At 38.2% G+C, this 57,671-nt stretch carries 55 protein-coding genes, 1 other RNA gene and 1 pseudogene (2 of these 57 running past the window's edge); 36 read left to right on the top strand and 21 right to left on the bottom strand.

Features of this window, described 5'->3' with window-relative positions:
• Together AJGP001_RS10175 and recU are read right to left on the bottom strand one after the other, a co-directional pair.
• Positions 1 to 2,179, bottom strand: the 5' portion of a protein-coding gene (locus tag AJGP001_RS10175) for a penicillin-binding protein 1A (protein WP_071154473.1). Its footprint begins 497 nt before the window's first position; the window shows 2,179 of its 2,676 coding nt (coding positions 1–2,179); it begins with the start codon at positions 2,177 to 2,179; its stop codon lies beyond the left edge, outside the window.
• Between the two features lie 34 nt (positions 2,180 to 2,213).
• Entirely contained in the window at positions 2,214 to 2,825 is a 612-nt protein-coding gene (recU, locus tag AJGP001_RS10170; RefSeq protein ID WP_078080509.1) for a Holliday junction resolvase RecU, read from the bottom strand.
• A 324-nt stretch (positions 2,826 to 3,149) separates the two neighbouring features.
• Between recU and AJGP001_RS10165 the strand changes: the two genes are divergently transcribed.
• The 11 genes from AJGP001_RS10165 (at position 3,150) to AJGP001_RS10115 (ending at position 18,290) form a co-directional block, all read left to right on the top strand.
• Positions 3,150 to 3,518 carry a YppE family protein gene (locus AJGP001_RS10165; protein WP_058385072.1) on the top strand — a complete coding sequence of 123 codons (369 nt, stop codon included), beginning with the start codon at positions 3,150 to 3,152 and terminating at the stop codon, positions 3,516 to 3,518.
• Positions 3,511 to 5,781, top strand: coding sequence for a DEAD/DEAH box helicase (locus tag AJGP001_RS10160; protein ID WP_078080508.1), 2,271 nt, complete (start codon positions 3,511 to 3,513; stop codon positions 5,779 to 5,781). The genes AJGP001_RS10165 and AJGP001_RS10160 overlap by 8 nt, the downstream gene beginning before the upstream one ends.
• A gap of 6 nt (positions 5,782 to 5,787) precedes the next feature.
• Positions 5,788 to 7,035, top strand: coding sequence for a ribonuclease H-like domain-containing protein (locus AJGP001_RS10155; RefSeq protein ID WP_071154472.1), 1,248 nt, complete (start codon positions 5,788 to 5,790; stop codon positions 7,033 to 7,035).
• Positions 7,036 to 7,099: 64 nt separating this feature from the next.
• A complete protein-coding gene (gene gpsB / locus AJGP001_RS10150) occupies positions 7,100 to 7,393 on the top strand; it encodes a cell division regulator GpsB (protein ID WP_058385075.1) in 294 nt (97 codons plus the stop codon).
• Between the two features lie 48 nt (positions 7,394 to 7,441).
• Positions 7,442 to 7,821: RNase P RNA component class B (gene rnpB, locus AJGP001_RS10145), an RNA gene on the top strand.
• 260 nt (positions 7,822 to 8,081) lie between these two features.
• Positions 8,082 to 9,215 (top strand): THUMP domain-containing class I SAM-dependent RNA methyltransferase, encoded by a 1,134-nt coding sequence (locus tag AJGP001_RS10140; RefSeq protein WP_071154471.1) that lies wholly within the window; start codon positions 8,082 to 8,084, stop codon positions 9,213 to 9,215.
• A gap of 53 nt (positions 9,216 to 9,268) precedes the next feature.
• Complete coding sequence (locus AJGP001_RS10135) at positions 9,269 to 11,176, top strand: ATP-dependent DNA helicase (RefSeq protein WP_058385077.1); 1,908 nt, start codon at positions 9,269 to 9,271, stop codon at positions 11,174 to 11,176.
• Between the two features lie 53 nt (positions 11,177 to 11,229).
• Positions 11,230 to 12,735, top strand: coding sequence for a carboxypeptidase M32 (locus tag AJGP001_RS10130; protein WP_078080507.1), 1,506 nt, complete (start codon positions 11,230 to 11,232; stop codon positions 12,733 to 12,735).
• Between the two features lie 178 nt (positions 12,736 to 12,913).
• Positions 12,914 to 13,672, top strand: a complete 759-nt coding sequence (locus AJGP001_RS10125; RefSeq protein WP_071154470.1) for an SDR family NAD(P)-dependent oxidoreductase — start codon at positions 12,914 to 12,916, stop codon at positions 13,670 to 13,672.
• A 97-nt stretch (positions 13,673 to 13,769) separates the two neighbouring features.
• Positions 13,770 to 17,351 carry a dynamin family protein gene (locus AJGP001_RS10120; RefSeq protein ID WP_078080506.1) on the top strand — a complete coding sequence of 1,194 codons (3,582 nt, stop codon included), beginning with the start codon at positions 13,770 to 13,772 and terminating at the stop codon, positions 17,349 to 17,351.
• A gap of 3 nt (positions 17,352 to 17,354) precedes the next feature.
• Complete coding sequence (locus AJGP001_RS10115) at positions 17,355 to 18,290, top strand: sulfurtransferase (protein ID WP_058385081.1); 936 nt, start codon at positions 17,355 to 17,357, stop codon at positions 18,288 to 18,290.
• Positions 18,291 to 18,398: 108 nt separating this feature from the next.
• Here AJGP001_RS10115 and AJGP001_RS10110 read toward each other — a convergent pair whose 3' ends face one another.
• Positions 18,399 to 19,715, bottom strand: coding sequence for a hemolysin family protein (locus AJGP001_RS10110; protein ID WP_078080505.1), 1,317 nt, complete (start codon positions 19,713 to 19,715; stop codon positions 18,399 to 18,401).
• A 169-nt stretch (positions 19,716 to 19,884) separates the two neighbouring features.
• Between AJGP001_RS10110 and AJGP001_RS10105 the strand changes: the two genes are divergently transcribed.
• The 3 genes from AJGP001_RS10105 to AJGP001_RS10095 are packed head-to-tail and all read left to right on the top strand — an operon-like array spanning position 19,885 to position 22,417.
• Positions 19,885 to 21,462: an amidohydrolase gene (locus AJGP001_RS10105; protein ID WP_078080504.1), complete on the top strand. Its 1,578-nt coding sequence runs from the start codon at positions 19,885 to 19,887 to the stop codon at positions 21,460 to 21,462.
• Complete coding sequence (locus AJGP001_RS10100; RefSeq protein ID WP_078080503.1) at positions 21,462 to 22,211, top strand: SDR family NAD(P)-dependent oxidoreductase; 750 nt, start codon at positions 21,462 to 21,464, stop codon at positions 22,209 to 22,211. Before AJGP001_RS10105 ends, AJGP001_RS10100 begins: the two co-directional genes overlap by 1 nt.
• Positions 22,208 to 22,417 carry a hypothetical protein gene (locus AJGP001_RS10095; RefSeq protein WP_071153807.1) on the top strand — a complete coding sequence of 70 codons (210 nt, stop codon included), beginning with the start codon at positions 22,208 to 22,210 and terminating at the stop codon, positions 22,415 to 22,417. The genes AJGP001_RS10100 and AJGP001_RS10095 overlap by 4 nt, the downstream gene beginning before the upstream one ends.
• 588 nt (positions 22,418 to 23,005) lie before the next feature.
• Here AJGP001_RS10095 and chbG read toward each other — a convergent pair.
• The gene (gene chbG, locus AJGP001_RS10090; protein WP_071153808.1) at positions 23,006 to 23,707 is read right to left on the bottom strand and encodes a chitin disaccharide deacetylase; all 702 of its coding nucleotides are present in this window, start codon (positions 23,705 to 23,707) and stop codon (positions 23,006 to 23,008) included.
• Between the two features lie 18 nt (positions 23,708 to 23,725).
• Positions 23,726 to 24,454, bottom strand: coding sequence for a GntR family transcriptional regulator (locus AJGP001_RS10085; RefSeq protein WP_058385087.1), 729 nt, complete (start codon positions 24,452 to 24,454; stop codon positions 23,726 to 23,728).
• A 278-nt stretch (positions 24,455 to 24,732) separates the two neighbouring features.
• Between AJGP001_RS10085 and AJGP001_RS10080 the strand changes: the two genes are divergently transcribed.
• The 5 genes from AJGP001_RS10080 to AJGP001_RS10060 all read left to right on the top strand — a co-directional run bounded on the left by AJGP001_RS10080 (position 24,733) and on the right by AJGP001_RS10060 (position 28,386).
• A complete protein-coding gene (locus AJGP001_RS10080) occupies positions 24,733 to 26,049 on the top strand; it encodes a 6-phospho-beta-glucosidase (RefSeq protein ID WP_078080502.1) in 1,317 nt (438 codons plus the stop codon).
• Entirely contained in the window at positions 26,046 to 27,335 is a 1,290-nt protein-coding gene (locus tag AJGP001_RS10075; protein WP_078080501.1) for a PTS sugar transporter subunit IIC, read from the top strand. The genes AJGP001_RS10080 and AJGP001_RS10075 overlap by 4 nt, the downstream gene beginning before the upstream one ends.
• Before the next feature lie 2 nt (positions 27,336 to 27,337).
• The gene (locus AJGP001_RS10070; protein ID WP_078080500.1) at positions 27,338 to 27,676 is read left to right on the top strand and encodes a PTS lactose/cellobiose transporter subunit IIA; all 339 of its coding nucleotides are present in this window, start codon (positions 27,338 to 27,340) and stop codon (positions 27,674 to 27,676) included.
• On the top strand, positions 27,673 to 27,975 hold the full coding sequence (locus tag AJGP001_RS10065; RefSeq protein WP_058385091.1) for a PTS sugar transporter subunit IIB: 303 nt from the start codon (positions 27,673 to 27,675) through the stop codon (positions 27,973 to 27,975). Before AJGP001_RS10070 ends, AJGP001_RS10065 begins: the two co-directional genes overlap by 4 nt.
• A gap of 129 nt (positions 27,976 to 28,104) precedes the next feature.
• Positions 28,105 to 28,386, top strand: a complete 282-nt coding sequence (locus tag AJGP001_RS10060) for a phosphocarrier protein HPr (RefSeq protein WP_078080499.1) — start codon at positions 28,105 to 28,107, stop codon at positions 28,384 to 28,386.
• A 605-nt stretch (positions 28,387 to 28,991) separates the two neighbouring features.
• Here the strand turns inward: AJGP001_RS10060 and AJGP001_RS10055 are convergent.
• On the bottom strand, positions 28,992 to 29,378 hold the full coding sequence (locus AJGP001_RS10055; RefSeq protein ID WP_078080498.1) for a GNAT family N-acetyltransferase: 387 nt from the start codon (positions 29,376 to 29,378) through the stop codon (positions 28,992 to 28,994).
• Between the two features lie 101 nt (positions 29,379 to 29,479).
• Here AJGP001_RS10055 and AJGP001_RS10050 point away from each other — a divergent pair, with 101 nt between their 5' ends.
• Positions 29,480 to 30,373, top strand: a complete 894-nt coding sequence (locus AJGP001_RS10050) for an acyl-ACP desaturase (RefSeq protein WP_058385095.1) — start codon at positions 29,480 to 29,482, stop codon at positions 30,371 to 30,373.
• A gap of 23 nt (positions 30,374 to 30,396) precedes the next feature.
• Positions 30,397 to 30,651 (top strand): hypothetical protein, encoded by a 255-nt coding sequence (locus tag AJGP001_RS10045; RefSeq protein ID WP_058385096.1) that lies wholly within the window; start codon positions 30,397 to 30,399, stop codon positions 30,649 to 30,651.
• Between the two features lie 455 nt (positions 30,652 to 31,106).
• On the opposite strand, the gene AJGP001_RS10040 is transcribed toward AJGP001_RS10045, so the two are convergent.
• Entirely contained in the window at positions 31,107 to 31,505 is a 399-nt protein-coding gene (locus AJGP001_RS10040; protein ID WP_071153773.1) for a hypothetical protein, read from the bottom strand.
• 427 nt (positions 31,506 to 31,932) lie between these two features.
• Between AJGP001_RS10040 and AJGP001_RS10035 the strand changes: the two genes are divergently transcribed.
• The 7 genes and pseudogenes from AJGP001_RS10035 to AJGP001_RS10005 form a co-directional block, all read left to right on the top strand.
• Complete coding sequence (locus AJGP001_RS10035) at positions 31,933 to 32,139, top strand: helix-turn-helix transcriptional regulator (RefSeq protein ID WP_071153772.1); 207 nt, start codon at positions 31,933 to 31,935, stop codon at positions 32,137 to 32,139.
• A complete protein-coding gene (locus AJGP001_RS10030; RefSeq protein WP_078080496.1) occupies positions 32,136 to 32,828 on the top strand; it encodes a DUF3169 family protein in 693 nt (230 codons plus the stop codon). The genes AJGP001_RS10035 and AJGP001_RS10030 overlap by 4 nt, the downstream gene beginning before the upstream one ends.
• Positions 32,829 to 33,214: 386 nt before the next feature.
• Positions 33,215 to 34,198: an ABC transporter substrate-binding protein gene (locus tag AJGP001_RS10025; protein ID WP_078080495.1), complete on the top strand. Its 984-nt coding sequence runs from the start codon at positions 33,215 to 33,217 to the stop codon at positions 34,196 to 34,198.
• A 67-nt stretch (positions 34,199 to 34,265) separates the two neighbouring features.
• A complete protein-coding gene (locus tag AJGP001_RS10020; RefSeq protein ID WP_078080494.1) occupies positions 34,266 to 35,282 on the top strand; it encodes a FecCD family ABC transporter permease in 1,017 nt (338 codons plus the stop codon).
• Positions 35,275 to 36,309, top strand: coding sequence for a FecCD family ABC transporter permease (locus AJGP001_RS10015; RefSeq protein ID WP_078080493.1), 1,035 nt, complete (start codon positions 35,275 to 35,277; stop codon positions 36,307 to 36,309). The genes AJGP001_RS10020 and AJGP001_RS10015 overlap by 8 nt, the downstream gene beginning before the upstream one ends.
• A gap of 29 nt (positions 36,310 to 36,338) precedes the next feature.
• Entirely contained in the window at positions 36,339 to 37,124 is a 786-nt protein-coding gene (locus AJGP001_RS10010; RefSeq protein ID WP_071153770.1) for an ABC transporter ATP-binding protein, read from the top strand.
• Between the two features lie 16 nt (positions 37,125 to 37,140).
• Positions 37,141 to 37,305, top strand: a pseudogene (locus AJGP001_RS10005) (thioredoxin reductase); the annotation flags it as partial.
• A gap of 251 nt (positions 37,306 to 37,556) precedes the next feature.
• Here the strand turns inward: AJGP001_RS10005 and AJGP001_RS10000 are convergent.
• From AJGP001_RS10000 to AJGP001_RS09980, 5 genes are all read right to left on the bottom strand, one after another.
• On the bottom strand, positions 37,557 to 37,904 hold the full coding sequence (locus AJGP001_RS10000) for a type II toxin-antitoxin system RelE family toxin (protein WP_006828305.1): 348 nt from the start codon (positions 37,902 to 37,904) through the stop codon (positions 37,557 to 37,559).
• Positions 37,905 to 38,264: a hypothetical protein gene (locus AJGP001_RS09995; RefSeq protein WP_058385105.1), complete on the bottom strand. Its 360-nt coding sequence runs from the start codon at positions 38,262 to 38,264 to the stop codon at positions 37,905 to 37,907.
• Positions 38,265 to 38,610: 346 nt separating this feature from the next.
• A complete protein-coding gene (locus AJGP001_RS09990; protein WP_071153768.1) occupies positions 38,611 to 38,889 on the bottom strand; it encodes a hypothetical protein in 279 nt (92 codons plus the stop codon).
• Positions 38,890 to 39,109: 220 nt separating this feature from the next.
• Positions 39,110 to 39,376: a hypothetical protein gene (locus AJGP001_RS09985; protein ID WP_071153767.1), complete on the bottom strand. Its 267-nt coding sequence runs from the start codon at positions 39,374 to 39,376 to the stop codon at positions 39,110 to 39,112.
• Between the two features lie 368 nt (positions 39,377 to 39,744).
• Entirely contained in the window at positions 39,745 to 40,233 is a 489-nt protein-coding gene (locus tag AJGP001_RS09980) for a glycosyl-4,4'-diaponeurosporenoate acyltransferase CrtO family protein (RefSeq protein WP_078080492.1), read from the bottom strand.
• Positions 40,234 to 40,691: 458 nt separating this feature from the next.
• Between AJGP001_RS09980 and AJGP001_RS09975 the strand changes: the two genes are divergently transcribed.
• From AJGP001_RS09975 to AJGP001_RS09960, 4 genes are all read left to right on the top strand, one after another.
• Positions 40,692 to 42,389, top strand: a complete 1,698-nt coding sequence (locus AJGP001_RS09975; RefSeq protein ID WP_078080491.1) for an SNIPE associated domain-containing protein — start codon at positions 40,692 to 40,694, stop codon at positions 42,387 to 42,389.
• 42 nt (positions 42,390 to 42,431) lie between these two features.
• Positions 42,432 to 43,079, top strand: coding sequence for a hypothetical protein (locus tag AJGP001_RS09970; protein WP_071153765.1), 648 nt, complete (start codon positions 42,432 to 42,434; stop codon positions 43,077 to 43,079).
• Between the two features lie 158 nt (positions 43,080 to 43,237).
• Complete coding sequence (locus tag AJGP001_RS09965; protein WP_071153764.1) at positions 43,238 to 44,134, top strand: tyrosine-type recombinase/integrase; 897 nt, start codon at positions 43,238 to 43,240, stop codon at positions 44,132 to 44,134.
• A 289-nt stretch (positions 44,135 to 44,423) separates the two neighbouring features.
• Positions 44,424 to 45,971, top strand: coding sequence for a competence protein CoiA family protein (locus AJGP001_RS09960; protein ID WP_078080490.1), 1,548 nt, complete (start codon positions 44,424 to 44,426; stop codon positions 45,969 to 45,971).
• A gap of 372 nt (positions 45,972 to 46,343) precedes the next feature.
• Here AJGP001_RS09960 and AJGP001_RS09955 read toward each other — a convergent pair whose 3' ends face one another.
• A complete protein-coding gene (locus AJGP001_RS09955; protein WP_071153761.1) occupies positions 46,344 to 46,670 on the bottom strand; it encodes a helix-turn-helix domain-containing protein in 327 nt (108 codons plus the stop codon).
• A 17-nt stretch (positions 46,671 to 46,687) separates the two neighbouring features.
• Positions 46,688 to 47,134 (bottom strand): hypothetical protein, encoded by a 447-nt coding sequence (locus AJGP001_RS09950; RefSeq protein WP_071153760.1) that lies wholly within the window; start codon positions 47,132 to 47,134, stop codon positions 46,688 to 46,690.
• 818 nt (positions 47,135 to 47,952) lie between these two features.
• Here AJGP001_RS09950 and AJGP001_RS09940 point away from each other — a divergent pair.
• The 3 genes from AJGP001_RS09940 to AJGP001_RS09935 all read left to right on the top strand — a co-directional run bounded on the left by AJGP001_RS09940 (position 47,953) and on the right by AJGP001_RS09935 (position 49,777).
• On the top strand, positions 47,953 to 48,576 hold the full coding sequence (locus AJGP001_RS09940; RefSeq protein ID WP_078080489.1) for a hypothetical protein: 624 nt from the start codon (positions 47,953 to 47,955) through the stop codon (positions 48,574 to 48,576).
• On the top strand, positions 48,566 to 48,691 hold the full coding sequence (locus AJGP001_RS17720) for a hypothetical protein (RefSeq protein WP_269148233.1): 126 nt from the start codon (positions 48,566 to 48,568) through the stop codon (positions 48,689 to 48,691). The genes AJGP001_RS09940 and AJGP001_RS17720 overlap by 11 nt, the downstream gene beginning before the upstream one ends.
• Positions 48,692 to 48,883: 192 nt before the next feature.
• Positions 48,884 to 49,777, top strand: a complete 894-nt coding sequence (locus tag AJGP001_RS09935) for a nucleotidyltransferase domain-containing protein (protein WP_078080488.1) — start codon at positions 48,884 to 48,886, stop codon at positions 49,775 to 49,777.
• Between the two features lie 9 nt (positions 49,778 to 49,786).
• On the opposite strand, the gene AJGP001_RS09930 is transcribed toward AJGP001_RS09935, so the two are convergent.
• Both AJGP001_RS09930 and AJGP001_RS09925 read right to left on the bottom strand, forming a co-directional pair.
• On the bottom strand, positions 49,787 to 50,389 hold the full coding sequence (locus AJGP001_RS09930) for a Cap15 family cyclic dinucleotide receptor domain-containing protein (RefSeq protein WP_071153758.1): 603 nt from the start codon (positions 50,387 to 50,389) through the stop codon (positions 49,787 to 49,789).
• 160 nt (positions 50,390 to 50,549) lie between these two features.
• The gene (locus AJGP001_RS09925; RefSeq protein WP_078080487.1) at positions 50,550 to 51,167 is read right to left on the bottom strand and encodes a recombinase family protein; all 618 of its coding nucleotides are present in this window, start codon (positions 51,165 to 51,167) and stop codon (positions 50,550 to 50,552) included.
• Positions 51,168 to 51,671: 504 nt separating this feature from the next.
• On the opposite strand from AJGP001_RS09925, the gene AJGP001_RS09920 reads away from it, so the two are divergent.
• A complete protein-coding gene (locus AJGP001_RS09920; protein ID WP_078080486.1) occupies positions 51,672 to 52,463 on the top strand; it encodes a CPBP family intramembrane glutamic endopeptidase in 792 nt (263 codons plus the stop codon).
• 244 nt (positions 52,464 to 52,707) lie between these two features.
• Here the strand turns inward: AJGP001_RS09920 and AJGP001_RS09915 are convergent, their stop codons facing one another.
• The 5 genes from AJGP001_RS09915 to AJGP001_RS09895 all read right to left on the bottom strand — a co-directional run.
• Entirely contained in the window at positions 52,708 to 53,379 is a 672-nt protein-coding gene (locus tag AJGP001_RS09915) for an ABC transporter ATP-binding protein (RefSeq protein ID WP_071153757.1), read from the bottom strand.
• 12 nt (positions 53,380 to 53,391) lie between these two features.
• Positions 53,392 to 54,906 (bottom strand): hypothetical protein, encoded by a 1,515-nt coding sequence (locus tag AJGP001_RS09910; RefSeq protein WP_151897513.1) that lies wholly within the window; start codon positions 54,904 to 54,906, stop codon positions 53,392 to 53,394.
• An 11-nt stretch (positions 54,907 to 54,917) separates the two neighbouring features.
• Positions 54,918 to 55,715: a hypothetical protein gene (locus AJGP001_RS09905; protein ID WP_071153754.1), complete on the bottom strand. Its 798-nt coding sequence runs from the start codon at positions 55,713 to 55,715 to the stop codon at positions 54,918 to 54,920.
• A gap of 123 nt (positions 55,716 to 55,838) precedes the next feature.
• The gene (locus tag AJGP001_RS09900) at positions 55,839 to 57,140 is read right to left on the bottom strand and encodes a sensor histidine kinase (protein WP_071153753.1); all 1,302 of its coding nucleotides are present in this window, start codon (positions 57,138 to 57,140) and stop codon (positions 55,839 to 55,841) included.
• Positions 57,140 to 57,671, bottom strand: partial view of a LytR/AlgR family response regulator transcription factor gene (locus tag AJGP001_RS09895; RefSeq protein ID WP_078080484.1) — the 3' portion only. 188 nt of this gene lie beyond the right edge of the window; the window shows 532 of its 720 coding nt (coding positions 189–720); the start codon falls outside the window, past its right edge; the stop codon is at positions 57,140 to 57,142. Before AJGP001_RS09895 ends, AJGP001_RS09900 begins: the two co-directional genes overlap by 1 nt.

The following is a 57,671-nucleotide window of genomic DNA, read 5'->3' as shown; positions in this document are numbered from 1 at the left end:
CATCTCCGTAATTCCAAGACAGTTCAGCTGATTGATCTTTGACTTTAGCGCGTAATCGAGTGGGGGTATCTAAATCTTCCACGACATAGCGTTGTGATACTGAATTTGGTTCCGTACCACGTGCAAACAGTTCAGAACTTCTTAAGTTATACGGTGTAAAAGCACTGGCCAATTTTAATGGATCCGAGCCTATTTCAACGACTTGTTCTGTAACCGAATCCGGCTGTTCAAAACGAGCTGTTTCAGGTGATGAAATTTGTGACATTACATTTTTGAATAAACGTTGAGATAATAGTCGTTCATTTGATGCGGTATCGATAGGTGTTTTCTTTGAAGGATAGCCGCTCCAAACAGAAATGGAGTAGTCTGTCGTATAGCCTGCAAACCAAACATCTGGTGCCGAACTAGAGTCTAAACCGTACTCTCCAAGTTCTTTAGCAGAATAGTTAGTTGTTCCAGTTTTACCGGCCATGTCCAGACCGTTAATCGCCACTTCTTTACCGGTAGAGCCCGGCACATTCAAATCGACAACATCTCTAAGCATATCCGTTACCATGTATGCAGTACTGTCTTTCATGGCTTGTACCGGTTCGGGTGCAACGACTTGTTCGGTTGAGCCGTCACGGAATACAATTTTCTTAATCGTATGAGGCTTAATAAAAGAACCATCATTACCAAAGGCAGCAAACGCTCCTGCCATTTCTACTGTTGAAAATTCAGCTGAACCCAGTGCAGAAGACTCAAAAATATTATCCATTTCAAGTCCTACATTTTTCATGAATTTTCCAGCATCTTCTGTTCCGACTTCTTGTAGCGTTTTAATAGCAGGGATATTACGCGAACGGTAAAGTGCTTCGCGGATAGTCATAGTTCCAAGAAATTGACCATCAACATTGCGAATTTCTTGACCATCTTCATAAGAAGAAGGTTCATCTACAATTGTTTGGCCAGTAGACCAGTCCAAGTATTCGATAGCAGGACCGTAATCCAATACTGGTTTAATAGTAGATCCGACTTGACGGTCTTTCGCAATCGCGAAATTATGTCGCACATCGCCTGAGTATTCACGTGCTGCGCCGACCGCGCTGATACCACCTGTTTTGGTATCTACGACCGTCATAGCAGATTGAACTTTATCATCGAAAAACAAATCAGATGCCATTGTTTCGTTTACTTTAGTTTGAACGTAAGGTTCTAAAGTAGTGTAAATTGTCAATCCATCACCAAGTGAATAATCGCCTTCTAATGCTTCGAGTTCATCCTCGACCATTTCCATAAAGGCCGTATATTCAGTGTTTGCCGTTTGAGGCTGGCGTTGATCTTCAGGGACCAATGAGTCTGCCAGAACTGCCGTTTGAGCTTGTTCTTTTTCTTCTGTGGTAATTTTCCCGTGTTGTTCCATTAGGCTTAAAACGATATTCCGTCGTTCTTCAGCACGTTCAGGATTTGTGAATGGGTTGTAACCATTCGGACTTTGCGGCATTCCTGCAAGTAACGCAGATTCAGCAAGTGTTAACTCGTTAAGGGGTTTGCCGTAAAACGTTTCAGCAGCTGTGCCAAAACCGTAAATATTACCAGACATCAGAATTTTGTTGAAATACATCTCAAATATCTCTTCTTTTTCATATTCTTGCTCTAGTTTATAAGCAAGATATGCTTCTTGTGCTTTTCGTTTCAAGGTTTTGTCATTCGTTAAAAAAGAGTTTTTAATAACTTGTTGAGTGATGGTACTAGCTCCCTGTGAGCCGAAGCCTCCAGTAATGTTGGCAATGACTGCACCACCCAGTCGAATGACATCAATTCCCGAATGTTTATAGAAGCGATTGTCTTCAGTTGCTAAAATAGCAGCTTCCATCGTTTTTGGAATATCTTCATAATTGACATATTCACGGTTTTCAGCAGTAATATAAGGGATTTCTGTTTCGCCATCGGCTGCATAGAATGTCGGGCTAATAGGATCACGCAATAATTCTTCATCAAGTTCAGGTGCGCTGCTTGCGTAGAACGCAAAGAGAGAGGCGCCGAACACAAGTCCTGCTAATCCTATGACAACGATCGCCAGTAGAATACGCTTGATCCATGTTATTGCGGGAGATTTCTTTTTCTTTTTGTTATTGGTCTTTTTTTGGCGTTCGATTGCTTTTCGGCGTTCTTCACGCGAAATTTGTTTATCACTCAAAATCGGTTCCTCACTTTCATATAAGTAGTACTAGTTAAAATTTTTTTAGAAGAGGCAAATAATTAATGCGTGGAAATGCTCCAGGTATTATTTCAAATGAAGTTTCTTCTATTTCCTGCAAAGTAACCGATTTTCTTCCACCTGTGATCATCCGATTCCAAAAAAATTCAAGTTCTTTAAAAGGCATAATAAAATATCGTTGCCAAGAAGAAAATCGGATGATCATAAATGCAGTTCCAGCTTGTTTAACGACTTGAGACATGTGATGAATTTGATGATCATGAATATTCTTCAACGGGAAAGAAGTTTTGTTTTCGGTTTCTTTAGCTTCAAAGTCAATATATCGTCCATTCCAAACGCCATTGTAATCTGTCGTAGACGGAGCTTGGAAATAAGCTTCTCGAATAACAGCGGCACTTCTGGATGGATATTCTACTTTGACAATCTGAAGCGGCACTGGTTTTTTATGGATGACCGCTAACCCCAGCTGAAGATAATAATCATTGGTTTCATTTAATTCATCTTCTAATGTTTTACCACGGTTACTAAAGGAAAAATCTTTTTTCTTTTTGGGGGTCCCGGTTTCTTTAGTAGCTGAATTTTTTGACGGAACAAATTTTTTTCCGTTCGGGTAATTGATTGCCATTGTGATACACCTCGCTTACTCTATCATATCACAAGCGTTTAGACGACTGATATGATGAAAGGTTTCACCAAGTCGAAATCTACCACTTCAGGTTATGTGAAGCAGTATAGAGACGCGAAGAATAGGATTAAGCGAATGACGCCAAAGTGAAAATCCCAGAAATGGATTCGCAAAAAAGCAACAAGTGAAAACAAGTGGCTAACTTATTCTATTCTATCAATACCAGATTTTTTGACTGGATTCAACAGGAAAGAATGTCTGTTCGATAAAAGTCGTGTCGTTTCAGTGAATATGATAAACTAATGGCAATGGAGGGATTGCAAAATGACAGTTAGAGAACTCTCTTCTACATTATTTGATGAATGTGGAAAATGCCTAGACCGCTTTTATGAAATGCGTGAGATGGATGCGGTTCCTGATTTTTACGAAGACGTTAAACCCTATGCCGATTTCTGGCACGGAAAAATAAATGAGTGGCAAAAAGAATCGTTGCTGTATATTCAGCAGGAGCGGCCAAAATATGTTCATAAGCCTCAAATTGATACAGCGGCAGAAGGCATGACACAGTTTTTCGTTCAAAGCTTTTATAAAGAAACAAGTAAGAAACGCTTTATCCAAACCATTCAAGCCGCACAGTATACGCTGCAGACTTTTATATTAGCCATTGACGAAAAGAGCACTAAACATGATTAAGCGAAAAACGCTACCTGTCTTAATGGAAGAGTGGAAAACACAACCGGACATGATGGAACGTATTGTCCATTGGCATACGAGACAAGAAAAACCGGCTCGATATGCCGACTTTCCACCGGAGATGCACGCTAGCTTGAAAGCAGCTCTTCGGAAGAAAGGAATTGAGCAATTGTATACGCATCAGCGACAAGCATTCGATTTGGCGACGGCAGGCAAGTCGTTTACGGCTGTTACCCCGACAGCTTCAGGTAAGTCTTATTGTTATCATTTGCCGGTGCTGCATAAAATTTTAAATGATCCGGGTGCGCGAGCGTTGTACTTGTTTCCGACAAAAGCATTAGCGCAGGATCAGAAAAGCGATTTGCATGATTTAATTGAGAAAACAGAAGAGGCGATTTTATCCTATACGTACGATGGAGACACTTCACCAGCGATTCGAACAAAGGTCCGAAAAGCTGGGCAAATCGTGATGACGAACCCAGACATGCTGCATTCCGCTATTTTGCCGCATCACACAAAATGGGTATCACTTTTTGAAAATCTTCATTATATAGTGATTGATGAACTGCACACGTATAAAGGCATTTTTGGGACACATGTAGCGCATGTCATTCGGAGGCTAAAACGGATCTGTGAGTTTTATGGCAGCAATCCGGTTTTTATTTGTACATCTGCTACAATTGCCAACCCAAAAGAGCTAGCGGAAAATTTGACGAACAGTTCACATGAGCTGATTGACCAAAACGGTGCACCTTCTGGAAAAAAACATATTGTTTTTTATAACCCGCCGATTATCCACCCAACTTTTGGTGTCCGCAGAAGTGCCATACTAGAAGTACGAGATCTTGCTACTCATTTGATCAAAAATGGCATTCAAACCATTGTCTTTGCGAAAAGTCGTGTACGTGTAGAGATGCTGGTTACTTATTTACAAGCCGTGACCAAAATGAAACTGCAAGATGATTCAATCAAAGGTTACCGGGGGGGCTATTTGCCGACAGAGCGGCGGGCGATTGAAAAAGGATTGCGTGATGGGTCCATTCAATGTGTCGTGTCTACTAATGCATTGGAACTTGGCGTGGATATTGGTCAGTTGCAAGCGTGTATCATGACAGGCTATCCGGGCAATATTGCTAGTGCGTGGCAACAAGCGGGACGAGCGGGACGTCGTCAAGATGAGTCGCTCGTTATTTATGTCGCACAGTCGACTGCACTTGATCAATACATCATTAATCATCCAGAATATTTACTCGATCAGTCACCAGAAGAAGCGCGTATCCATCCAGAAAATATGATTATCTTAATGGATCATTTAAAATGCGCTTCTTTTGAATTGCCATTTCGAATCGACGACCAGTACGGAGAATTTGAAGTTCAAGAGCTGCTCGAATATTTGCAGGAAGAAGGTGTACTCGTCCGTACATCAAATCGTTGGCACTGGATGAGTGATCGTTTCCCAGCGCACGATATATCGCTGCGCTCTGCTTCACAGGAAAATGTCGTCATCATCGATCAGTCTATTCCTGCAGATACACGTGTAATTGGAGAAATGGACCGTTTTAGTGCGATGACATTATTGCACGAAGAAGCCATTTATCTGCATCAAGGTACTCAATTTCAAGTAGAAATTTTAGACTGGGAAGAAAAGAAAGCCTATGTCAGAGAAGTCGACGTCGATTATTTCACAGATGCCAATTTAGCAGTAGAGTTAAAAGTGATGAGTGAAGATAAAGACAAGGAAATGAATGGTTCAGAAGTGTTTTATGGTGATATTGCGGTACTTGCAATGCCAACGATTTTTAAGAAGATCCGTTTTGATTCGCATGATAACATTGGTTCTGGACCAATTTCCTTGCCGCCAGAAGAACTTCACACGTCGTCAACGTGGTTGAGTTTTGCGAAACCGGAAGACTTTACAGAAGCAGAGTTATCAGACACAATGACCGGAGCAGCCTATGCGATCGAGTCATTTATTCCTATATTCGTTCAATGCGACCGCCGCGATGTCCATGTTGTGCCCCAAGTAAAGTCACCACATAACGATAGACCGTCTTTTTTTATACACGATTCTTATCCGGGTGGTATTGGGATCAGTGAACGAATTTACGATCTGTGGCAGCCGTTGCTTGATAAAGCCCAGCAACATGTCTCAGAATGTCCATGTCTTGACGGATGTCCATCGTGCATCGGTGCACAAGATGCAGCCGTCAGTATGAAAGGCCATGTGATTCGACTGTTGAATGAGCTTCGCAAAGAGAGGTGAAGACAAATGTCGTTTGAAAACAAACTTCTCCAAATGAAAGGCATGCTAAAAAAGAAGCCTGTAAAAAAACAGACGGATAAAGCAGCAGAACGGCCGCTCAATGAAGATAAGTGGAATGGAATTGGACTAGAACTTGTAGAAAACAAATTTGGATTTGTCTTTCGTAAGAAGATTATTTATCCGTTTGACACCAAGCATGGTTCAGTAATTTTGAATGAACTTGAGCTCGTCTTAAAGGCATGGGAGAATACAGATTTTGATCACCCTTTTAAGTTGAGCAAACAGGATCCGCTTGTCTTTTTTGACACAGAAACGACAGGCCTTAGTGGGACCGGTGCTTATATTTTTTTAATTGGTTTGTTAGTTAAGCGCAATGATCATTTTGAAATGATGCAATACATTATGCCAGATCCTTCCCACGAAGCGGCGTTTCTCTATGAAACAGGGTTGTGGAAAACGGACGATCCGATTATCTTTTCCTATAACGGCAAAAGCTTTGATTGGCCGCAACTGACGTCTCGTTGGACCATGCACAGACAAATTTTGCCGAAGTTGCCGGTGCCACGTCAAATTGATTTGTTTCACGGTACAAAACGAATCTGGAAAAATGAATTGGCCCGCATGAAGCTGAGCACGATTGAAGAAGAAAAACTGGGCTTTACTCGACAAGGCGATGTGCCTGGCTATTTAATTCCGGCTATTTACTTGGATGCCGTCAAAAGTGGATTTCCGGACGGTTTAGCAAAAGTTCTTTATCATAATGAATTGGATATTTTATCGCTGGTGTCGTTATATGTTGTGTCTTCTAACTTATTAATGGAAGATTTGGAATCGGAAACAAGTGGTGCTTATACAAATATTGGTAAATGGTATGCAGACTTAAAGCAATTTGATCAAAGTGCCGCATATCTCGAACATGTCACCGCTGAAAGAGGGGCATCTTCAGCTTTAGCCCGTTATCTTCTAGCAATACAGAAAAAACGAGCGGGTCAGTACGAAGAGGCGGTCCAACTTTTTAAAGAAGCAGCACCTCATTTGCGTGGCAGTATCGAAGTAGAAGCGTGGATTCATACGGCAAAACTGTATGAACATCAATTACGCGATTTAGAGCAGGCCATTATCATGGCAGGATTTGCAAAACAGGCAAGTGAACATACGCATGTGCGACAATCACTCGTTATGGATATTGTCAAAAGACAGTCACGTTTAGAAGAGAAAAAGAGAAAAAAGAATCCAAAAAATGAAGAAGACTGAGCACGAAAAAACTACCTTATGCTATACTTAGCATAAGGTAGTTTTTTATGGAAGGGCGATTAAAATGGAAAATAAATTTACGTCTAAGGACATACTAGAAAAAGATTTTAAAACAGCTATGCGTGGCTACAATCAAGACGAAGTCGATCATTTCTTGGATGAAGTCATTCAGGACTATGAAGCTTTCTCAAAACGAATCGAACAACTTCAAAATGAAAACAAACGTTTACGGACGGAATTGGAAAATACTCCAAGAAAACAGGCGACACCGGCACCAGGTACTACAAATTTTGATATTCTACGACGCTTGTCTCATCTAGAAAATCATGTATTTGGCAACAAATTAGACAATAACTAAAACAATTGTTTTATTGTGATGAGTAGCGTATACTTAGTAAGCCATTTGAAATTCTGGCAATCGCTCTGGCGTTTTCGCTGGAGAGGAAAGTCCATGCTCGCACGGTTCTGAGATGACCGTAGTGATCGCGCTCAGTGAAACAATAAGCTGAGGCAGCTAGCAATAGCTGACGGCGGGTAGAACGCCTAAGTCTTCGGATACGGCCTAAATACCCTGAAGGTGCCACAGTGACGGAGCTGTATAAGAAATTATACAGGTGGAACGAGGTAAACCCCGTGAGCGAGAAACCCAAATTATGGTAGGGGCACTTTTCTGAAGGAAATGAACTGATGAAGAGGCAGACGTAAGTTTGCAGATAGATGGTTGCTGTCCACTAGTACGAGGTGCAAACCGCTTGAGTACGTGGAAACAAAACATGGCTTATAGAATTTCACATGGTCTTAAAATGCTTATTAAAGGCTCTCCTGTCAGGGGAGCCTTTCTTCATATTATGAGATGAATGCTTAGTAGAAATTTATAGATTTTCTGCTGTTTAATTTGATGCCTATCGAAAGGCGCTTATTATTAACTGGTACGATAAAAGATCATAGTACAATTTAAGATTTTACAAACACCTTATAAATCGATAACGTTTTAATGGTAAACAAAACAAACACTGAAATAGTGAACAACTGGAGAGGGAGTCATTATGACAACATTTAAATTGCTCGCAACAGCTGCAATGGGCCTTGAGTCTATCGTAGCTAACGAAGTAAAAGAATTAGGCTATGAAACAGAAACCGAGAACGGCAAAGTATTTTTTGAAGGAAATGAGCGAGATATCGCTAAAACCAATTTATGGTTGCGTACGGCTGACCGCGTGAAAATTATTGCCGGTGAATTTAATGCTTACACGTTTGATGAGTTGTTTGAACGCACAAAAGAAATCGAGTGGGAGAAATTTCTGCCACTCGATGCTGAATTTCCAGTTCAAGGGAAATCAGTAAAATCTACTTTGCACAGTGTGCCAAACTGTCAGTCAATCGTTAAAAAAGCAATTGTTGAGCGCTTGAAAAAAGCTTATCATCACAATTCATTTTTAGATGAAACAGGGCCTCGTTTTAAAATTGAAGTATCGATTTTAAAAGATAAAGTTCAATTATCGATTGATACGAGCGGAGCTGGTTTGCATAAACGCGGCTATCGTTTAGATCAAGGTGAAGCGCCTCTAAAAGAAACATTGGCTGCAGCACTTGTGAAATTGTCAAGATGGACGCCTGATCGTCCTTTCGTAGATCCATTTTGTGGTTCAGGTACCATTGCTATTGAAGCAGCGATGATTGGTCAAAATCTAGCGCCTGGTTACAACCGTGACTTTGATAGCGAAGAATGGCCATGGATTGGACAAGAAATTTGGGATGAAGTCCGTGCAGAAGCAGAAGAGTTGGCAAATTATGATCAACCCTTGAACATTACAGGGACAGATATCGATCACCGCATGCTGACAATTGCAGAAGAAAATGCTCGCGAAGCTGGATTTGCAGACTTAATTCACTTTGAACAGCGACAGGTCAAAGACTTTGTTGCAACAGAAGAAAATGGCGTTGTTGTAGGGAATCCACCATACGGAGAGCGTATTGGTGAAATTGAAATTATTGAAGAAATGATTGCAGACATGGGACGTGTCTTTGCAAAACACACAACTTGGTCTGTTTATATGCTGTCATCGATGGGGCGTTTTGAAACACTTTACGGACAACCTGCAACGAAAAAACGTAAATTATTTAATGGATTTATCCGTACGGATCTTTTCCAATTTTGGGGAGAACGTTCTAAAAAATAAATGAGACGAAACGGAAGGGCATCGGCTCTTCCGTTTCTCTGTGAGGAGAGTTTATGAGACAACCACTACCATTCCCTTTAACTAAGGATAAAACGTTCTTTGAATCACTCAATGACTGGATTGGCGATATATTTTATGACATACTGCCTGAAAAAGGTTACGATTTGCGCGATGAGCAAGTTTTTATGTCTTTCCAAATTGAACAAGCATTAAAAGAAAAATCAGTGCTGTTTGCAGAAGCAGGAGTTGGTACAGGTAAAACGATGGCTTATTTATTGCCAGCCATCGCCTACGCACGTTATACGGGCAAACCTGCACTTATTTCATGTGCAGATGAGACGTTAATCGAGCAATTGGTGAAAAAAGGCGGAGACGTTGATCGTTTAAATGATCTGTTTGACTTAAATCTCGATGTCCGGTTAGCAAAATCACGTGATCAGTATTTATGTTTGCAGCGTTTAGAAGGTGCAAAAAAGCGTAGCGATGCTGATTTTCTTTATGACATCGAAGACAGTTTGCCAGAATTTGTTAATAAGACGTTTTCCATGCAAAATACCTATCCGTACGGAGAACGCTCAAGTTATCCAGAAGTGACGGATGAAGAATGGCAGCAAGTAAATTACCACCCGGTTCAAAACTGTAATGCGTGCGATATGCGCAATAAATGCGGGCAGACTATCCACCGCAATCATTACCGGCAGGCAACAGATTTGGTCATTTGTTCACATGATTTCTTAATGGAGCATATTTGGACAAAAGAAGCACGTAAACGAGAAGGGCAAACGCCACTGCTTCCTGAATTCTCTCAAATTGTTTTAGATGAAGGTCATTTACTCGAGTTTTCGGCACAACGTGCGTTGACATACGAAGTGCAAGAAAGCACATTGCAAGATGTGACAGAAAGCATTCTTTCAGATGGCATGCGTGAAAAAACATTGAATATGATCGAGCAAACAATCGATCTTCACAATGAATTTTTCCGTTTGCTGCGCATTCACACAGTTAAAAGTGACGAAGACCGCAAAGCGATTACCAAAGATCCAGAACTAGTCAAAGTTGGAAACATGCTCGTTCGCCACATCGATTTAATGATGGAGGAATTTGTTTTTGAAGGAGAATTGTTTACAATTCCTGAATATGAACTGCGCTTAGCAGAAGAGTATTTTGAGCAATATACGTTCTCGATGCGTTTGTTTGTAGAAGAAGGCGATGCTGTAACGTGGTTAGAAATAAAAGACGAGATCGAGACATTAATTATTATGCCACGTCTTGTTACTGATATTTTGGACGAAAAATTGTTTGATGGAAAAACCCCAATTGTTTTTTCTTCCGCTACATTATCGATTCAAAAAGATTTTACTTATCTGTCAGATAGTCTCGGTATCGACAAATTCCAATCGTTTTCAGTATCGTCTCCATTTGATTACGAGGATGTTATGAAAATTTTTAAACATCCGCTAGAGCAGCAACAGAAGTTTGAGCGTGTCTATGATTTATTTAGTACGGGAGACCAAACATTGGTATTGTTTACATCGAAATTCGATATGGACAATTTTAAAAAATCTCTGCCTTTAGATCATCACTATACAATCGAGTTTGAAGGCGACCGTGAACTGTCGACGGTCGTTAAAGAATTCCAAGATGGCAAATTCCAAGTGTTGTGTTCCTATCATCTCTGGGAAGGACTCGACCTACCGGGTGAAGCATTAACGAAAGTGATTATGGTCGATTTGCCGTTCCCACCAAAAGACCCTGTTTTTGATGCGAAACGCAAATTCAGCCACAATCCGTTAGAAGAAATTGATTTACCTTTCATGCAGCTTCGTCTTCAACAAGGCATTGGTCGTTTGATCCGAACATCTAAAGATCATGGCGAAATTCATTTACTGTTAAACGAAGATGAACTGCGTGTCGAACATTTATGGGAAACAATTTTGCCAGTTCCGGCTCAAAACTTTTAAGTTAGCAGTTTTCTTATGATACACTTATTCCAACAACCATTGGAGGGATTTGTTTGTCACTTGAAAAGCAGTTTACTGAACATTTTAGTAAGATAAAAGGCTACGAAGAAGCTATTGCGTTATTGCACTGGGATATACGGACAGGTGCGCCCAAAAAAGGAACGAAGCTTCGTTCTGAAAGCATTGGCACGTTATCAGCAGCCGCTTTTAGCCTATCGACTTCAGATGAATTCGGTGAGTTATTGTCTCTTTTGGAAGCAGAACAAGTAACATTAGATCCATTTATCCGTCGTTCAGTAGAAGAAGCGCGGAAAGAATTTGATTTAAGCAAAAAAATTCCTCCCGAGGAATACAAGAGATTTGTTGTATTAAAATCTGAAGCAGAATCCGTATGGGAAACAGCTAAGTCGGATTCGGATTTTTCGTCGTTTCTTCCCTATTTAGAAGAACTAGTTAGTACTACAAAAAAAATGATCGGTTACTGGGGAGAGAAAAACGGCAGTCCTTACAATACGCTACTCGATCAATACGAACCTGGTATGACGACTGAAATTCTAGATGAAGTGTTCGGCAAACTTCGTGAACGCATTGTGCCATTGCTGCAAAAAATTGCAGCCTCATCGAATAAACCGGAAACGGCGTTTTTATACGACTATTTTCCAAAACAAGCACAACAAGATTTCAGCCGTCAAATGCTCGAGCAGTTAGGCTATGATTTTGAAGCCGGTCGACTGGATGAAACAGTGCATCCGTTTATGACTTCTATTAATCGCCAAGATATCCGGGTAACGACGAAGTATGACGAAAATGATTTCCGAACAGCTGTGTTCGGTACAATTCACGAAGGAGGCCACGCAATGTACGAGCAAAATCTCGGAGAAGCATTGGCAGGTCTTCCTATTGAAACTGGTGCATCCATGGGCATGCACGAATCACAGTCGTTGTTTTGCGAAAACTTTATCGGACGAAATGAATATTTTTGGCAGCAAAACTTTAATTTATTGAAAGAATATGCGCCAGACCAGTTTAGCAAGGTTAATCTGACCGACTATGTTCGTGCAATCAATGAATCCAAACCATCGTTAATTCGCATTGAAGCAGACGAATTGTCATACGCACTGCATATTATGGTGCGTTACGAACTTGAAAAAGGCTTGTTTAATGGAGACCTTCAAGTAAGTGATTTGCCAGAAATGTGGAATGATAAATACGAAGAATATTTAGGTGTACGACCTACGAATGATGCAGAAGGCGTGTTGCAAGACGTTCACTGGGCGGGAGGAAGCTTTGGTTACTTCCCTTCTTATGCACTAGGGTATATGTATGCAGCACAGTTTAAAAACGCCATGCTAAAAGACTTGCCAAACTACGATGAATTATTAGCGCAGCAAAACATTGAGCCTATTCGTGAATGGCTAACTCGTCATATCCATCGTCATGGTGCCTTTAAAAAGCCAATGGATATTTTAAAAGACGTTACAGGGGAAGGCTTAAATGCAGATTATTTAGCGGAATACCTTGAAGAAAAATATTCAAAAATTTATCAACTCACTATGTAATCATCAGCCGCCGCGAATTTTCGTGGCGGTTTTTTCTTTTTTTAATCATGATAACTGGCAATGCATTCAATGTTTTTCTGCTCCACTGCTGATTGAAGTGGTTTGAAAACGCCAATTTCATATAGAACAGGACAAATAGCGAATGTTTTGATTATAATGAGAGCGGAGGCGATAAGCGATGTTAAAATCATTCAGTTTAGAAGGTAAGACAGCCATTGTTACAGGTGCTGGTAAAGGAATCGGAAAAGCGATTGCCGTGGCATTTGCAGAAGCAGGCGCGAACGTCATGTTGGTCGCCCGGACAGCAACAGATTTGCAAAACACGCAGCAGGAGATTGGCAACGATCGTACGGCTTATACGATTGCTGATATTACAAAACGTACTGAGATTCAAGCGGCAGTTGAAAAAACAGTGCAGCAATTTGGAGCAATCGACGTTTTAGTGAATAATGCCGGAATGAATATCCGTTCTTCATTGTCTGATGCAACGGATGAGGAATGGCATAAAATCATGGATACTAACGCACAAAGTGTCTTTATGTTTTCACAAGAAGCTGTTAAAAAAATGAACAGCGGCAGTTCAATCATTAATATTAGCTCAGTCGGAGGCGACCGTGCTTTGAAGACTGGCGTTATATATGCAGCTTCAAAAGCTGCCATTATTCAGATGACCAAAGTCATGGCGATGGAATGGGGACCTCAAAATATTCGTGTCAACGCGATCGGACCTTGGTATTTTAAAACGCCGTTAACAGAAAAAATTCTAAGTGATCCTGAATACTTGGATTCCATCCTAGCAGTAACACCAATGAAACGTGTTGGAGAATTACCAGAAGTAGCGTCGCCCGTAGTATTTTTGGCTTCAGACGCAGCAAGTTATATTACTGGACAAACGCTTTTTGTCGATGGTGGCATGTCTATCCACGGATTTTCATAAGAAGATCAACATCCTTCTCTAAATTGAGAAGGATGTTTTTCGTTCGCTCGTAAAAATGATATGATAGATAATAGTATGCGGAGAAGGAGATTTCTAAATGACAGTTGTTGATCATCATAAAGAATTATTTGAAACGGCCCACCTTTATCAGATTTTTAAAGATAACGAAGATACCGAACGCGAGGCCAAAGCTCATTTATTTGCAAAAAAAATCTTAAAAAATAATTTTATCATTGGCTTTGCTGGACATTTTTCCTCTGGCAAGTCATCGATGATTAATGCATTAACGGGTGAGACTTTGTTGCCATCTAGTCCAATTCCGACCAGTGCTAACATTGTTAATGTCCAAAAAGCGGATACGGATTTTGCGATTGTGAATATGCGAAACGAAAAGCCGGTTTACTTTCCTGAGAATTACGATTTTAATGCGGTAAAGGAATTTTGTAAGAGCGGAGAAGTTACGCAAATTGACATTGGGCACCAGGCTTCTGTTTTGCCAAAAGGCATCACAGTTATGGATACACCGGGCGTTGACTCAACGGATGACGCTCACCGGTTATCAACAGAATCGGCTCTTCACGTGGCAGATATGGTCTTTTATGTGATGGACTATAACCATGTTCAATCCGAATTGAATTTTAATTTCACGAAAGAATTGCAGAAATACACGGAATTGTATTTAATCGTTAATCAAATTGATAAGCATCAAAACAGTGAAATGAGCTTTGTGGATTTTCAACAATCTGTTCACGATTCGTTTGCAGCTTGGGGAGTCGTTCCTAAAGGTATTTTCTTCACGTCTTTAAAAGATTTTGAGTTTCCGGGGAATGATTTTGAACAGGTCAAGTCTTTAGTATCTTCAACTATGCAAAACTGGGAAGGTCATGTTGGCGAAGCTTCTGATTCTGCTTTAAGTCAGCTAAAAGACGAGCACATTAAGTACTTAGAAGATGAAAAAGCAGAACGTCTGGATGCATTTTCAGCTGTTCTGGATCCACAAGAATGGGAAATGCGTGAGGATTTGAAAAAAGAACATGCATTAGTATCTCGTAGAATGTCTGTACAGGATTTTGAGAGCTGGCAGGCGACATTTGAAAAGAATCGCAAAGAACTACTGGAAAACTCGAATATCATGCCTTATGAACTACGTAATGCGCTAACGAGCTACTTGAAATCTGTTCAACCGAACTTCAAAGTTGGCATGTTGTTCAGTGGCAAAAAGACTGAAGAAGAACGCCAAAAAAGACAGCAAGACGTACAAGAGCGACTTGACTCGACGGTTTCATCTCAAATTACCACTCACATAAAAAAGTTAATGAAGTCTTCGTTGAAAGATGCTAATTTATTGAGTGATAGTGAATCTTTAGCAATTGATGACATCGTCTTTACTGTGCCGTTTTCTGTTGTAAAAGAGCAAACGCCAGCAGGAGCTTCCGTAACAGGGGATGCCGTACTAAACTTTGCCAAAAGTATTTCAACGGCTGTTCAGCGTTGGTTCATTCGTGAAACGGATGGTTGGAAAAAAGCGCAAGAAGAGAAGTTTGAAGGTTTGACAGATGACGCTAACACGGAAATTGATATGAAATCACAAACACTTTCCAAAAAAATGTTGGCAATTCAAACACTTGAGGAAATGGATAGCAAAATCGATAAAGTGAAACGTTCTTATTCGGCAATGTTACCTAAACAAAAAACAGCGGCAGCAGAAAAAGTAGAACAATGGCTAGGTGAATTTGAAGTTTCCATTGAGGATATGACCGAATTCGATTCATCTATGCTTGAAAAAGACGATCAACAGCAACAGCAACAAGAACAGCAAATAAAAATAGCAGAAGTGGCAGAGTTTGACGAACAAGCTGTACTGGAGCGTGCTAATCGTACAGCAGCAGTTATTGATCCAATCAAAGGTTTTGCTGAAACGGCGGCCTATTTAAAACGTAAAGCAGGTCGTTTAGAAGGTCAGGAATTCACGATTGCTTTGTTTGGCGCTTTTAGTGCTGGGAAGTCATCTTTTTCCAACGCTTTAATGGGAGAAACGGTATTGCCGGTGTCACCAAACCCCACAACCGCTACAATCAACCGTATTCGTCCAGTCTCAGAGCAACATCCACATGAAACAGCAGATGTGCGATTAAAAACGCATGCGCAAATGACTGAAGATGTTAAAAATTCTTTCCATGCATTAGGTGTGCCAATCACCTCTCTTGATGATGCATATGCCAAGTCGTCAAAGTTACCGGAAGATACGCCGACTGAGCAACAAGTTCACAAATCCTTTATTAACGCGTTTAACAAAGGCTACCCGAATTTCAAAGATCGTTTAGGTGAGACGATCCGGACAGATCGTGAAGCCTTCGGATTGTATGTAGCAAAAGAAGAGAAAAGCTGTTTTGTTGATGAAATCGATTTTTATTATGATTGTGAACTAACACGAAATGGTGTTACGCTTGTCGATACACCAGGAGCGGATTCAATTAATGCGCGCCATACCAATGTTGCATTTGAATATATTCGTAATGCCGATGCCATTTTGTTTATCACCTATTACAACCATGCGTTTGCACGAGCAGATCGAGAATTCCTGATTCAACTTGGGCGAGTTAAAGACGCATTTGAAATGGATAAAATGTTCTTTGTCGTCAATGCTATCGATTTGGCTAATAACGTGGAAGAAAAAGACGCCGTTGTGACGTATGTACAGGACGAACTACAGCGTTTTGGCATTCGTTTCCCACGTCTGTTTGGGGTTTCTAGCCTACTGGCGCTACGTGACCGTGAGCATTCAGGAATGCCGCAATTTGAAGAAGCGTTTCAGTATTTCTTAAAAGAAGAACTAAAAGGTATGGCTGTCCAATCACTTGCAGAAGAAGAGCAAAAAGCAGTCAACCGGTTCGGCAGTTTGATCGAAGATACGGAAAAGAATTTATTAAGAAAAGATGAGCGACTTAGTGAACTTAAGCATCTTGAGCAACAGTTGCGGAAACTCTTCTCGGCATCCATTGCAAAGCTATTAGAGCGCGAAGCCTTACAGGAATTAGACGAATTGCTGTATTACGTCAATCAACGAGTCTTTTACCGTTTTAATGATTTCTTTAAAGAGGCTTTTAACCCGTCCGTTTTTTCGAACAAATCGGCACAGCAAGCACTAGATACAGCGTTACTGGATATGAATGAAATGACAGGCTTTGATTTTCAGCAGGAGTTGCGTGTCACAAATTTCCGTCTGTGTCAGTTTATCGAAAAGAAACTAGAATCGCGGTTTAAAGAAGATACGGCGAAACTAAAAGAACAAAATTCTGGATTTTCGTTTACTCCATACGAAGTGCAAGAAGCGAACTCGCTAGACATGACCAAGCCGTTTACAGAAGCAGATTATTCATCGGTAAAATCATATTATAAAAACAATAAAAGCTTTTTTGAGAAAAACGAAAAAGAGAAATTACGTGATGCGCTGCAAGCTTTGATGGAACCTGATGCGTTAAGCTATTTAGATAAAGAGAAAAAAGTACTGAGCAACTGGGCAGAATTTTGGATTGAACAAGAAGCAGAGGGATTGCGTCAGCATATTTTACGCCAAGCCGTAGACCAAATCGACTCAGAGCGGACGTTACTGCAACAATCCGAAAAGCTGGCACAGTGGAAACAATTGTATTCAAATTTGATGGACGGAAGGGTGTAGACGATGTCAGTTTTTATTGAAACAATCGATACCGAAAACCATAGATGGATCGATGCAAGATTCGATTTGAAAAATTCATTAGCGGGCAAAAAAACGTATGAAGATGAGCATGTAGCAGGAGCTGTATTTTGGGATTTGGAAAATGATATGTCTGACATGTCATCTTCTGAAGGGCGACATCCAATGCCATCTGACCGGCAGCTGACCGAGCTAATCAAATCAACTGGCTTGAAACATAACGATTCAATTGTTATTTATGACCAAGGTGGTTCGCCATATGCGACACGCGCTTGGTGGTTGTTGAAATATGCAGGATTTGAAAAAGTTCATATTAGCAAAAAAGGCTTTAGTCAGCTCAAAGAGCAGGGAATTAAAGTCGCGCAGGATCAATCAACATACCAGCCAACGGAAATAGAGCCGGTATTTAACCGAGCTATTTTTGCCGATCAAGCTTACGTAAAAAGCATTATTAGTGGCGATGAATTAGGGGTCTTAGTTGATGCTCGTTCTGCAGAACGCTATGCAGGACTTGTTGAACCAATTGATCCGGTAGCTGGACGGATTCCGGGAGCACGAAACTTAGATTGGGCTCAATTTGTTGCTGAAGACGAATTTCATGTAGGCGACGACATTAGCCACATTGTTCAAAAACACGAACCTGCTGTTGTCTACTGTGGCAGCGGTGTCACTGCAGCTGCCTTGTATGCGATCATGACAGAAAAGGGCTATGATCAGTTACGATTGTATATGGGCAGTTTCTCAGACTGGATCACAGATGCAGAAAATGTCGTTGAATTTGACCGTGGCGAACACCCAGAAGCGGCAACAGATGAAACTAAAAAAATCTTAGCCACATTAATCGAAGAAGGCTATTCAGGCGAAATGCTTATGAAGAAATTCGAATACGAAAAAACGTTATTAAGTAATCTGGATAAGTAAATTTTTTGGCGATACTTTCTAGGGGGCTTCTAAAAGTGACCAGAACAGTTTCAGAACTACTCAACTAAAAAAATCCCCGATAGCATCCATGGCTATCGGGGATTTTTTTTATTCAGTTTCCAACATTTCGGTATTGCGTGTTAACAAGACACGAATGATTTGATGATTTTCCATTTCACGGACTGTGATGGTGTGACTCGGCATTTCTACCGATTCACCTTCACCAATATCGGTGTTTTTTAACTGGATCCAACCACCAATGGTATCAACATCTTCGCTATCATCAAATTCTATCGCAAAACGATCTTCTAAATCGGACAACAGCACACGGCCATTCAATAAATAATTATTGATATCGACGGCTTTAATTTCGTCGCGTTCGTCTTCGTCAAACTCATCCCGAATTTCCCCGACAATTTCTTCTAAAATATCTTCCATCGTGATCACTCCGGCAGTTCCGCCGTATTCATCGACAACAATCGCCATATGGACATGTTCTTTCTGCATTTTCAATAACACGTCTTGAATCGGTGCCATGTCATGGACAAAGGGAATATCATGAACGACGATGCTGTCATTTAAATCTTGTAGGTACGTGTAATTGGTCAGCATTTCCTTGACGTTGATAAAACCGAGAATGTCGTCTTTATCCCCTTTTTCGGTAACAGGGTAACGCGTATACTGATGGTCTCGCACAATCTCCATCAAGTCATTATGGCTCATTTCAAGTGAAATGGTCTCCATTTGTGTTCGGGGTAGCATAATGTCTTTTGCTAACCGTTCATCGAAAGAAAAAATATTCTGCATATACGACAATTCCGTTTGATTGATCTCACCACTGTGATAACTTTTCGTCATGATGATTTTCAGTTCTTCTTCTGAATGGGCCTGCTCGTGTTCTGCGGGTTCAATACCAAAAGTACGTAAAAGCAGACGGGCTGAGCCATTCATTAGCCAGATAAAAGGCGCTAAGATGACGCCAAACAGATAAAGGGGTCTGGCAAAAACAAAAGCCATTTTCTCCGCATATTGGATAGCTAGAGTTTTAGGCGCCAGTTCGCCAATTACCACATGAAGAAATGTAATCACCGTAAATGCGATGATAAAGGAGAAAATAGATGCAGTCGGTTCTTCGATCCCAAAGTTTTCAAAAACCGGATGCAAGAGCCTTTCTACAGTCGGTTCGCCAAGCCAACCAAGGCCAAGTGCCGTTACGGTAATCCCTAATTGACAAGCGGATAAATAATAATCCAAATTGCTAATGATTTTCTTCGTTAGAATGGCATTTTTATGGCCTTCTGAAACGAGTTGATCGATGCGGGACATCCTGACACGGATAATGGAAAACTCCGATCCAACAAATAAAGCGGTCAGCCCGATTAAAAGCGCAACCATAACCAAATTGAGAATGAGTATACTGTCCAATTCGTCCCTCCGACTTGGAGGGTTCACCTCTGCTTTCTATAAGTAAACACAGTATAACATAAAAGAAAGAGCATTTGCTTTACGGACGAATCAATAAATAATCAGACTAAACGTATTGAATGCAGCAGCGAATAAACATATGATGAAGAGAGAGAAAAGGAGTGATTAGATGAACGCGTTATGGCATGGGGGAACAATCTATACAATGGAAGCAGAAGGTACTACAACAGAAGCTGTGTTAGTGTCTGACGATCGCATAGAGAAGATTGGGGCTTATGAAGAGTTAAAACCATTCGCTGATAAGGAAATTAATCTAAAAGGCGCGAGCATGTATCCAGGATTAGTTGATAGCCATATGCACATGATCGGCCACGGTGAAAAATTGATGCGCGTCGATTTGTCAAAAATCGAAAGCTCAGAAGAAATGCGTGAACAATTAATTGAGTCAACGAAAGAACTAAAAGAAGACGACTGGTTTATCGGGGAAGGCTGGAATGAAAATAATTTTGCAGACCGTAAAATATTCCATCGCCATGAGCTTGATGAAATTAGTAAGTCACCAATGCTGCTGAAACGAGTTTGCCGTCATGCAATTTTGGCGAACTCGAGTGCATTAGCACTTGCGGGAATTACAAAGAAAAGTCTAGACCCAGAAGGTGGACTCATCGTGCGGGATGCAGATGGAGAGCCGACGGGTTACTTATTAGATGCAGCACAGGATTTAGTATCCAATCAAGTCCCGGAAGTTAGCGTTAATTATTTAACACGTGCTTTGCAAAAATCAGTAGATCATTTACTATCGCTCGGATTAACGGGCGCCCACACAGAAGACATGGGCTATTACGGTCATTATTCACGACCGCTCGAGGCTTTTAAAAATGTGATTGGAGACCATATGAAATTCCGTGCACATTTGTTAAGAGCGCACAGTGCGTTTGAGGAAATGATGGAAAACGCTTCTTATGCTGAACCGTTTATTGACCCCGGCCCAATGAAAATTTTTGCTGATGGGTCGATTGGTGGGCGCACAGCTTTGTTAAGCAAACCCTATAATGATGATCCGTCTACTGTCGGTGTGGCAATTCAGTCAGATGAGGAATTAAAACGGCTGGTGTCTGTTGCACGCAAACACGGAGAAGCTGTAGCGATTCATGTGATTGGAGACCTTGGGCTTGAAATGGCGTTAGACGCCATTGAAGCACATCCGGTATCTGCACACAAACGGGACCGTCTTATCCATGCGATGGTCGTCCGTGAAGATTTAGTAGCGCGCATGCAACAAATCGAAGTGGCGTTAGATCTTCAGCCAAGTTTCGTGACGTCTGATTTTCCTTGGGTAGTGGAACGGCTGGGTGAAGGCCGTTTAGAATGGTCATACGCTTGGAAAAAACTATTGGACCACGGCTTGATTTGTGCCGGGGGATCGGATGCGCCAATTGAAGAGGCAGACCCGCGTCTTGGGATTTACGCTGCGGTGACACGTAGGAAGCCCTATGAAACGCATGCAGGTTACCAGCCAGAAGAAAAACTATCACGCTTTGAAGCCGTTCAGTTGTACACCAGTGGGAGTGCCGCGACGATCGGCAAGGAAAACGTACGAGGGATTATTCGTGAAGGATTTGACGCCGATTTCACGGTATTTGACCGAGATCTATTTGCGGGTAACGAAGAACAGATTTTAGAAGTTGAAACCGTAATGACCGTCGTAGCAGGAGAAATTATGTATCAACAAGGTGGAAAAAAATAATGGCAAAAGAAGCATATATTATTACGGGCGCATCCAAAGGAATCGGTTTTGAATGGAGTCGACAACTTAATGAACAAGGTCACCAAGTCATTGGAATTGCGCGCACTAAACCAGAAAACTGGCCAAATGAAAACTTTCTGGCGTTTGACCTAACAAAACTAGATGCTATTGAAGATATGATGGGACAGGCATTAAAGTGGATTTCGAAAGATACGGAAACCATTGTGCTAGTAAATAACGCGGGGACGATTGAACCGATAGGATTTGCTCATACAAACGACACAGCACAAGTTAGCCAAAGCATTGTCCTTAATTTAACGGCGCCGATGTTATTGTGTGGTGCATTTATTGCACAGCTGAAAGACCGGTCGAGTCACAAAAAAATCATTAATATTTCTTCAGGAGCGGGCCGCAAAGCTTATGAGGGATGGAGCGCTTATTGTGCTGGAAAAGCAGGGTTGGATCATTTTAGCTCTTGCTTGGACGCAGAAAATGCCGATGTAAAAGTAGTGTCAGTAGCACCTGGAATCATTGATACGGGCATGCAAGAAAAAATCCGCCAAAGCGAAGCGGCTGATTTTCCTTTACTGGAAAAGTTTCTTCACTACAAAGAAAATGGCCTGTTAAGCAGCCCAGAAGAAACAGCAGCGATGTTGATGGACATGACGCAAAGACCAGATTTTAATAAGTTGCCGACCATTTTAGACATCCGCAATTTGCCGGCAATCGGAGAGGGGCAACTAGAGTGAGCAAGACACCGGAACACATTTTGACAAAACTTACGGATGCCAACCAAGCAGGAATTGATATGACAAGTCCAAAGGCTGTCGTCACGTTCTTACTTGCACAAGGCGAAAAAGAATCGATCTTGTTTTTCTACAAACCCAATAGCGTCGAGTTCGACTTCGACAAATTTAATGGCGCTGTTTCAGAAATGAACGAACGTAAAAACTAATCCAGCGATTCGCTGGGCTAAGTCCATTATTAAAAATAGAAATGGACATTCTTGGTGTTATGACGCCAATCGTTGCAGTAAAAGTATGATAATAGTGGTTGAAAGGGCAATTCGCTTCGCGCGAGTTGCCCTTTTTTTGAGGCATTTTGGCGTTTGGACAGTAAAGTATATGATGCGGACAGTATCCTGTGAGATTTGGACAGTATTTGTTGGAAAATGGACAGTATTTCATTGTATTCGGACAGTATATCCAAATAATTGGAATAAACTAATAAGAATTTTCTTAAGCTTTTATTGCGAGGCGTAGCCATCAAAAATATTAATAGAAAAAGCCGCTCAAGAGGCGGCTTTCCAACATTTCAAATGTATTTCGTACTTAATAAATGAACCACATGCATGCCTTGGGATTTTCCTAAGTTTGACATAGAGTCTCTACAGAAGCAGCTTAAAGACAAACTGCATCAAATAAAGCCGAAGAGTCAAATTTAACAAGCAGAATTTGCTATTTGAAACGTCTTATTTTCAGTAGCTAGGAGGAATTCTAAAACGGTAGAAAAAGCGAAAAGAAGAAAAGAGACAGAAGCATACTCATTCCATAAGCTCCACCCATTCTGGAATTTTTAATGCACACAAGATGGAAAGTTCTTCTGCTCTTTTCTCTTGGTAGGAACTTATCGCTTTTAATGGATCGTCTACGATTGCGGGATGGGTCATTACTTCGACTGTTTTGCCTTTAAATTGCTGAAGGCTGTTGAAAATGTCTTTGCTAATCCCGTTGTCATAAAAATTCAGCCATAAAACTTCTGATAAAAGAACAGTCGGATGTTTTTTCAAAGAATCTACATACCGAACAGGAACGCAATATTCTTCAGCAAGTGTTAGTACGACATTTTTTAATGCTTCCCAGCCATGGACGTGATGATGACTATCTATGTGATGGAGCGGAATGCCGGTAGCGATAAAGGCATTTAGTTGAGTTCGCCATTCTTTTTCTACGTCTTCCAAACGCGGAGGATCCATCTCCTCAAAAGAACTTGTATATTTAAACAAGCCTTGCGCATTGATTAATGACGGTACCTCTTTACTTAAAGGCACTCCCCAAGTTAGCACAAGGTGGATTCCTACGCGCAAAGAGGGAAACTGTTTCGCTTTTTCTACAGCATAGTCTTTTGCAAGTCCATTCATCATAAGTGTAGTGGATTGAACAACCCCATTGGTGTGAGCTTGGATGATTCCATCCGTCACACCTTCAGTTAATCCAAAGTCATCTGCATTAAATAGCACTCTCACTAATAAAGCCCCCTTTACTTATTCGTCCATCAAGTAATTGCGACTGATGACAAAATTTGTTTTGTCTCCTCGAAAGTAGGAGCGTGAATACTCGAATACATTGCCATTTATATCCTCTGCTACGGTCTCGATATAAAAGCAAGGCAATCCTTCTTTATACTGCAGATGCTGAGCAACTCGCTCATCTGGAAAGATAATTTCTACATGCTCAGTGGTCTTAGCAATTTGTAAATGATAAACCTTTTTTAGTGTTTCATACAAAGAAGATTCTGCATGTTGTTGCGTAATACCAGGTGCTAATGACCATGGAATATAAGAAATTTCGAATTGTGTTGGCTCTCCATTTGCTTTTCTAATTCTTTCTATGCACTGAATTGGATCGTCGATAGATACATTTAAAACTTGTTTTAATGATTCTGTAGCAGGAATTACTTGAATGCTGACAAGCGATATTTCTGCTTTTTTACCTTGAACTGCTATTTGATCACTATAGCGCTCAACAGTATGGGAAAGTGTCTGTTTCACTTTTTGTTCTGCAACAAAAGTACCGTTGCCCTGTTTTCTGACGAGGTAACCTTCCATAGTAAGTTGTTTTAGTGCAGTTCGAACAGTCGTCCGACTAACATTAAAGTCTTTACACAATTCTAACTCGGTTGGAATTCTGTCACCTACTTTATAAGTCCCTAATTTTATCTGATTAAGTAAGTCTTCTTTAATGTAAGCATGAAGTGCCTGATTTTTATCCATTGCAATGCTCCTTCATTATTAATGTCTAAAGTGTACAAGATTAAAGATACAATAACAAACTTTTATCACATTAAAGTTAAATGTATTTTTGTTATATACAAATTTTTAAATGTATGATACATTACATTTAAGAAAAAAAGTTATTATTAACAGAATAAATTGACTAATTAGGCGTGGCTTAAGAAGGTCTACATGTAGCTAGATCTACAGCTCTATTAGTATGTTTTGCACAATAGAGTGAGAGCGCTTTCATCTTAACGGTAAAGGAGTTTTGTGAAATGAGTTTAAAGATAGTTGTTATCGGCGGTGGCTCAAGTTATACCCCTGAAATTATTGAAGGGATTATTCGAAGACATGATTCATTGCCTGTAACGGACATTGTATTGGTCGACGTAGAAAATGGAAAGGACAAACTACAAGTAGTTGGAGAACTTTCAAAAAGAATGATTTTGAAATCCGGTAAGCCTATTAACCTGACATGGACATTGGATCGCAAACAAGCCTTAATAGGTGCTGATTTTGTATCTACACAAATCCGAGTCGGAGGATTAGAAGCAAGGGCGAAAGACGAACGTATTCCATTAAGTCATGGATTTATCGGACAAGAAACAAATGGAGCTGGTGGAATTTTTAAAGCATTTAGAACGATTCCGGTCATGATGGAAATGGCAGAAGATATTCATCATATTTGTCCTGAAGCGTGGATGATCAATTTTACAAATCCAGCAGGAATTATTACAGAAACGCTATTAAAGCATTCAGCGCACGATAAAGTTATCGGCGTGTGCAATATTCCTTTTAATATGCGCCATTCTACAGCTGAGATTTTGGATGTTTCGCCAGAGGAAGTAGAAATTGAATTCATCGGAATAAATCACTTTGTTTTCGGAAAAAAAGTGACAGTGAATGGGCTGGATTATACAGAAGAAGTGCTAAACAAATTAAAACAAGGTTTGGATTACTCTCCCGCGAATATCGTGAATCTTGGCTGGTCAAGTACATTTATCGATGCAACAAAGCTTTTGCCTAATCCCTATCATCAATATTACTTCCAAACAAAAGAAGTATTAGCCAAGGACATTAAAGCGTTTAATGAAAACGGAACGCGTGCAGAAAATGTACAAGAACTAGAAAAATCATTATTTGAACTTTATCAAAATCCAAACTTAAATGATAAACCGAAAGAACTTGAAGAACGTGGAGGTGCATTTTATAGCGACGTGGCTTGCAGCTTAATGAATTCCATTTACAATAACAAAAAAGACGTACAAACAGTCAATACCTTCAACAATGGTGCTATTCCGGATTTGCCTTACGACGCAGTAATTGAAACCAATTGCATCATTTCTAAAAATGGGGCAAAGCCCATTTCGGTCGGTCCACTGCCTTCAGTGATTAAAGGAGTGGTTTACCAAATGAAGGCATTTGAAGAACTTGTTATTAAAGCCGGTCTCTCTGGCAATTACAATGATGCGTATAATGCAATGATTATGAATCCTCTAGTGAGTGATGAAAAGGGCAGTAAAATCTTGCTAGACGAACTGTTAAAAGCACACAAAGATTACTTACCACAATTCGAGGAGGAGACAGGATGAATGGTAAAGTTACCGAAAAGTTTATTGAGATTGCGGGTAGAATTGGTGCACAGCGTCACCTTGTAGCAGTTCGTGATGGTTTTGTTTCTATCATGCCGTTAATTATTGTAGGATCACTGGCTATTTTAATCAATAACTTTCCGCCATTAGGTTCTTTCAATTTTGTAGAATGGATGAATGGCGTATTAGGTGAAGGAAACTGGCAAGCGGTCGGGGGGAGTATTTGGAATGGAACATTCGCAGTTTTAGGACTTTTAGTTGCGTTTTCGATTGCTTACAATCTAGCAAAGTCCTATGAAATAGATGGTTTGTCTGCAGGTTTAATATCTGCTGCAGCTTACATTATGCTTGTTCCAGTAACAGAAGATTGGGGATTGAACTTTGCTTGGCTGGGAGCTCAAGGTTTATTTGTTGCAATGATTCTTTCAATTGGTTTGACAGAGTTATTTCGAATTTTAGTAAAATCACGATGGACCATTAAAATGCCAGAAGGTGTTCCTGAAGGGGTTGCACGTTCGTTCCAAGCTTTAATTCCAGCAACCATTATCTTAATTTTAGTGGGTTGCTTCCAGGCCCTTATGAGTATTTTTGCCGAGATAAGTGTATTTGAATTTATCTTTATCGTGATTCAACAACCGTTACAAGGACTCGGAAATACACTGCCAGCCGCGATTTTTATTGCCTTTTTGAATCACTTATTGTGGTTCTTCGGGTTACATGGAACAAATATTATTGGCTCTATTATTGAACCACTGTATTTGCCCTTGATTCAAGAAAACTTAGAACTTTTCAAAAGTGGGGTTTCCGCATTTGATGTGCCAAATACAGTAACTAAGCCATTTCTTGATTCGTATGTATTTATGGGGGGATCAGGTACAACAATTGCGTTAATCGCAGCGATTTTTATTGTCATCAGAAAAGAAAAAAATCATCCTTATCGTGAAGTTGGAAAACTTTCTTCTCCAGCCGCAATATTCAATATCAACGAACCTGTAATTTTTGGCTTACCGATTGTACTTAATCCGGCTATGTTAATCCCATTTATAATGGTGCCTGTAACCTTAACCATCACTTCTTATCTAGCTTTGTCTAGCGGCTTGGTACCAAAGACTGTTGCCATAATTCCATGGACTACACCACCCATTTTAAGTGGTTATTTAGTGACAGGTGGGAGTTGGCGAGGGGTTGCACTGCAAGTATTTAATCTGGTGCTCGCTACATTGATGTATATTCCATTTGTTATAGTAGGAGCAAGAGCTTTAAGAAAACAAGCGGGGAGAGAATAACGATGCAAACAGTAGAAGAAATCCAAATGTTGTCATTCACGATCATTTTACATGCTGGAAACGCACGGTCTAGTTCAATGGAAGCGATTACTTTAGCAAAAAACTATAAATTTGATGAGTCTCGCAAAAAAATTGCAGAAGCCGAAGAGGAATTTACTGTAGCCCATCAGCAGCAAACTAAGCTTTTGCAAGAAGAAGCGAACGGAGAAGTCAACCTAATTTCTGTGATTTTAGTTCATGCCCAAGATCATTTGATGACAGCAATAACAGTGAAAGACTTAGCGAGTGAAATGATCGATATGTATGAAAAAATGCAAATGATTGAGGAGGCAAAAAAATGAAGATTATTTTGGTATGTTCGGCCGGAATGTCTACTTCTATGCTAGTGAACAAAATGAAAAAAGCGGCTGAAGAAAGACAGATGAACGTAGAAATTAGTGCAGTTGCAGAATCACAATTAAAAAATAATTTAGAAAAAATTGATGTCGTCTTGATTGGTCCACAAGTTAGATACCTTGAAAAAAAGATTAAACAACAAGTAGAACCACTGGGAATCAAAGTGGATATTATTAATCAGATGGCATATGGAATGATGCAAGGCGACAAAGTATTAGACCAGGCAATTGAGTTAAAGGGATAAGGTACTATAGCGGTATTCACCTACACTAAGCTATCGTTTGCTTTGGTAGCTTAGTTAATACTTATGAAAAAATGGAAAATATTGCGGAAAAAATTTGGGGAACACAAATAGCGAAGGAGTTTGAAGAAGATGGTTAGTCAACAATTTACAATTACAGATGAATTGGGAATCCATGCGCGTCCTGCAACAATTTTAGTAAACGTAGCAAACAAGTTTGAAGCAGATGTCAAATTGGTTTATAACCAAAAAACGGTCAATTTAAAATCCATACTAGGGGTTATGTCTTTAGGAATTGCATTTGGTTCTGAGTTCGACATTAAAGCTGATGGCAGCGACGAACAAAAGGCATTAAATGAATTAGAAAAAACATTGCTAAACGAAAAACTAGCCAAAATAAGTGTTCGCAAATAAAAAATACATGTGGATAGTAGGGGGATGACGATAAAAGTAAAAATACAACTCTGTCACAGCGAGAGAAAAAGGTATGTTGTTAGACATATTAACAGCGGTAGAGATACTTTTAAATACGAAGTAGACAAGTTTAAGCAATAATTTCACACTTCTAGGCACATAAATACGTATTTAAGAAGGCATGGAGTAAGTAAAGCGAAGCGTAAAATTTATTGTCCTTGTTTTATGAAGAGCGGAGTATCCTCCTTTCAACATTTTTAAGGTGTCTAGAGGACAGCACAGAGATTATAAAATGACTGAGTATCGACTGTACCTCTTACAATCATCGTCTCGAACTTTTCTGCAAAGACTGTTTTAATGGGAGAGGCGAGTGTATTGGATTATTGCTTTTCCAACAAGAGTTCATAAAATATGCCATTTAAGTACAGAAAAAAGAAGATTGGCGATAGCACTTTGTAACCGAGTATTTATTTTCGGTTGCTCTATAGAAATTTTGCCATATAAAAACATCCCAAAAGTTAGATTTAAACTCCAACTTTTGGGATGCATTACCAAGTGCTTCTTTCAAAATGGTTACTCAACAATCGCACCCGTGTGTGAAAAACTCATTTCAAATACTTTTTCATATAGACCTTAGTTTCATCTTGATCGACAATAACCCACCCTCGTTTTTGATAAAATAATACATTTTCAGTGAATAAAACATGAGTAGCCAATTTCATCTCTAAATATCCTCTATTTCTTATCTCCTGTTCTGCAAAGTTTAGTAAAAACTTCCCTAAACCTTTAGCTTGAAAGTCAGGATCTATAGCAATATTAGCAAGTGATGCATAATCTTCTTCAAATACTAATACCAATCCAGCGATTAGTTGGTTATTAAACTCCACAACCCAAACTGGAAAAAAAGCTATTTCATCTTTATAATCTACATTCATTGGAGGTAGATTGTTAATGTTTATCCTATCCGAATACTTTAAATAAGCTGAATGCATGCATTTTTGAAGCTCATCAGCATCAGTTAAAGTTGCTTTTCTTATTGTTAAAAAAATTCAAATGGTTTAAAGTTAGGAAAACACCTAAAGGAGAATAGATCATGTTAAATTCAGATTTAGATATACGCTTAGAACCACGCCTTAAAGAATTATATCAATTACATAAGGAACGTTCTGCAAATATTGATTGGAGCTATCACGAATTTATACCATGGGACAAGGCCATGTCCTTTAAACGAGTTCCTTGGGAGGAGAGTCAAGTAACTCTTCCAGAAGGTGTAGTTATTGCGGTAGAAACAGCGTTACTTACAGAAGTAAATTTACCTTGGTATACTTCGCATTTGGATTATACATTTAAAAATTCAATGGAAGTCATAAATGATTTCGTACGCACTTGGACGGCTGAAGAAGACCAGCACTCTAACTTACTGGAAACGTATTTATTGGTGACACGAAATGTTGATCCCGTAAGATTGCATCAATTAAGAAAACGAGTAGTTGAAAGTGGTTGGTTTCCGGACTTCACGAATCCTCTAGCAACAATGGCCTATACTACTTTGCAAGAGTTAGCTACACTCGTTTTTTATAATAATGTAGCTAAGGTAGCGGGTCTTTACGACAAAGATTTAGCAACATTACTTCGACGTGTAGCGAAAGACGAAGCACTTCATTATGCATTCTATCGCGACACAGTGAAAGCCCATCTTGAACTTGATCCGAATTTCATTGTTTTTTTTGAGAAAGTAATTATTAATTTTTCTATGCCAGGTGCCGTTATGCCAGACTTTAAGGATAGAATGAAAACCATTGCCATAGATACGAATTATGGACCACTCCAATACTTTGACCAAGTATTAGATGTCGTTATTAAATATTGGGATATTGCCAACTTGCAGCCTACTAGCGAAGATGCCAAACAATCACAAGCGAATATATTGAAATATCATGGGCGCTTAAAAAGAATCAAAGAGCGTCAGGAAAAAAATAAAAGGTAGTTGTATGAAAGGATTTTTTTATCATGAAAACAACTTGCGAAATATGTGGAAAAGAAACGAAAGATCAAGTAAGTTATTTGGAACTTGAAACGTGGGAATTTAATTTTTTAAAGAAAGAGAATAAAGACTTTTACTCTATTTGTTTTAATTGTTTTGATAAACATACGAATAACTTTATTGACCAAGAAATGGATCTTGAATTGAGAAAAAAACGTTCTCGTTTGGTGAATCGAGAGGTCCAAGAAGAAATCGAGGCTATTCTTGAAATCGAAAATTAATTCCTCAGCTCTATTTATGAGCCTAAATTGAATCTCTTAAAACAGTATTACAAGTACGTAATGTAGTAAAGACGCATCACTTTAGTGAAATAGATGAAATGTGGATTGATGAAAAGAGAATTCAACTAGGTTCTAATGATATTCACACGGCAAGAATAAATAATTGCATCCTTATATATGAGGAACCGAGGATACAGGCGTCGGAAAAAAGGAAAGTCATCTTCTTTAGAGGATGGCTTTTTCAGTTGTCTATCTTAATTTACAATCGGCGTATAGAAAACAGAGGATTGTCGATACTATTTTCATTTCTGAGCAAAGAATCTCATTTGGTTTTACTTACTTCATATGAATTTATATGATGAGGTTAGTCTTTGCCTCAATTCTAAAACAAAGGCTATTCTTTTCTAAAAAGTTTACTCAACAATCGTATCCGATTATGGATATAGGTAAATTGGTTAACCTTCTACAAGTCCGTAGTATTTAAGGAGTTTCCCCTCTGATTCTACGAGTAAAATTGGCCCTGCAACTTCATCCGATTCTTCAGCTGAATAAATTTTTGCACCAACAGGCAACTTGTTCGACATACCATCTTCAAAGTTTGTATCAGTATCATTTCTTGTTTTTATTTCTCCTACCTGTTCATCTTTGGTTAAAGACAGTTCTTCAACCCACTCAATTCCAGTCTGATAAATCACACCATCGAGTTGAAATATATCAGCCTTAGGGTCTAATGTTAAAATCTCTTTTGCGTCCGGATTTTGAGTTGTATAAGTTTCTGGTGTAATTGAAGAATTAGAACATCCAATAGTTGTTGATAAAATAAAAACAGACAAACTTAAAAATAATATTCGCATTCTCAGCTAATCCCTCCTTTTATCGTTAGACGGATAAAGGGTAAAGAAGTTACCTATATATTCTACAAAATGGTCCTTTTGTTAAAGGTTATGCTCTCTTAATGACATATTATTTAACCGAACATACCGATAAGCCCTTGCATTAACATTAACAATGACTTTCCATAAATACAGTCCCCATTTAACAGGAAATAAAAAACAACTCATTTAGAATTGTATTTAATTTAAGGGAAATCAGATAATTCTTTCATATACTCGAGTAATTTGATTGTACCTTATTTCAAGAATATAGTTGATAGAGAACATTTCTCGTTTTAACTAGTCTTGCTTGTAAAAAGAATTTTTAACATTAAAGTCGCATTTTTGACTAATATATTTGTCATTTTGAAACGTATCGTTTACACTTTAGTTATAAAGAGGTGAAGACATGAAAACAAAGTTAAAGGAGTTAAGGGCGAGTTTAGGTATAAATCAAACAGAATTGGCGAAACGTGCAAAGATTTCACGCCAAACCGTAAGTTTGATCGAACGCGAAGAGTTTATGCCTTCGTTGCTCATTGCAATGAAAATTGCGCGGGTCTTTGATAAACCGGTTCAAGAGATTTTTCAATTCGACGAGGAGGAGTTAGGATGAAGAAAATGTTAAAAACAAGTGGTCAGCTGATTATTGGCGCATTGGTTGGATTTTTCGGAATGCTAGTTTTACTTGAAGACGATTTTCGCATCGATTTGTCTGGCTATGCATTTATAGGCAATATTGCTCTTCTAGCAATCGCAGCACTACTAACTTTGCTTACGATATATTTCTATTTCAGCGTTTTGTCACTTACCAATCAAGAATTTACCGGAGATGATGAAGATGCCGCAGAAGGACGTATGTACAGACGGTATTCAGACGCCAGTCTTTGTTCCAACGTTGCCATGTTGATCAGTTTAGCAGCTTTAAGTGTGACTGCTATAACAGGTCAAGCTTTTTGGATGCTTGTGACAGGTATTGCTTTAGCGTTTGTCAGCGCTGCACTCTCTTTCATACTTTCTAGTCTTGTACAAAAAATGTATCCAGAGCGTGAACTTCCTTCAATCAATGACACAGATTACGCAAAAAAGTTACTAGAAGTTTCTGATGACGGAGAAAAACATGTCATGCTTGGTGGGTTATACAAAACTCATTATACGATGAATTCTCTTTTAGTCGGAGCGGTGATCCTATTGTTGTTATACTCGATTGCTTCAGATTCTTCACAGCTTTTTAGTATTTTTACGATCATTATTATCTTAACGGTCACCAACATCCAGTATCTAATCCATGTACGAAATAAATAAATCATTAATCAAAAGCACAGATTTCTGAATAAGAAATCTGTGCTTTTTGGTCGTTTATTATTCGCCGCGTGGTGGTTCTAGTAGTTGATAAACGCCACATTTACGTTAGTTTTTCTGTGGTGTTTGCCGTATACTGAGTCCCTGGGAAGGCCTTTTTTCTGTGAATTAGTTGTGGTGACTTAATTCCACAAGAAATGGTCTTCTTTTTTTCTGTTTATTCATTTGCATAACATATTTTACGCGCTCTAAATAATTGTTAAATAGAAAACTTTTGAAAAAGGGTAGCTATACAAGTAGAGAGTCGTTATAATAAAAATTAAGTTCTTATTGATAATGATTTTCATTATCAATAAGAACTTAATCAAAAAAGGAAGAAGTGAAGCGATTTGTATTCGAATCAGAGTAAAAAGAGAACAATTTTTTTAAGTATAGCGTTAATATCGTTATCTTTAGTTATCGCAGGGTGTAGCAACTCGGCATCGTCTAATACAGAAGCAGAGTCGGCAAGTGATGAAAAGAGTCAAACTATCACACATGCGATGGGAACTACAGAAATTAAAGGAACACCCCAGCGAGTGGTGACTCTTTATCAAGGCGCAAATGATGCAGCCGTCGCCCTTGGTGTAACGCCCGTTGGCATTGTGGAATCATGGGATGAACAACCCGTTTACAATTATTTAACAGAAGAGTTAGGTGAAGTTCCAATCGTCGGACAAGAAACACAGCCAAACTTAGAAGAAATCGCCAAATTGAAGCCGGATTTAATCATTGCGTCTAAAATTCGACACGAAGAAGTATATGAACAGTTGTCAGCCATTGCACCAACGATTGTTCATGAAACCGTATTTGTCTTTAAAGACACGGTTAATCTGATGGGACAAGCCTTACATAAAGAAACTGAAGCTCAAGAAGTCATCGAGGATTGGGATAACCGAGTCATTGATTTTAAAGAAAAGTTAGAAGTGAAGATGGGTGATGAAGCTCCAGAGCACGTTGCGGTGTTGAATTTTAGAGCAGATCACTCTCGTATTTACTACACCGGTTTTGCAGGATCCATTTTAGCTGAACTTGGATTTGAAGGACCCAAAAATATGCAAGATGACAGTCCAGATATCATCAAATTAACAGACAAAGAAAGCATTACAGAAATGAATGCGGATGCTTTTTATATTTTCATGGACAAAAACGATCCAGCGGTGGTTAAAACGTATGAAGAGTGGACCAACCATCCGTTATGGGAAAATCTTGACGCTGTCAAATCAAATCGAGTTTATGAGGTAGACGAAATTGTATGGAATCTTGGTGGCGGGATCATTTCAGCGAATCTCATGTTGGATGATATGTACGATCGATTCGGATTAGAAAAATAAAACGAGAAGGGGGTGGGGGAATCCCATCCCTTACTTTCTTTAATGGCTATGGAAAGCAGGGATAAATATGAGGAAGTTGTCAGCTCATAAACCTTTTAAATTAGTTGTTTTGTTTGCTTCTATTATGGTGATGATTTTTTCATTTGTTTTGAGTCTCTCATTAGGGCAAAACTCAATTCCATTTTGGACGACGATCGAAGCACTTCTTTACTTTGATGCAACGAATACCGAACACATTATTGTCACAACTTCTAGAATGACAAGAACCATTATTGCAACCTTTATAGGCGCTAACTTAGCTGTAGCAGGTGCATTAATGCAGGCGATGACGAGAAACCCATTAGCCTCTCCAGATATCTTAGGCGTTAATGCAGGAGCGTTATTTTTTATCGTCTTGTCAGCGACCTTTTTTTCTGTAGATTCCCTGCAGTCGTATATGTGGATTGCTTTTTTAGGTGCAGGAGTGGCAGGGGTCTCTGTCTACTTTCTGGGTTCACTAGGAAAAGACGGGTTGTCGCCTATTAGATTGGTCTTAGCCGGCGCTGCCATTTCTGCCCTTTTCGTTTCATTTACACAAGGGTTGCTTGTGGTTGATGAACAACGACTGCAGAGCATCTTATTTTGGTTAGCAGGATCGGTATCGGGAAGAAGTTTAGATATGATTATTCCCGTCTTGCCCTATATGCTAGTCGCCTTAATCATTGCTTTATTCTTAGGGAAACCCGTGACCATCTTACTTGCAGGAGAAGATGTAGCGAAGAGCTTAGGTCAACGAACGGCCTTGTTAAAAGTGGTCATTGGTATAGTCGTTATTGTATTGGCTGGTGGCTCCGTAGCCGTAGCAGGTTCAATTGGATTTATTGGTTTGATTGTTCCTCATTTAGTCAAAGGAATCGTCGGACCTGACTACCGGTGGGTGATTGTTTTGAGTGCTTTAATGGGGGCTAGCTTACTGCTACTGGCAGATGTGGCTGCTCGATTTATTATTGCTCCACAAGAAATGCCCATTGGTGTGATGACGGCGTTAATTGGAACACCGTTTTTCATTCACATTGCTCGGAAAGGCGTGGTGAAGAGTGGCTAGATACATTACGGTTAAAAATAAATCAGAAAATTTTTCTTTTCAAGTCGATAAAAAAACCATTACTACTGTAATAGCACTCGCTTTATTAGCTATCGCGATATTGATGATGAGTCTGTCGATTGGGAGTAGTTTTATCAGTCCATGGCTCATCATTAAAAATTTAATGGGTATTGTAGAACCGGACTTTATACTGAACGAACTGAGATTGCCACGCGTGTTACTTGCCTTTATGGTCGGCGCAGCTTTAGGCGTGGCAGGATCTATTTTGCAAGCAATTATACGGAATCCTTTAGCCTCGCCAGACATTATCGGCATCACAGCCGGAGCTTCTGCGGGCGCAATTATTTTTATTGTGGTTTTCTTAGGAACGGTTAGTGCAGTATTTATGCCGCTAGCTGCCATTTTAGGGGCAGTAATTGTCGCCTCAATCATCTATTTGCTGGCATGGAATAACGGGGTAACACCCATTCGTCTTGTATTAATCGGTATCGGAATCGCAGCTGCGATGAAAGCGATTGTCTTAATGATGATTGTGTTGAGCGATACAGCTGTAACCACCAAAGCCTATCTCTGGTTGACCGGCAGTTTATACGGTTCAAATTGGGGACATGTCTATTCGATGTTACCTTTTGTTCTCCTATTTATTCCGTTGACGGCTTTTCTGGCACGTTCTGTAAGTGTCAAGGAATTGGGAGATGATATTGCGACTGGGCTTGGTGTGAAAGTTCAATCTAGGCGTTTTTTGTTGCTACTGATCAGTGTTGTTCTTGCGGGAACGGCGGCAGCTTTCGCGGGAGGAATCGAATTTGTTGGCTTAATCGCACCACACATTGGGCGGTTACTGATTGGTCGCTCATTTGCTGCACTTATACCGGTATCGGCATTGATTGGCGGAATGATTGTGGTGTTAGCTGATTTTGTGGCGCGCACTGCATTTTTACCCTTAGATCTTCCGGCGGGCGTATTTACGGCTGCCATTGGCGCACCATTTTTCATTTATCTCCTATTTCGAAATCGAAATGGATAATGCGGTAGAAAGGGGACGAGGAAATACGTATGTTAGAAGCACATTCTTTATCCTTAGGCTATGGTCAAACTAAAGTCATTGAAGATTTACAATTAACCATCCCAAAAGGAGAAATCACCGTTTTTGTTGGAGCCAATGGCTGTGGAAAATCGACCTTGTTGCGATCTTTAGCAAGACTTATCAAACCACAAACTGGAGAGATTTTGCTAAATGGGATGGGGTTAAAAAAACAGTCCACAAAAGAAGTAGCTAAGAAACTGGCTATTCTTCCTCAAACTCCGTTAGCTCCAGAAGGTCTAACAGTTTTACAACTAGTTAAACAGGGCAGGTATCCTCATCAGAGCTGGTTAAAGCAATGGTCGGAGGAAGATGAGTCTGTCGTCAATCGTGTGTTAGAACTAACCGATATGAAAGAATTTCAAGAAAAAACGGTGGATTCGTTATCAGGTGGTCAAAGACAGCGTGCCTGGATTGCGATGATCCTTGCTCAAAAAACAGATGTTATTTTATTAGATGAGCCAACAACCTATTTAGATTTAGCGCATCAAATCGAAATTTTAGATCTTCTGTTTGAGTTAAATGAAAAAGAAAACAGAACCATCGTGATGGTTCTTCACGATTTAAATTTAGCGTGCCGTTATGCGCATCACATTGTAGCCATTTGCGATAAGAATGTTTATTCTCAAGGCAAACCAGAAGAGGTGATCACCCCTCAAATGGTTAACGATGTATTTTCCATGCGCTGTGAGATAGGGAAAGATCCCTTATATGGGACCCCTGTATGCATTCCATATGGCAAGGGTAGAAAAATTTAAAGAAAGGAGTTTTTCGATGAAGCCTAAAGAGATTTTTGACGTAAATATCATTGGTGGTGGACCCGCGGGACTTTTTTCTACGTTTTATAGTGGATGTCGTGAGATGAAAGTAAAATTAATCGAGTACCATTCAGTGCTTGGAGGAAAACTAAATATTTATCCCAAAAAATTAGTTTGGGATGAAAGAAATTTTAACTAGCACGGTTTTGTAAATAAGAATAAACGAAGTAAGGCACTTGAGCAGTTAGAGGTTCAACTAACTATTCAAGTGCCTTATCTATATTCTTTTTGTGTTATGAAGTTATTTCTAATAATAGAGGATTGTCTTTACTATTCCTCTATTATTATGTCCACACTTTCTACTATGAAGCCTTACTGTTGAAAGTATGATCAAATAAAAAAACCTCCTTACTGGAGGTCTCTTAAGATTATTTAGTCTTCTAGGTTTTTTAAGAAATCTGCAAGTCGGTTAGAAGCATCTTTAAATGCTTTGTCTTCGTCTCGATCTCCTATACCAAGAATCATGACGATTTCTAACTCGTCCTCTGTTCTACCTGTAATTCGATAAATAACTCGAATGCCACTACCTTTAAACTTCAATTCCTTACAACCATGCAACTTCATATTTCGCTTGTTTTCAAGTTCTTTTCCAAGTGTATCAGCCCGTGTTCGTAGCTTTGCTAATCCCTTATTCACATGTCCTTTTACGCTGCCATCTAGCTTATCGTATTCCCTTTGAGCCTTCTTATCGAACCGAATCTTAAACCGATCTTGGCTCATTTATTCGAATAACTCGTCATCTGCAACTTCATCGGGATCACTAGACATAATTTGAGCATAGCTAGTTTCTCCTACAGCTTCGCGTAGTGAGATAGAGTCTTCGGGATGCGCATCAGCGTATTCAGCACGACGGGCGATTTCGTCCATATAAAATAATTCGCGGTACGTTTCAAGCTCTTGATACATTTTGAGGTAGTGTGCGTAATCTAACACAACACTGTCGAGCTTGTTGTTGGCCAAAATATATTGGGGTGATTTTTTTGCAGCAGCTCGTACTTTGCCGAACGTTTTAGAAGCAACTCCAGCTGCTGTGATTTGTTCATCGCTGAACTTAGGTCTTTCTGGAATATGAATACCCATCGTGATCAACTCCTATTATTTCATTTAAATAAAGTATACTATAGAACATTATTCGAGAACAGAAAAAGTCTGTAGTATCGTACGTGTTTTCGTACGTATTATTTAAATTCTATTTTTTTATATCTATTATTTTTAATTTTTTAGGAATCGCCATAACTAATATCGATTAGTTATGGAAATAGAGGATTGTCTTTACTATCGTCTTTTTTTACGCACGATCTTTCACTCTTTATTGCTTGCTCTATGTAAATTCACACACAGAAAAAGGATGCACTTCTGTAACAAGAAATACATCCCTTAGTAGAGAATTATTCATTTCAATAAAATCACGCGATAATTTACTACCTTATTTATATTCGATTTTCATGTCGTCGACATATTTTTTGCCTTCCAATAATGTATATCCAAATAGTTCTCGTGCTCTTTTAATTGCTTTAACGTCATTACCTTCCTCGATTAATCTTTTGATTTCAGGATCAATTGGACTTTCAGGAATATTCATCCCTTTAGACAATTGAGTTAACGTGTGTTTCATCCCTTTGATTTGACCACTAAGTTTAATGACCGTAGCAAATAAATAAAGAATGAGAACGAGAATTAATATTTCTATAAAGTTAGATTCCACCTAAATCCCTCCTCGTCATAAGTAAAACCAATTTTAACATATACTAGATGATCAATATCCCTATTTATGGTTCTATCCATGAATATACGACTTGGTTATAGTATCAAAGGAATGTTGATACAGTTCTTATTTCCAAGCAGAAGTCTCATTTGGAACTTAATAATCGACTCGAGCTACTGTGAATCATTGTGCATAACTCATAAAAAAATTTTAGTGGTATTTAATTACTTTTAATTTGAAATGAGGAAACTACTACATTATCAACAAAGACTTTACAGTGGATACTAAAAAATCCTCCTAGAGTCACTTTTATACTCTTTGATTCATTCCCTTTATTCCTAATAAGGCCCTGTAAGGTCCCTCTAAACGATAAGCCAAGATTTTCATCTTGCAATTCTCCATCGACATACAATTTCTCACCTCTAAACCATCTATTCTCAATTTGTATTTGATGATTCTCATACGTAGCTTCAAATACCTTTTTCATTCTACTATCACTTCCTTAGCGATTTTTGTAGGTTATATAAAATTAGGCTATTCTAGTATTACATCCAGTAGAAAATGCATTCTCTGTTCTCCTTAACTTATATACGGCTGAATGCCTTATCGGTTTCAATTCATTAAACTGTCCTATTTATTGGAGGTGAACCTTTTATAATTACATAATTGATTAAGCCAATATATCAAAAAGCCATGATACTACTGTTCCATTTTGCAAGTACATTTTATTACTATTCGGTTAAAAGATAAAAGAATGTCAGAATATCAAGCGTAGCTTTTTAATAAACTTTCTTTAACGTCACTTCGGATTACTTGCGGTATTTCTCTCTTTGGGCGCAACCCATAAAGTCCAATCTATGTGGTTCTTCCAAATACTAAGGAACGAGAATTAGTTTCTATTCTCGATTTTACTTTGACTAATCTTGGACGATTGTATCGTTGAATTAAGCAAAAGGGGATATGAATGAAAAAATTAACTATAGCACTTATAAAAGCCATCAGAAAATACTCGTTCGGGTTAACAAATATACAAAGAAAACCCAATACAGCGATGATCAAATGCCCAAATTCAGCATAATATGTTTGTGAAATCATTTTATCTAGATATGCAGGATTTAGTTCATTATTTAAACCTTTAAGAGTAGAATTCATAACCGGCAATTTATCTTTCCATTTTTTAATTCGTATTGATTTGTATAAATTACTTTCAAATGATTTTTCTTTGAAAAAGAAATTTTTTTGAAAAATTCCTTTAGGTAACAAAGGAGTTCCTAAAAAAACGCTATAGTTGAGTAGAAACCAAAATGAGGTATTAACGATGATCATATAGATGGTAAATGACAAGTTATCACCCCTTTAATTAAATTTCAGCATACATCACCAAAAAATGGAGTATTTGTTTAAAGTTAATTTTCTTTACTCATCTATTTCTTTAGTCTAAGTGCCAGTAAGTTACAAAATTCAACAGTTTCAATGGCAATAACTTCCCATAAATATACCACTTAAGTATAAGGCATAGAGGATTACCTATACTAAAAATATAATCTTATGAACTAAATCCCAAATAAAGATATTTATTTAATATCTATTATTCGGACTTAGTTCATTTTTTATTTAAAATCTGTTTTTATGATTGTAAATGGAATTCAACAACAAATATTACAATTTAAAGGTACTTTAATAGCTATTTGTGATAAATTAGTATTAGTTAATGATTTACTAAGTAAGATAAAAGGCATGCATTCATTAAAAGTAGACAAATAGATTTTCTCTTTCTCAAAGTTAAAAAGGAGGTACTCGCCATGTTCGTTACTAAGAAGACCTATCAAGAAGCTCAGGATAGAATAGGAGCTTTGGAAAAAGAATTAGAAGAGAAAAATGTTCATTTATTACTGCAACAAAGTGAAAATAAACATTTCAAGCAAGATTTTCAAAACTTGCAAGGTGATTATAGCGCTTTGCAAAACCAGCTGGAAGAGATGAGTACGACCATCGATAACTTAGAAGTATTAAAAAGACAAGTAAGTTCTTTCGAAGCGAAAGTCGAGGATAATAAATTAGAGATATTAGCACTCGAATCTCAAATAAATGAAAAAACTACTCATCTGAATTTCTTGAAAGAGAAAATTCAAGAAGATGAAACGTTTCTTAATAAAGTAACTAATGAGAGAACTCAAACATCACTTGAACTTTCGAATCTAATTGAAGAAGTCAATCGTACTGCTGAAGATAGATATCTCAAAGCTACAGAGATTGAGAGGGGACTTATTGAAGAGTTAGATCAGAAATTAGAATTTCAAAAAGAGCAAGTGAAGCAGCACCAAAACGACTTAGTAGAGTTAGAAGAGCAATTGATCAATAAAGAGAAGGTTCTTCATAACTATCGAGAATTGAAAGAATCATTTGTCATGGCTAGAGATGAACGGAACTTTCAATCAGTAGCGTTTTACAAAAAAGATTTCCCCTTTACGACAACCGAAAAATTTAAAGATGAACTTAATGATAACTATCAAAAGCAAAGAGAAATGATTAAACAAAAACGTGTGGTGATAGAAGGGACTTCCTGGACCGTAAATGGTAGCCTACGTGAAGGCCGAAAGATGACTGACTTAAATATCAAAGGCATGATTCGTTCTTATAATATTGAATGCGACAATGCTATTGCTTCTTTAAAGTATGCTAACTTTGACACTGTGGAATCAAGAATGGATAAATCACTGGCTTCAATAAACAAACTAAACGCAAAGAACGCGTTAGTGATTTGTGATGAATACCATCAATTGAAAATTGAAGAATTAAAGTTAGTGTATGAGTTGAAATTGTTCGAGCAAGAGGAAAAAGAAAAATTACGGGTCTTAAGAGAAGAAGAACGTGAAAGAAGAAAAGTGGAACGTGAAATCAAAGAAAAGACGGTGGAATATAATAAGCACCAAAAAGAGGTAGAGAAAGAGCTATCCGCATTGCACAAACAAAATATTGAGGCTAATGAAGATGACAGTGCAGTGCTTAATAGAATAAACGAGTTGTATGATTCTTTAGAATTAATTGAGAAGAAAAGAGAAGAATTAGAGTATATCCATTTAGTAGGCAAGTCGGGGTATGTCTATATTATCTCTAATATTGGGGCATTTGGTAAAGATGTTTATAAAATTGGGATGACGAGACGGCTAGAACCTGCTGATCGGATCAGAGAATTAAGTGGGGCAGCTGTTCCATTTGAGTATGACGTTCATGCCATGATTTTAACAGATGATGCACCTCATTTAGAAAGTCACCTGCACGCTGCTTTTAATACTGATCGAGTAAATCTCGTAAATAATAGAAAAGAATTTTTCAATGTAAAATTAGAGCAGATCAAACAAGAAGTATTTTCAATTGTTGGGAAGAACGTAGTTTTCGAAGATGAACCGACTGGAAAGAATTACTACGAATCTTTAGCTATAAAAAATGCGTTAACTAATCAAAATTCAGATTATGTCGGTCTTGTTCTCTTGAATTGAACGAAAAATGGTAATTTTAAAAATGAGAAAAGAGTTGGTAACATGGCTGGAGAAAAAGAATTCGATATTAGTTTACCACTCCAAACAATAGAAACTCTTAATTCTCTTAGTTCCTATTCAGATTTTGTAGAAACAAAATTAAGAAAAGAAGTTCAGCTATATAATGATTTAACAGCAAAATATAAAGCAGGAGATTTTTTCTCGTGTCCAAAAGAAATTTACGGAAAAGACTTTGTGAATTTATCAAGAATGACCTTGTTAAATAGTATTTATGCATTCACAGAATATATGTTAGTAGAAACGTGTCTTAATCATGCATCTTTAGTGGAGACAAAAATAGAAAAATTCAAAGATTGGAAAGGTAATAATGACATATGCAAAGCTCAATATTATCTTACTAGTGTTGACAGCACTCATTTTAAACAATTTAAAGCAGAGTTCGCCCTACTTAATGAGTGTCGATTGGTAAGGAATAAATTTGCCCATAAGGGCGGAAAAGCTTCTAATCTTAAAAATACTATTAAATATTTTCACAAGAAATTAGGAATAGATTCTATAAAAACAGAATCTGATTTTATAATTATAGGAGAAAAATTCTGTGATGGAGTCATAGAGAATAATATTAAACTAACGAAGGGCATAGCTGAATGGGCTTATACATTAGAAGTTAATGGACCAAGAAGAAAATAATGTCTTCATTATCAAAAACGATGGTTTATAAGAGTCAGAGAAGAATGCGTCAATTTTCTTCTCTGGCTCTTTTGCTTTGTCTCATTACTTTTTTCAAAATCAATCTATCATAAATGGTGTTTCACAATGATTTTGAAAAGAAATGAGGAGGAAGAAAAATGACGGATTTCAAATTGGCAATTCACCAGGACACTCTGGAGACTCAGAAACGTTATCACAACAGAAAAATTCATATTGAAAAAAAGATGGAGGAAATCCCAAAACAATATGAGGGCGATATTCGGAAATATAAGAACTATTGCTGCGGCACAGGCCAAGTAATTGGCACAGAAGCGATGCTTGATTATTTGTACATCTCACTGACTGAACAGCAAGTTAAGAAAACAACATGGGAACGCCGATTGGCAGCTATAAGAAAGTACTTGAGTGTCATTCATAAAATAGATCTTAAAGGAGAAGCTAGGGTAGCATACGAGCTTTCAGGCATACGAAAAATGTATCAGGAAGATCAATACGCTCATTTGACTCAAGTTCGAGGAAAGTCAGCCATTGATAAGAAAGAGTTGATGGATATGCTCAATTGTCTCCCGATAAGAGCAAAGGCGATTTGTCTAGTAAATTTAGTAACCGCTAACAGACCTAGCGAAATGGTACGGTTAAAAATAAGTGATTTCGATATAAGAAACAAATGCGTGCATGTTTATTTGAAGAAGCAAAAAAGATGGCATACGAAACGGCTCACGTCAGAAGTTACCCAAGCAATCGGCGTATACATACGCGAATACCATCTGAAACCAGATAATTACTTTGTGGGGAGGATGTATAAGAATGGACGTTATGAAAGCACAGCCATCAGTGAAATCGGGTACTATCAATTTTTGCAGCGTTGGACGGGGCTTACCGGGTACAACTTCAGGAAAAGCCAAGTGGTAGCGATGCACGCAGCCGGTGCAGATCTATCAACTATCGCGCAACAAACCGGCCATCAATCGCTGGAAACGTTAATTCAACATTATCTTACCGTATCTGAAGGAACCATTGATAAATATCTATAAAGAAATGCATTATCAAAATGAATTTTAGAAAGTAAAAACAGGAAAGGACTGTTGCTTTTTGTGGCAGTTCTTTTCTACTTGCAACGCAGATATTCATTCGTTGAACTACCGGTAGTTATAGATAAATGAGAATTGATAAAGCTCATTTAAAAAACAAAATACCACCCTAAAATACTTGTTCTTTTGAAAGTAAATAAATTATGTAATCAAAATTATTGGGAATTTAAGGTATAATAAATGTAAGTCAACACAGAATTTACTAAGAGAAAAAGCAGAGAAGGAGGAAAAAATGAATTTTGCTATAAACAAAGGGGATAACACAGAAGAATTTATTGATTCACTCAAAGAGATTTATTCCGTTGATCAGTTAAAACAACTAGCAAAAAAGAACTTATATGTTTGCCCGTACTGCCAAGTATCTATGCGTGTCAGGTCAGGAGATGATAGAGGAACTTATTTCGCGCACCCTTCCAACTTGGCTTGCTTAGAATCTAAGCAAGTAGAGCGTGCGTATCGCCAGTACAAAAAACAAATTCAACGAGAATCCTTTCGGCATCCGGTACTGGTCAGTCTGATCAAAGACGAATTAGACACAGCAGCCACTGGAAGAGATCTAGTTGAGATTACGGAAGGGTACCGTGTTCCACGTTTTAAGAAACACTTTCCGGATTTATATGTACAAATAGGCAGCAAAGAATGGGCCATTACGGTATTAACAGATATGACAGAACATGAGAGCTTGGAGCATAGTCGGAACTTCAAAGCACGGCATCAGTACTTCATCGAAAATGGGTTAATACCACTTTGGTTGATCGATAAAGCGAATTTTGCAGCCGAAACGATGAAGAGTAGTATTCTATTGTGGGAAATCGAGTGGTTGAGTTCACATACCAGCAAAGAGGATCACGCCTGGAAGAATGAAATCGCAACTTATACAGACCGAGAAGAGTTGTTTAACGTGTCGGCGTATACTACTTCAGCGCTGAGTTCAAATCGGAAAATAGACCTGAAAAGCATTTACTATATTTCACAGATTGAAGATAAAAACTATATTCGTGTTTTTCGCTTTATTGATGACGCAAGAGGTGAAATCTATAGAGGATTTCTGATTGGTGAGACATCAAGAGTTCCGTTTAGCCAAGCACTTCATATCGAGAATGAGGCATTCATGCTACGAGATCCGGAACAAGAGCTTTCTTTCCGGAAGACGTTCAAAGAGAGTGTCTTGCAAGCTGTGGAGAGGAAAAAGGAAAGGGAGAGACAGATTCTTGAAGAGCAAGCGCAACAAAACGCACTTCTCCAAAGAATCAGAGAAGAAGAGAAAGAAGCTGCAGTTGCCCCAGTAGAGGGAGAGAAGACAGAAGAACTTCAAGAAGCTGTTCCACAAATCGAACCATCGGTTTCTTCACCGCGAGCAGTTTCAGCATCCACTGCCATGAGCCCCCAGGAAAAAGAACTGGATGAACGTTTTCGCCAATATTTTTATGAACTGAATAGAGGAAAGGTCCGAAACTTAGCCTCACACGTTCCCGAAAAGAAATATAAAGAGTTTCTAGAAAGAATGAGAACGACACGAATAGAAGGCGCTAGTTATATCTTGTCTTCCAATCATGTTTGGAGACCCATTATTTTAACATGGCTAGAAGAGAATTATTACTTAGAAAATTGGACGGTTTCTGTGCAATTGATGAAAGACATTCTCAAAAATGCTCAAGTTGAATTTACAGAAAACCGTGAAGAGATTTTAAAAGTCCCCATTAAAGATTTTCTTATGGTCTACCAAAAATCACTTAAAAGAGACTTGAAAGTAAAAAGTAGCTTCAGTATAAAGAGTTGAAAAAGGGAAGTATCCAGAATGAAGGGAGACTGAAAATTGAAATGTTCTAAATGTGGGAAAGAAAATAATAGCTACATGAAAAAATGTAAGTACTGCGAAAATAGGTTTGTTCCTTTAGAGGCATCTGATAATGTGCTTGGACGTTGTGAATGTGGTTGTCCAGTGCCATTAACCAACGGGAAAGGCTATTGTGTCAATTGCAAAGAGGAAGTATACAGTTTCGAGTTAGGCTCTTACTAAGTAACGAATCCTTTGTTTAAAATGATTGTGTTCTATATTAAGTTGATGAAATTTTATGCACAAAAAATAGAACTAGAGAAGATGTTCTTCTTTCTCTCCAGTTCTATTTTGAGTTTCTTCTATTATAGATGTCTATGAATGAATTAAATCTTTACTTTTAGGATTTTCCTTAAATGTAGGAGTTAAATCTTCTAGACCACCTAAAGCCACGAAAACTTTGTCGTATGTTTCGGATTTGATATTATCAGCACCACTTTCAATCTTCGATAGAGTCGCCTGTGTAAAGGTATCTCCATGATCTTTAATCATATTGACAACCTCTTTTTGCGTCAAACCTAGCTCAAGGCGCCTCTTGAGTATTTTTTTCCCCATAATAACAGAAATTTTATTCAAGTGTTCATTTACTTTCGGCACTTGTCTTAAGATCCCCATCACATCGTTATAATTCTTATTTGCCATTTAAACCCTCTCCTTTTTTACTCAGGTTTAAAAAATTTGTCCAACATTTTTTCACTTGCAACAATTGCATGTTCAAAGTCTCGTGAATAGGTCGCCTGTTTGATGACAGCTTTTGTGAAGTAAATGGATTGGTTGCCTTTATCGTCTATTTCATAGAAAAATATAGCTCTAAAAGCTCCTACTGGTCTCCAATTCGCTCTTGCTTCCATCAGTGGGGGATGTTGGTTCAGCTCTTTTACCACATCCACTAGTGTGATGGGATTCCCTATTGAGCTGATACCGTATAACGTACGTTTTTCTATAGGAGGAACTCCTATGTCTTTCATGTAATCAAGTAGCTGGGCTATACGAGCTGCAAGTTCTGCATAATCTTCATCGTTCATTGCTCTATCAGCAATGGAGGTGATTAAGTCTATTACTTGTTGATTGCCATGTTCATCTGCCAAGAATTCAATTTCTACCATGATTATATCACGTGGAATATAAATTTTCTAACAAATTATATTCTGTGTAATATATTCCCCTCCTTTTAATTGAAATATAGAGTTACACTATCCTAATAGCTCTGATAACGGAAAAAGAGTTTCTTCTATTATAATACGTTACCTGTCTCTTCTTCGAGTGCTTTGACCAATTTATAAAAACAGGCCTTTTTTACTCCGGCTTCCTGCATGGCTTCGACTGCTGTTAACTCCTTGGCTTTCCATTTTCTATAAACCTCTTTGAATTCTTCAGAAACAAAAACAGTCGGTCTTCCAAATTGAATGCCATTTTGCAGTGCTAAATCAATTCTCTCACGCTGCCGTTTCGGATCCTTTCACTTTCTATTTCCACCATCCGCGATAGAATCTGTAAAACCAAGTCCGCAATATATTTTCTCATACTGTCTTTAGATTGAGTCGTATCCAACAATGGCAAATCCAGTACGACGATGTCGGCTTCAATATTTTTAGTAAGATAACTTCACTCCCGGAGGATCTCTTCTTTGTTCCGGCCGAACCGATTGAGTGAATGGGCATGCAATAGAGAGGCAAAGCAAAAGTTAGAAACACAACACAATAGCGATTGTGTTGCATATCAATTCAAAAATTGAATATTATTTGTTATGGAAAAATAAATAGCCTCGAACAGACATACTCTTAGAAAGTCTTATATAATATAAAAATAGGAAATATCATTTAATTTCACAAATTATTGAAACTTCATTATTTTAATACCGTATTACATAAGACTAGTGAGAGAAATATTAAAGAATACATAAATTCAGTGGAGGAGTATATGGGTGTCTTTTAGCGAACTTACATTAAAACTATTAATACTATTAATCCCAGGAGTTATAGCAATATTGGTAATTGATTTGTTTACCAATCATTCAAAAAAAGATTTAAAATACTTTCTCCTGCATTCTTATTTGCTGTCTATTATTGCTTACTTTATACATTCTCTTTTTAGTCATAATTCATTTTTTGTTAATATTTTAGACTCTCGCATTAACATTGATCTGTCGGAAGTGATCCAAGTTTCTATAATAGGCTTTCTTTTAGGAGTGGTTCTGTCATATTTAATAAATTATAAAATTTTATATAATTTAGCTGCTAAAATTAAGCTCTCTAAAAAATTTGGAGATGGAGAAGTATGGGAAAGTATTATATCTAACAATGAAGTTTCTTGGGTGACCATTCGAGATAACAAAAGTAAATTGACTTATTTAGGGAAGATTCTGCATTTCTCAGATGTGCCAGGTAAGAGAGAGTTAGCTTTGACAGAAGTTGATGTTTTTACTGAGGACAGCGATTACTTGTATAGTCAGCAACTAATCTATTTTGATTTTGTAGTAGGAGAAAATTTAGTAATAGAAATTGGTAATTCTTATAATATAAATGAGGAGGTCGAAAATGATGCCTAACAAAAATACTAAAGAAAACCGTCATGGAACCAACATTAATAATTATGGTTCAAAAAAAACCGAAGTTAGTACTGCTAAGCCACCAACACCACCACCCCAAAAGAAAAAAGACTAGAAATTCGATGAATCGCTATGACTTTATTTAAAACATTACCATTAAAAATGGTGATAATTAATATTTCACTTGTTAGTGAAAGAAGAACTTGTAATCAGAATTCCAAAATCAAGGTTAACTGAACTTTTAAGTGAGTTATCTTTATTTTCTTATTATAAAAAGGACAACCAAAGAGAAAGTGGGAGGAATAGCATGTTTGAATTTAAATCAAGTTTAGAAGCCACTTTTCAAAGCTGGTCCAAGCCAGCAAGTGAAAGTGAAGAAGCAAAGTGTGAAAATGCAATTAGAATGATTAAGGATGCTTTAAGTAAATCAGTGGCACTAAAAAACCGCGACATTCAAGTGATTCCGAAGGGATCCTATCATAACAATACTAACGTAAGGCTAACTAGTGATGTAGATATCGCTGTAAAATTGAAAGATGTATTTTTTGCAGATTATCCAGATGGGCAAGGTCATAAAGACTTTGGTAATTCAGACGCTGACTATACCTTTGCTCAATACAGGAACGATATTGAAACGGCTATGATAAACCATTTTGGGAGTGAAAACGTTGAGCCGGGCAACAAAGCAATACAAATAAATTTTAATTCATATCGCGTAGATGCAGATGTTGTTCCTTGTTTTGAGTATCGAAGATATTCAAAAGATGGAAGTTATCTTACAGGCACGGAATTTCTGACAAGACATTCACAAAAGAGAATTACTAATTTTCCTGAACAACATTATAGTAATGGTGTAAGAAAGAACAACGAAACTTCTAGACGCTATAAGAAAATGGTGCGAATTTTTAAGAGATTAAGATACAACTTACTAGATGAGGGCTATGACGTAGAAAATGTATCATCTTTTCTAGTAGAATCCCTCGTATGGAATGTACCGAACAACAGATTCAATAATCTGACTCTAACAGAAGATGTCCATCAATGCTTTGATTACTTAATTGCCCAGACATCAAATTCTGAAAAAACTAAAGAGTGGGGAGAAGTATCGGAATTGTTATATTTATTCCATGCTACCAGAAAATATACTCTTAACGATGCGCAGCGGTTCTTAGTTGAAGGCAAAGCATATTTATTCAAATAAAAACTCCCATTATGCACGGGAGTTTTTATTTGATGTTCTTTTGAATTCCATTTTTCCGGTAGTAGATCTTCCAGTCCAATAATGTCCTTCTAACTTTATTTCGCCGTCATGCTTAATTCTTAATTTTACAGCCCCGTCATGTTTCGGGTTTATTTCTCTATCTTTATCAGCATCATTCCCGTAAAGGTAGCATAAATACTTTTGTTTACCTTCATCAATAGATATATCACTGACATAGCTACTGCTGTAAGATTTATTTGTTTCCAAGCGTATATGTATACTCTCAAATTCATGGAATATCTCCATTTTCGCAGGGATAGGTTCCCCAGGCATCCCAGTATCAGGATAAATATAGCTTGAGTATAAATGACCTTCCCATTTTCCTCCAAGGAAAGGTATAGTAGTAAGCCATTTATAAAATAAATTTGGTGCTATTTTCCAAATAACCTGTTTAAAAATGAGTTTATCAATTAATAAAGTTGCTCCTGCTGCACTTAGTGCTGTCGCAATAATACTAATATCAAATACTCTACCTTTTAATACCCAAATAATAACAAAGATAGCTAAGGCCATTAAAAGAAGCGTTCGGGAATAAAGCTGTTTGTCGTACATATAATCCCTCCAATATGTTTTCATTTCAATTTAAAATGTTCTTTTGTGGACGAGAAGTTCTTTTTTACTTTAATATACAATTAGGAAATTCGATAGATTAAGTTTTGTTAAATTTCCTTGCGAGTATCTTATTTGCTTAGAGATGAATGAGTTCCTTCTATTATAATATGTTAGCTGTCTCTTCTTCGAGAGCTTTTACCAATTTATAAAAGCTAGTTTTTTTAACTCCGGCTTCTTGCATCGCTTCGACTGCTGTTAGCTCTCTAGCTTTCCATTTTCTATAAACCTCTTTAAATTCTTCTGATACAAGAACAGGAGTCCTGCCAAACTGAATGCCATTTTGCAATGCCAAGTCGATTCCTTCACGCTGCCGTTTCCGAATGCGCTCCCGTTCCTCTTCTGCCATCCAGGAAAGAATCTGCAAAACTAAATCTGCAATAAATGTCCCCATACTATCTTTGTATTGAGTGGTATCGAGTAAAGGCATATCCAACACCACAATATCAGCTTCGATATTTTTCGTCAGGTCATTCCATTCCTGAAGAATCTCTTCTTTGTTTCGCCCAAAACGATCCAGCGAATGGATGTACAAAATGTCTCCCTTTCGGATAACCCGTTTTAATAATTGATAGTTCGCTCGTTCGAAGTTTTTTCCACTTTGCTTGTCCAAATATATATCTCGTCCATTGATGCCCATTTTTTTCATGGCTTCCAATTGACGTCCTTCATTTTGGTCTTTGCTGCTGACACGTATGTAACCAAATTTGCGATGTTCCATAATTCACCTCTTAATCGATTGTTTTCCTTAATTATACCTGAAAACCGTTCGTAAAAGTATTTGCAATTTCGCGGACGTTCGTAAAGTCATTTGATACATTTACGAACGTCCTTTTCGTTCGTTTTTAGCCGTTTTTAAAGCGTTCGCAAAAGTGTACTTTTGCGAACGCCTTATCTTTCACAATTCGAAATTTTGCTACCCTTATTATTGATAGAATCAAATGTGACTACGAGGATATAAAGTGCTTTTTTTAAAAGATACTATGCAAAAAATATTCTATGTATTCTGTAGAGAAAGTTAGAACAAATGAAAATCAGATGAAATAGAAAGTGTTGGTGATGTTTTCAATTATTTTGAGCTTTCTAAATTGACGAAATAGTTTTTCTGACTGTTATCAATATTTTTTCAAATGGACACAACTGTATCGGTTATACTATGGATAATAAGATCGATTGACAAAAAATATCTGTAGAATATTAGGGAGAGTTAAGGTGAGATGAAAATATGAAAAAAGAGAATCACTCGCTAGTGCAAATCGGCTTTTTTCTTTTTTGTACTTTTTCTATAACATGGTTATCTTGGTTAACTATTATCATAGGGAATAGATATTTTGATGCTCTTTGGTATGGAGAACCATTATTTTGGCTGCCTATGTTAATTGGCGGGTTAGGGCCCGCCTTTGGTTCTTATATTATTTATCGGAAGTACAATAAGGAGTTTGGGAAAACATCTTTTTTTAAGTTTGTTTTTGGAAAAAAAATAAACAGCAAAGCATGGCTGATATTTGGATTTTTTATAATTTGGCGTTTTCTTATGATCTGGATTGCATTTGGAATAAACGAGCCTATTGCAATTCTATATATGTTTCTAAACTTACCACTTTTCATAATTGGCGGTGGACTTGAGGAATTAGGTTGGCGTGGGTTTTTGCAGCCTAGATTAGAAAGGGTAGTTAGCTATTTTCCTTCTGTCATAATTGTGGGAATCATATGGAGTATATGGCATTTACCGTTATGGTTGATATTAGGTACACCTCAAAGTGCTATTCCTTTTGAATTGTATGCGTTCTTAGGAATAGTCTTATCTTTCTCATTCACAGCCATCTATAAATACACTAAGAGCTTACTTCTCACTGTTTTAAGTCACGCATGGTTCAATGGGTGCATTGGGTTAGCTGTTTATATAGGTAGAGATGGGTACTTGCAATTAAATTTGAGTTGGATTGTATTTTTAGTTTTTATCGTTGAACTGATAGTGTCCGCCATTTTAGTGATAGCGTATAACCGCAAAAAGTGAGACCATCAATTATTTTATTTTGCAAAAAGAGTATAAATATATTGTATAAATGAAACTAAGAAAACCATATTGAAATTTCGGTTTACATATCATCAGTTATCGGAAGTTAACGATGTAGATGTAAAAGAGGAAAAGATGCTTGCCTTAGCATCTTTTCCTCTTTTTGGTTATATCTGACCACTTTTATAAACATTAGATTTACGGGAGGTAGGTAGATCATTAAACTAGCTTATCACTTTTAGTTTTATCTTTTCAGATAGAGAGACTTCATTTCATTAGTCAGAGGTTGTAGTTTGCCCTCTGATATCACATAGACTTCATCGCATAACTCTTCAATATCTGCAAAATGATGACTCGTTAATAAGATGGTGCGCTCTGATGCTTGAAGATTTGTAATAACCTCTTTTATATCATTATAGGTTTTATAATCAAGTGCATTAAAGGGTTCATCAAGAATGATGATATCTTGGTCTTCCATAATAGCTTGAGCAATTCCTAATTTTTGTTGCATTCCTAAGGAATAGTTCTTTACTTTGGTTTTATTGTCCGGGTTTAAGCCCACAAGAGTCATTGTGTCCTTGATTTGCTGGTCAGTCACTTTTTTGTTGATGGCTGCTAAAAATTGAAGGTTTTTGAATCCGCTGTAAATTTCAATATAACCTGGTGAATTGATAAACACACCGACATTTACAGGGAAATCAATTCCTTTTCCCAATACCTCATTCCGAATCTTGATAAATCCGTTATCGGGCTTGGTAAACCCACAAATGGTTTTGAATAGGACAGATTTACCGCTGCCATTTCCTCCTACGATCCCCACGGTCTTTCCTTTTTCTACGGTTAAATCAATATTTTCTAAAACGGTCTGTCCTCCAAAAACCTTCGTTACATTATGAACCTCAATCATTGTAGTCATGATTTATCCTCCTTAATTAAAAAAACGTCTGTAACTTGCATAACTAACACTGTAAAGAAAGAAAATACCGCCGATTAGGATAACTGCAGCTTGGAAAACCGGTATTCCTATGGACTCTTCTAGCATATCGAGTCTTGCTACTGTGCTTAAGCCAATTGGAAAGTAAAGAAGTGAATGAAACGGCATTACAGAAAGGGAGTGGGTAACTAACACAAGAAGAAAAGACAGTGTGACATTCTTCGTTACTAAAAAAAGCACGAGAAAGCCAAGATACTGCAAGCTGAACTCGCCTATTTTCAATAAGATTAGCTGGAAGATCCAGTCCGCACTTATAGCACCTTTTCCAGCAAACGAGATTCCATCCCAGTTTTGGCCACTTAGCATCCCAAGAAAGACAATCAGTAGCCCGGTCATCAACGCATAAACAGTTACGAGTAAAAGGCTGTTGCCCACAATCACTTTGAACCAATTAAACTTGTGCTGGATTCTAACGAAAATTGGTAAATTATCCATTCGAGTCATAGATTCAGTAAAAATAGCAATCAGATAAAGGGGAGCGCCATGATAAAGCAATGCCTCCAATAAACTCATGACCTGAAATTGGCCGGGTACTTGTCCGTAGAAATATCTTAAGAAAGATTCCTGAACGGTTAAAGTAGGGGTGGTTAATCCCTTCAGAAGATAAATCAGTAGAATGACGCTGAATAAAATTGCCAGGTGCTTGGGTAACCATAAGCTTCGGGCATAGTAGAAAAAAAGTCCTTTTGGCTGTGACCTTATCTTTATTTTCAGTTGACGATTCCACCCATACCGGATTAGGAGAAAGCCGGCAGTTCCGGCTATAGCTACTCCGGCAGCTGTCCAAATCCAAGCAGTTGAAGAATAAAAGTTGTAGTGCAAAATGATGTACCGGTTTGGAACGAAGGGCAATTTGCTGAGTGCTGGGATTTTAAGTGCAAGAATCATTACGACATACAGAAGGATTCCGATTATGGCAATCGCTCGTTTTTCAAGAAAGTGGTGCATTGTTTGAAGCATGAATCCGATTAAGCTAAAACCGACAACCAGGAATAGCGCACTACAAAGTGCAGCGAATAATGGGGTTTCCCAATACTTGGTGAATTCAAAAAACAGTTCGTTTTCTGCAACGCTATTTGTTGGAAATACATTCCGAGACGCAAGCCCTGTGCTGGCAATGCCTACGGCTGCCACTTGGAACACTACCAATATGAGGGAGTTTACTGCAATCGCCATAGATTTCCTAAAGAAATATCTTGAAAAAGTTTTACTTCGGATTAAAACGAAAGGAAGTTCTTCTTCTAAACTTCTGTACAGGTAGAGAAAGAACAATGGAGTAAGACAAAATGTTAAATAATAGTGGTCCGATAGCATCCTGAGCAAGAACTGCTGCATGCTGTCGGTGGTCAGCTGACGCTCTGCTAAAGCAAAAAGCATCATTCCTCCTGTTGCTAATAGCAGGGGGAGGGAAAAGATTTTCTGGATATCCCGCCATAAGATGATCGCCAATTTTTCACCGCCTAAAGGGAATAGATCGAACTTTTTTTAACGTATTGCATGTAAAACGAGATCCCCAAAATGGTAATCAATGCAAGAGCCGGTCCGACTATGAACGAGAAAGGACTTAAAGAGGTTGTTAAAACGCTTGAGGGATCAAATGCTGTCAGTAGCCGATATCCTTCAAAAGGAAGCACGGATAATATAAAATTTTCTAAAATGGTATACACAAAAGGACCGGTTAAAATGATGAATAAATTACTGAAATGTAAACTGAATACAAATCCCATGCTTGCAATCAGCACAGCCAGAAGACCTTTCCATACACTCATTAAAAAGCCATAAATCAAAGGCTGTTCGGTAAACAGAGAACCGAAGATATGATTTGTTGCCACATAGGGTTCACCCAAACCCGTATCAGGATTTACTCTGGAGTAAAATACGTCGATGGGATTGTTGATAAACAAGACCACGAGCACCCCAACAAAAAATGGAATGAAAATCATCAGAAAAGCACTTCCACTCATTACGATCCACTTGGCTGTAAGATAATCTTTTTTGCTGGCTCTAGGCAAAGTGTAGTTGATGAAGCCGGTTTTTCGTTCATAGTACATCATCCACCCTGTGGGAAGTACAGCGATTAAAGGGAAGATAAGGCTGAAAATACGCATCCCAACTTCCCATGCTTCCAGCTGTTCTTCTAATGCGTAATTCTGGTAAACAGTACTGCATAAATAAATCGATAGCGCCGTACAGAGAGCTGCAACAATCAGTACGGGGTATTTCACCTTGCGCCATTCGAGTAATAGTAAGTTTTTCATTCGGTCAATCCTCCTTATACAGCAACTATAATGAATGAACTAGGCATTAACAATATGTTGGAAATAAAGAATGGTTTTAAGGGAACGAAGAATTTTCGTTCCCTTAAAACCATTGTATGTGCTTTAAAATCGGATGCCTAATGCAATCAGGTGAACGCCTTTCTGCTCATTCCTTGCAATGACTCGGCCACCGTAGCGATGGGCTATTTCTTTTACATTATGAAGCCCATACCCCCTCTTAGCTGCCGTTGTTGATTTGGTGGAATAGCCGATATCGAATAGCTGCATGAATTGCTCATTGCTCTTATAAGTTGCTGGATTGCTAACGGTTAATTCTAAGTGGCCGTTTGCTTTCGTCATGGAAAGGGTTATTTTGTCTCCACTCGTACTCGCTTCCAATGCATTATCAATCAGTATGCCGAGTACCTCGATTAAATCAACATCTTCACATGGGAAATCGTGGACGGAAACAGTTCGAGCGATTTGCAGTTCGATTTTAAGTTGTTCAGCCCTTTTCATTTTTGTGTAAAGAAAACCGGCAATTACTTTATGATCCATATTCAGCAATTCATATTGGCCGTTCGATAAATTTGCTGTTTCAATGTAGGTGCGCAACTTTTCGCGCGCCATTTCAATATCGTCTGTTGTTTCGACAAGGCTTGAAATCGCCAATAGCTTATTCGAAAATTCATGTTGCCTTGCCCGTACTTCCAAAACCAATTCATCAATAATTGGCAAGAATTGCTCAGTTGCATCGATTCGATTTTCCGTGACTTCAGCTTTTCGCTGTTCTAGTAGCAACCAGCTCATAAATGCGCTGATGAAGAATAGGAGAAGAAATAAGGAGATCCGATTCTCCAAAAGAACGATTGCTTCAAAATTAGCCGAAACAATCAAGATTAAAAAAAGAATGAAGACATTCACAATCATAAACTTCGTAAATGTATTTGATTTGTCACTAAGAATCTGTTTGGCTTTCGCTGAGAATCGCCAATAGATAAGTGCAGCCAAAAGAAAAGGGAAAAGCCGAATATAGATACTGTTTAAATCCAGTACATCAACGAAGCCGATACTGAGTAGGCGAAAAATAAACCAGATGATAAGTGCCAATAGGGTTGTGAAAATGTCTTCAAGGTGATTTAAGTTAAAGGCCACACTATTTAGCAAGAACAATACACAAATCAGGCCGATAATTCCCGTTAATGAATTTACAGGAAGCAATTCGAAATTTTGAAAAGCGATGTCTGCAATAAGCCCTTCACTAATCGGCATGAAGCTGATTCTAGCCAAGAGACAAAAGGAAACCAAAATCGTATACCAGAGAATTGATTTTTTATTAAAAGCAATGGGTTCTCTTCCGCATAAGAACATGATCAAGTAAAGGGTCAGGCCATCAAGGGCGGTTTGAAATACTAATTGGCCCATCAATTTCCTACTTTCATCAGGACATCTCGGTATTTCTGCCCGATTGGCAGAATCGCCGAATGCCCTTGAAGTTTTATGGTATTTTCCGCTTTGGAAATACTTTTAACATAATCTTTATTGATGATGTAACTTTTGTGGATTTGCTGAAAAGGTCCTTCCTCAAGCAATTCATGTATAGCTTTTAAAGAGTATCCGGAAAGATTTTCTTGAAATATACCATCTGCTGTTTTTAAATGGACAATCATTTTCTTCCCGTATGATTCGATGTACACAATGTCCTGCATACGATGTTCGAATATAAAGCCTTTTTGTTCGAATCGAACAGTCTGCTGGTTGATGTGTACATGTTTCATGTAATCCAGAACGCCATAAACTGCCTGTTTTACTTCTTCTCGTGTAAAGGGTTTAATCAGATAGTCATAGCATTTGATTTCCCTGTAAGCTCTAAGTTCCTCAGTTACAATGGCTGTAGCAAAAATCATCGGCGTGTATTTATACCGTTGCAATGCCCTTAATTCATTCGCTAAGTCT

This window comes from Planococcus faecalis (genome assembly GCF_002009235.1).
GTDB classification, from domain to species: Bacteria; Bacillota; Bacilli; order Bacillales_A; family Planococcaceae; genus Planococcus; species Planococcus kocurii.
The sequence above is the reverse complement of the archived record's forward strand: the minus strand, read 5'-3'. Positions and strand labels throughout refer to the sequence as shown.

What these genes read in the sequence shown, in the direction of transcription:
- AJGP001_RS09950 (WP_071153760.1), bottom strand. Translation starts at nt 47,134, where the DNA reads ATGGTAGAAATTGAATTCTTGGCAGATGAACATGGCAATCAACAAGTA.
- AJGP001_RS09905 (WP_071153754.1), bottom strand. Translation starts at nt 55,715, where the DNA reads ATGAAAAACTTACTATTACTCGAATGGCGCAAGGTGAAATACCCCGTA.
- AJGP001_RS10045 (WP_058385096.1), top strand. Translation starts at nt 30,397, where the DNA reads ATGAAAACAACTTGCGAAATATGTGGAAAAGAAACGAAAGATCAAGTA.
- AJGP001_RS10165 (WP_058385072.1), top strand. Translation starts at nt 3,150, where the DNA reads ATGACAGTTAGAGAACTCTCTTCTACATTATTTGATGAATGTGGAAAA.
- AJGP001_RS10035 (WP_071153772.1), top strand. Translation starts at nt 31,933, where the DNA reads ATGAAAACAAAGTTAAAGGAGTTAAGGGCGAGTTTAGGTATAAATCAA.
- AJGP001_RS10055 (WP_078080498.1), bottom strand. Translation starts at nt 29,378, where the DNA reads ATGCATTCAGCTTATTTAAAGTATTCGGATAGGATAAACATTAACAAT.
- AJGP001_RS10115 (WP_058385081.1), top strand. Translation starts at nt 17,355, where the DNA reads ATGTCAGTTTTTATTGAAACAATCGATACCGAAAACCATAGATGGATC.
- AJGP001_RS10135 (WP_058385077.1), top strand. Translation starts at nt 9,269, where the DNA reads ATGAGACAACCACTACCATTCCCTTTAACTAAGGATAAAACGTTCTTT.
- AJGP001_RS10080 (WP_078080502.1), top strand. Translation starts at nt 24,733, where the DNA reads ATGAGTTTAAAGATAGTTGTTATCGGCGGTGGCTCAAGTTATACCCCT.
- AJGP001_RS09930 (WP_071153758.1), bottom strand. Translation starts at nt 50,389, where the DNA reads ATGTACGACAAACAGCTTTATTCCCGAACGCTTCTTTTAATGGCCTTA.
- AJGP001_RS09900 (WP_071153753.1), bottom strand. Translation starts at nt 57,140, where the DNA reads ATGGGCCAATTAGTATTTCAAACCGCCCTTGATGGCCTGACCCTTTAC.
- AJGP001_RS10000 (WP_006828305.1), bottom strand. Translation starts at nt 37,904, where the DNA reads ATGAGCCAAGATCGGTTTAAGATTCGGTTCGATAAGAAGGCTCAAAGG.
- recU (WP_078080509.1), bottom strand. Translation starts at nt 2,825, where the DNA reads ATGGCAATCAATTACCCGAACGGAAAAAAATTTGTTCCGTCAAAAAAT.
- AJGP001_RS09970 (WP_071153765.1), top strand. Translation starts at nt 42,432, where the DNA reads ATGGCTGGAGAAAAAGAATTCGATATTAGTTTACCACTCCAAACAATA.
- AJGP001_RS09975 (WP_078080491.1), top strand. Translation starts at nt 40,692, where the DNA reads ATGTTCGTTACTAAGAAGACCTATCAAGAAGCTCAGGATAGAATAGGA.
- AJGP001_RS09965 (WP_071153764.1), top strand. Translation starts at nt 43,238, where the DNA reads ATGACGGATTTCAAATTGGCAATTCACCAGGACACTCTGGAGACTCAG.
- AJGP001_RS10105 (WP_078080504.1), top strand. Translation starts at nt 19,885, where the DNA reads ATGAACGCGTTATGGCATGGGGGAACAATCTATACAATGGAAGCAGAA.
- AJGP001_RS09985 (WP_071153767.1), bottom strand. Translation starts at nt 39,376, where the DNA reads ATGAAAAAGGTATTTGAAGCTACGTATGAGAATCATCAAATACAAATT.
- AJGP001_RS17720 (WP_269148233.1), top strand. Translation starts at nt 48,566, where the DNA reads ATGATGCCTAACAAAAATACTAAAGAAAACCGTCATGGAACCAACATT.
- AJGP001_RS10075 (WP_078080501.1), top strand. Translation starts at nt 26,046, where the DNA reads ATGAATGGTAAAGTTACCGAAAAGTTTATTGAGATTGCGGGTAGAATT.
- AJGP001_RS10120 (WP_078080506.1), top strand. Translation starts at nt 13,770, where the DNA reads ATGACAGTTGTTGATCATCATAAAGAATTATTTGAAACGGCCCACCTT.
- AJGP001_RS10125 (WP_071154470.1), top strand. Translation starts at nt 12,914, where the DNA reads ATGTTAAAATCATTCAGTTTAGAAGGTAAGACAGCCATTGTTACAGGT.
- AJGP001_RS09915 (WP_071153757.1), bottom strand. Translation starts at nt 53,379, where the DNA reads ATGACTACAATGATTGAGGTTCATAATGTAACGAAGGTTTTTGGAGGA.
- AJGP001_RS10010 (WP_071153770.1), top strand. Translation starts at nt 36,339, where the DNA reads ATGTTAGAAGCACATTCTTTATCCTTAGGCTATGGTCAAACTAAAGTC.
- AJGP001_RS09925 (WP_078080487.1), bottom strand. Translation starts at nt 51,167, where the DNA reads ATGGAACATCGCAAATTTGGTTACATACGTGTCAGCAGCAAAGACCAA.
- AJGP001_RS09995 (WP_058385105.1), bottom strand. Translation starts at nt 38,264, where the DNA reads ATGGGTATTCATATTCCAGAAAGACCTAAGTTCAGCGATGAACAAATC.
- AJGP001_RS10030 (WP_078080496.1), top strand. Translation starts at nt 32,136, where the DNA reads ATGAAGAAAATGTTAAAAACAAGTGGTCAGCTGATTATTGGCGCATTG.
- AJGP001_RS10060 (WP_078080499.1), top strand. Translation starts at nt 28,105, where the DNA reads ATGGTTAGTCAACAATTTACAATTACAGATGAATTGGGAATCCATGCG.
- AJGP001_RS10155 (WP_071154472.1), top strand. Translation starts at nt 5,788, where the DNA reads ATGTCGTTTGAAAACAAACTTCTCCAAATGAAAGGCATGCTAAAAAAG.
- AJGP001_RS10040 (WP_071153773.1), bottom strand. Translation starts at nt 31,505, where the DNA reads ATGCGAATATTATTTTTAAGTTTGTCTGTTTTTATTTTATCAACAACT.
- AJGP001_RS10020 (WP_078080494.1), top strand. Translation starts at nt 34,266, where the DNA reads ATGAGGAAGTTGTCAGCTCATAAACCTTTTAAATTAGTTGTTTTGTTT.
- AJGP001_RS10085 (WP_058385087.1), bottom strand. Translation starts at nt 24,454, where the DNA reads ATGGATAAAAATCAGGCACTTCATGCTTACATTAAAGAAGACTTACTT.
- AJGP001_RS10065 (WP_058385091.1), top strand. Translation starts at nt 27,673, where the DNA reads ATGAAGATTATTTTGGTATGTTCGGCCGGAATGTCTACTTCTATGCTA.
- AJGP001_RS09960 (WP_078080490.1), top strand. Translation starts at nt 44,424, where the DNA reads ATGAATTTTGCTATAAACAAAGGGGATAACACAGAAGAATTTATTGAT.
- AJGP001_RS09935 (WP_078080488.1), top strand. Translation starts at nt 48,884, where the DNA reads ATGTTTGAATTTAAATCAAGTTTAGAAGCCACTTTTCAAAGCTGGTCC.
- AJGP001_RS10160 (WP_078080508.1), top strand. Translation starts at nt 3,511, where the DNA reads ATGATTAAGCGAAAAACGCTACCTGTCTTAATGGAAGAGTGGAAAACA.
- AJGP001_RS09955 (WP_071153761.1), bottom strand. Translation starts at nt 46,670, where the DNA reads ATGGCAAATAAGAATTATAACGATGTGATGGGGATCTTAAGACAAGTG.
- AJGP001_RS10140 (WP_071154471.1), top strand. Translation starts at nt 8,082, where the DNA reads ATGACAACATTTAAATTGCTCGCAACAGCTGCAATGGGCCTTGAGTCT.
- AJGP001_RS10050 (WP_058385095.1), top strand. Translation starts at nt 29,480, where the DNA reads ATGTTAAATTCAGATTTAGATATACGCTTAGAACCACGCCTTAAAGAA.
- AJGP001_RS09920 (WP_078080486.1), top strand. Translation starts at nt 51,672, where the DNA reads ATGAAAAAAGAGAATCACTCGCTAGTGCAAATCGGCTTTTTTCTTTTT.
- gpsB (WP_058385075.1), top strand. Translation starts at nt 7,100, where the DNA reads ATGGAAAATAAATTTACGTCTAAGGACATACTAGAAAAAGATTTTAAA.
- AJGP001_RS10100 (WP_078080503.1), top strand. Translation starts at nt 21,462, where the DNA reads ATGGCAAAAGAAGCATATATTATTACGGGCGCATCCAAAGGAATCGGT.
- AJGP001_RS10070 (WP_078080500.1), top strand. Translation starts at nt 27,338, where the DNA reads ATGCAAACAGTAGAAGAAATCCAAATGTTGTCATTCACGATCATTTTA.